The organism is Streptomyces sp. NPDC000134, assembly GCF_042899225.1.
Taxonomy (GTDB): Bacteria; Actinomycetota; Actinomycetes; order Streptomycetales; family Streptomycetaceae; genus Streptomyces.
This window is the reverse complement of the sequence record NZ_JBIAZN010000004.1, coordinates 327633-384125: the sequence shown is the minus strand read 5'-3', so window position 1 is coordinate 384125 and position 56493 is coordinate 327633. Positions and strand designations below refer to the sequence as shown.

52 protein-coding genes, 1 pseudogene and 1 riboswitch (2 of these 54 running past the window's edge) are annotated in these 56493 nt (G+C 72.0%); of the genes and pseudogenes, 38 read left to right on the top strand and 15 right to left on the bottom strand.

Translation table 11 applies throughout. From position 1 onward, the window contains the following. From ACFY32_RS08670 to ACFY32_RS08655, 4 genes are all read left to right on the top strand, one after another. Positions 1–273, top strand: partial view of a hypothetical protein gene (locus ACFY32_RS08670; RefSeq protein ID WP_390673758.1) — the 3' portion only. Its footprint begins 12 nt before the window's first position; 273 of the gene's 285 nt are visible here — the last part of the coding sequence; its start codon lies off the left edge, out of view; it ends in the stop codon at positions 271–273. 46 nt (positions 274–319) lie between these two features. Then, positions 320–1540 (top strand): histidine kinase, encoded by a 1221-nt coding sequence (locus tag ACFY32_RS08665; RefSeq protein WP_359193243.1) that lies wholly within the window; start codon positions 320–322, stop codon positions 1538–1540. Beyond that, the gene (locus tag ACFY32_RS08660) at positions 1537–2220 is read left to right on the top strand and encodes a response regulator transcription factor (RefSeq protein ID WP_359193240.1); all 684 of its coding nucleotides are present in this window, start codon (positions 1537–1539) and stop codon (positions 2218–2220) included. Before ACFY32_RS08665 ends, ACFY32_RS08660 begins: the two co-directional genes overlap by 4 nt. A 155-nt stretch (positions 2221–2375) precedes the next feature. Then, on the top strand, positions 2376–5486 hold the full coding sequence (locus ACFY32_RS08655) for an efflux RND transporter permease subunit (protein WP_390673757.1): 3111 nt from the start codon (positions 2376–2378) through the stop codon (positions 5484–5486). A 96-nt stretch (positions 5487–5582) separates the two neighbouring features. Here the strand turns inward: ACFY32_RS08655 and nadA are convergent, their stop codons facing one another. Next, positions 5583–6767 (bottom strand): quinolinate synthase NadA, encoded by a 1185-nt coding sequence (gene nadA, locus ACFY32_RS08650; RefSeq protein WP_359193234.1) that lies wholly within the window; start codon positions 6765–6767, stop codon positions 5583–5585. Positions 6768–7034: 267 nt separating this feature from the next. Between nadA and ACFY32_RS08645 the strand changes: the two genes are divergently transcribed. Both ACFY32_RS08645 and ACFY32_RS08640 read left to right on the top strand, forming a co-directional pair. Further along, complete coding sequence (locus ACFY32_RS08645) at positions 7035–7787, top strand: TnsA-like heteromeric transposase endonuclease subunit (protein ID WP_359193231.1); 753 nt, start codon at positions 7035–7037, stop codon at positions 7785–7787. Continuing rightward, positions 7784–9469, top strand: a pseudogene (locus ACFY32_RS08640) (helix-turn-helix domain-containing protein); the annotation flags it as partial. The gene ACFY32_RS08645 and the pseudogene ACFY32_RS08640, both read left to right, overlap by 4 nt. Before the next feature lie 702 nt (positions 9470–10171). Here the strand turns inward: ACFY32_RS08640 and ACFY32_RS08635 are convergent. Further along, on the bottom strand, positions 10172–10579 hold the full coding sequence (locus tag ACFY32_RS08635) for a GNAT family N-acetyltransferase (RefSeq protein ID WP_390673775.1): 408 nt from the start codon (positions 10577–10579) through the stop codon (positions 10172–10174). A gap of 841 nt (positions 10580–11420) precedes the next feature. Here ACFY32_RS08635 and ACFY32_RS08630 point away from each other — a divergent pair. Next, positions 11421–11777, top strand: coding sequence for an iron-sulfur cluster assembly accessory protein (locus ACFY32_RS08630; protein ID WP_030340884.1), 357 nt, complete (start codon positions 11421–11423; stop codon positions 11775–11777). Positions 11778–11951: 174 nt separating this feature from the next. Here the strand turns inward: ACFY32_RS08630 and ACFY32_RS08625 are convergent, their stop codons facing one another. Next, positions 11952–13376 (bottom strand): hypothetical protein, encoded by a 1425-nt coding sequence (locus tag ACFY32_RS08625; protein ID WP_390673756.1) that lies wholly within the window; start codon positions 13374–13376, stop codon positions 11952–11954. 73 nt (positions 13377–13449) lie between these two features. Then, positions 13450–13659, bottom strand: coding sequence for a hypothetical protein (locus ACFY32_RS08620; protein ID WP_359193192.1), 210 nt, complete (start codon positions 13657–13659; stop codon positions 13450–13452). A gap of 132 nt (positions 13660–13791) precedes the next feature. Here ACFY32_RS08620 and ACFY32_RS08615 point away from each other — a divergent pair, with 132 nt between their 5' ends. Further along, complete coding sequence (locus tag ACFY32_RS08615; RefSeq protein ID WP_390673755.1) at positions 13792–14766, top strand: carbohydrate kinase family protein; 975 nt, start codon at positions 13792–13794, stop codon at positions 14764–14766. Positions 14767–14855: 89 nt separating this feature from the next. On the opposite strand, the gene ACFY32_RS08610 is transcribed toward ACFY32_RS08615, so the two are convergent. Further along, on the bottom strand, positions 14856–16238 hold the full coding sequence (locus ACFY32_RS08610; protein ID WP_390673754.1) for a cysteine desulfurase/sulfurtransferase TusA family protein: 1383 nt from the start codon (positions 16236–16238) through the stop codon (positions 14856–14858). A 258-nt stretch (positions 16239–16496) separates the two neighbouring features. Here ACFY32_RS08610 and coxB point away from each other — a divergent pair, with 258 nt between their 5' ends. The 4 genes from coxB to ACFY32_RS08590 all read left to right on the top strand — a co-directional run bounded on the left by coxB (position 16497) and on the right by ACFY32_RS08590 (position 20988). After that, positions 16497–17456 (top strand): cytochrome c oxidase subunit II, encoded by a 960-nt coding sequence (coxB, locus tag ACFY32_RS08605; RefSeq protein WP_359193183.1) that lies wholly within the window; start codon positions 16497–16499, stop codon positions 17454–17456. Next, positions 17453–19189 (top strand): cytochrome c oxidase subunit I, encoded by a 1737-nt coding sequence (gene ctaD / locus ACFY32_RS08600; RefSeq protein WP_359193180.1) that lies wholly within the window; start codon positions 17453–17455, stop codon positions 19187–19189. The genes coxB and ctaD overlap by 4 nt, the downstream gene beginning before the upstream one ends. Continuing rightward, positions 19186–19584: a cytochrome c oxidase subunit 4 gene (locus ACFY32_RS08595; protein ID WP_359193178.1), complete on the top strand. Its 399-nt coding sequence runs from the start codon at positions 19186–19188 to the stop codon at positions 19582–19584. The genes ctaD and ACFY32_RS08595 overlap by 4 nt, the downstream gene beginning before the upstream one ends. Before the next feature lie 129 nt (positions 19585–19713). After that, positions 19714–20988 (top strand): Ig-like domain-containing protein, encoded by a 1275-nt coding sequence (locus ACFY32_RS08590; RefSeq protein ID WP_359193175.1) that lies wholly within the window; start codon positions 19714–19716, stop codon positions 20986–20988. A 12-nt stretch (positions 20989–21000) separates the two neighbouring features. Here the strand turns inward: ACFY32_RS08590 and ACFY32_RS08585 are convergent, their stop codons facing one another. After that, the gene (locus tag ACFY32_RS08585; protein WP_359193172.1) at positions 21001–21402 is read right to left on the bottom strand and encodes a hypothetical protein; all 402 of its coding nucleotides are present in this window, start codon (positions 21400–21402) and stop codon (positions 21001–21003) included. A 177-nt stretch (positions 21403–21579) separates the two neighbouring features. Between ACFY32_RS08585 and ACFY32_RS08580 the strand changes: the two genes are divergently transcribed. The 6 genes from ACFY32_RS08580 to ACFY32_RS08555 all read left to right on the top strand — a co-directional run bounded on the left by ACFY32_RS08580 (position 21580) and on the right by ACFY32_RS08555 (position 28648). Then, entirely contained in the window at positions 21580–22200 is a 621-nt protein-coding gene (locus ACFY32_RS08580) for a heme-copper oxidase subunit III (protein ID WP_359193169.1), read from the top strand. A 65-nt stretch (positions 22201–22265) separates the two neighbouring features. Further along, positions 22266–23075, top strand: coding sequence for a c-type cytochrome (locus tag ACFY32_RS08575; protein WP_359193166.1), 810 nt, complete (start codon positions 22266–22268; stop codon positions 23073–23075). Beyond that, positions 23072–24124 carry a Rieske 2Fe-2S domain-containing protein gene (locus ACFY32_RS08570; protein WP_359193163.1) on the top strand — a complete coding sequence of 351 codons (1053 nt, stop codon included), beginning with the start codon at positions 23072–23074 and terminating at the stop codon, positions 24122–24124. The genes ACFY32_RS08575 and ACFY32_RS08570 overlap by 4 nt, the downstream gene beginning before the upstream one ends. After that, on the top strand, positions 24121–25758 hold the full coding sequence (locus tag ACFY32_RS08565) for a cytochrome bc complex cytochrome b subunit (protein WP_359193160.1): 1638 nt from the start codon (positions 24121–24123) through the stop codon (positions 25756–25758). The genes ACFY32_RS08570 and ACFY32_RS08565 overlap by 4 nt, the downstream gene beginning before the upstream one ends. 133 nt (positions 25759–25891) lie before the next feature. Then, on the top strand, positions 25892–26956 hold the full coding sequence (trpD, locus tag ACFY32_RS08560) for an anthranilate phosphoribosyltransferase (protein WP_390673753.1): 1065 nt from the start codon (positions 25892–25894) through the stop codon (positions 26954–26956). A gap of 82 nt (positions 26957–27038) precedes the next feature. Beyond that, positions 27039–27155, top strand: a riboswitch (SAM riboswitch). 131 nt (positions 27156–27286) lie between these two features. Then, on the top strand, positions 27287–28648 hold the full coding sequence (locus ACFY32_RS08555) for an aminotransferase class V-fold PLP-dependent enzyme (protein ID WP_390673752.1): 1362 nt from the start codon (positions 27287–27289) through the stop codon (positions 28646–28648). A 72-nt stretch (positions 28649–28720) separates the two neighbouring features. Here the strand turns inward: ACFY32_RS08555 and ACFY32_RS08550 are convergent, their stop codons facing one another. Continuing rightward, positions 28721–29002 (bottom strand): Lrp/AsnC family transcriptional regulator, encoded by a 282-nt coding sequence (locus tag ACFY32_RS08550; protein WP_190208379.1) that lies wholly within the window; start codon positions 29000–29002, stop codon positions 28721–28723. Beyond that, positions 28999–29760 (bottom strand): rhomboid family intramembrane serine protease, encoded by a 762-nt coding sequence (locus ACFY32_RS08545; protein ID WP_390673751.1) that lies wholly within the window; start codon positions 29758–29760, stop codon positions 28999–29001. Before ACFY32_RS08545 ends, ACFY32_RS08550 begins: the two co-directional genes overlap by 4 nt. 151 nt (positions 29761–29911) lie before the next feature. Between ACFY32_RS08545 and ACFY32_RS08540 the strand changes: the two genes are divergently transcribed. The 5 genes from ACFY32_RS08540 (at position 29912) to ACFY32_RS08520 (ending at position 35476) form a co-directional block, all read left to right on the top strand. Continuing rightward, entirely contained in the window at positions 29912–30151 is a 240-nt protein-coding gene (locus ACFY32_RS08540; protein WP_359193146.1) for a hypothetical protein, read from the top strand. Positions 30152–30184: 33 nt separating this feature from the next. After that, positions 30185–31528 (top strand): NYN domain-containing protein, encoded by a 1344-nt coding sequence (locus ACFY32_RS08535; RefSeq protein WP_359193143.1) that lies wholly within the window; start codon positions 30185–30187, stop codon positions 31526–31528. 232 nt (positions 31529–31760) lie between these two features. Then, a complete protein-coding gene (locus ACFY32_RS08530) occupies positions 31761–32816 on the top strand; it encodes an NlpC/P60 family protein (RefSeq protein WP_359193140.1) in 1056 nt (351 codons plus the stop codon). Positions 32817–33021: 205 nt separating this feature from the next. Beyond that, positions 33022–34041 carry an NlpC/P60 family protein gene (locus ACFY32_RS08525; RefSeq protein WP_359193137.1) on the top strand — a complete coding sequence of 340 codons (1020 nt, stop codon included), beginning with the start codon at positions 33022–33024 and terminating at the stop codon, positions 34039–34041. 247 nt (positions 34042–34288) lie between these two features. Then, entirely contained in the window at positions 34289–35476 is a 1188-nt protein-coding gene (locus ACFY32_RS08520) for a hypothetical protein (RefSeq protein ID WP_359193134.1), read from the top strand. 9 nt (positions 35477–35485) lie between these two features. Here the strand turns inward: ACFY32_RS08520 and ACFY32_RS08515 are convergent, their stop codons facing one another. Beyond that, positions 35486–36733 (bottom strand): glycosyltransferase 87 family protein, encoded by a 1248-nt coding sequence (locus ACFY32_RS08515; protein WP_390673750.1) that lies wholly within the window; start codon positions 36731–36733, stop codon positions 35486–35488. A 123-nt stretch (positions 36734–36856) separates the two neighbouring features. On the opposite strand from ACFY32_RS08515, the gene ACFY32_RS08510 reads away from it, so the two are divergent. Then, positions 36857–37999: a glycosyltransferase family 4 protein gene (locus tag ACFY32_RS08510; RefSeq protein ID WP_359193128.1), complete on the top strand. Its 1143-nt coding sequence runs from the start codon at positions 36857–36859 to the stop codon at positions 37997–37999. Between the two features lie 95 nt (positions 38000–38094). Here ACFY32_RS08510 and ACFY32_RS08505 read toward each other — a convergent pair whose 3' ends face one another. Then, entirely contained in the window at positions 38095–39891 is a 1797-nt protein-coding gene (locus ACFY32_RS08505; RefSeq protein WP_359193124.1) for an AMP-dependent synthetase/ligase, read from the bottom strand. Between the two features lie 298 nt (positions 39892–40189). Here ACFY32_RS08505 and ACFY32_RS08500 point away from each other — a divergent pair, with 298 nt between their 5' ends. The 6 genes from ACFY32_RS08500 to ACFY32_RS08475 all read left to right on the top strand — a co-directional run bounded on the left by ACFY32_RS08500 (position 40190) and on the right by ACFY32_RS08475 (position 45359). Then, entirely contained in the window at positions 40190–40972 is a 783-nt protein-coding gene (locus ACFY32_RS08500) for a metallophosphoesterase (RefSeq protein WP_359193121.1), read from the top strand. Positions 40973–41086: 114 nt separating this feature from the next. Next, positions 41087–41527, top strand: coding sequence for an SRPBCC family protein (locus ACFY32_RS08495; RefSeq protein ID WP_359193118.1), 441 nt, complete (start codon positions 41087–41089; stop codon positions 41525–41527). Between the two features lie 170 nt (positions 41528–41697). Beyond that, positions 41698–42903, top strand: a complete 1206-nt coding sequence (locus ACFY32_RS08490; protein WP_390673749.1) for an ArsA-related P-loop ATPase — start codon at positions 41698–41700, stop codon at positions 42901–42903. 57 nt (positions 42904–42960) lie between these two features. Beyond that, positions 42961–43467, top strand: coding sequence for a DUF5304 domain-containing protein (locus ACFY32_RS08485; protein WP_359193113.1), 507 nt, complete (start codon positions 42961–42963; stop codon positions 43465–43467). A gap of 67 nt (positions 43468–43534) precedes the next feature. Then, entirely contained in the window at positions 43535–44488 is a 954-nt protein-coding gene (locus tag ACFY32_RS08480; protein ID WP_359193110.1) for an ROK family glucokinase, read from the top strand. Positions 44489–44603: 115 nt separating this feature from the next. Next, a complete protein-coding gene (locus ACFY32_RS08475) occupies positions 44604–45359 on the top strand; it encodes an endonuclease/exonuclease/phosphatase family protein (protein WP_359193107.1) in 756 nt (251 codons plus the stop codon). Positions 45360–45456: 97 nt separating this feature from the next. On the opposite strand, the gene ACFY32_RS08470 is transcribed toward ACFY32_RS08475, so the two are convergent. Then, positions 45457–46080 (bottom strand): hypothetical protein, encoded by a 624-nt coding sequence (locus ACFY32_RS08470; RefSeq protein WP_390673748.1) that lies wholly within the window; start codon positions 46078–46080, stop codon positions 45457–45459. Further along, positions 46073–46873 (bottom strand): alpha/beta fold hydrolase, encoded by an 801-nt coding sequence (locus tag ACFY32_RS08465; RefSeq protein WP_359193102.1) that lies wholly within the window; start codon positions 46871–46873, stop codon positions 46073–46075. The genes ACFY32_RS08470 and ACFY32_RS08465 overlap by 8 nt, the downstream gene beginning before the upstream one ends. A 172-nt stretch (positions 46874–47045) precedes the next feature. Between ACFY32_RS08465 and ACFY32_RS08460 the strand changes: the two genes are divergently transcribed. The 5 genes from ACFY32_RS08460 (at position 47046) to ACFY32_RS08440 (ending at position 51957) form a co-directional block, all read left to right on the top strand. Continuing rightward, entirely contained in the window at positions 47046–47861 is an 816-nt protein-coding gene (locus ACFY32_RS08460; RefSeq protein WP_359193323.1) for a lysophospholipid acyltransferase family protein, read from the top strand. Between the two features lie 26 nt (positions 47862–47887). Beyond that, positions 47888–49132: a MacS family sensor histidine kinase gene (macS, locus tag ACFY32_RS08455; protein WP_390673747.1), complete on the top strand. Its 1245-nt coding sequence runs from the start codon at positions 47888–47890 to the stop codon at positions 49130–49132. Continuing rightward, positions 49125–49802: a response regulator transcription factor gene (locus ACFY32_RS08450; protein ID WP_359193097.1), complete on the top strand. Its 678-nt coding sequence runs from the start codon at positions 49125–49127 to the stop codon at positions 49800–49802. Before macS ends, ACFY32_RS08450 begins: the two co-directional genes overlap by 8 nt. A 53-nt stretch (positions 49803–49855) precedes the next feature. Next, positions 49856–50884 (top strand): 6-phosphofructokinase, encoded by a 1029-nt coding sequence (locus ACFY32_RS08445; RefSeq protein WP_359193094.1) that lies wholly within the window; start codon positions 49856–49858, stop codon positions 50882–50884. 77 nt (positions 50885–50961) lie between these two features. Continuing rightward, positions 50962–51957, top strand: a complete 996-nt coding sequence (locus ACFY32_RS08440; protein WP_390673746.1) for a 2-hydroxyacid dehydrogenase — start codon at positions 50962–50964, stop codon at positions 51955–51957. Here the strand turns inward: ACFY32_RS08440 and ACFY32_RS08435 are convergent. Next, positions 51909–53789 carry an anthranilate synthase family protein gene (locus ACFY32_RS08435; RefSeq protein WP_390673745.1) on the bottom strand — a complete coding sequence of 627 codons (1881 nt, stop codon included), beginning with the start codon at positions 53787–53789 and terminating at the stop codon, positions 51909–51911. The two genes, ACFY32_RS08440 and ACFY32_RS08435, sit on opposite strands and share 49 nt — an antisense overlap. Positions 53790–53884: 95 nt before the next feature. After that, entirely contained in the window at positions 53885–53941 is a 57-nt protein-coding gene (locus ACFY32_RS08430) for a trp operon leader peptide (protein ID WP_356200272.1), read from the bottom strand. A 96-nt stretch (positions 53942–54037) separates the two neighbouring features. Here ACFY32_RS08430 and ACFY32_RS08425 point away from each other — a divergent pair, with 96 nt between their 5' ends. Then, positions 54038–55390 carry a class II 3-deoxy-7-phosphoheptulonate synthase gene (locus ACFY32_RS08425; RefSeq protein WP_359193086.1) on the top strand — a complete coding sequence of 451 codons (1353 nt, stop codon included), beginning with the start codon at positions 54038–54040 and terminating at the stop codon, positions 55388–55390. A gap of 174 nt (positions 55391–55564) precedes the next feature. After that, entirely contained in the window at positions 55565–55789 is a 225-nt protein-coding gene (locus ACFY32_RS08420; protein WP_359193084.1) for a (2Fe-2S)-binding protein, read from the top strand. A gap of 10 nt (positions 55790–55799) precedes the next feature. Here ACFY32_RS08420 and bfr read toward each other — a convergent pair whose 3' ends face one another. Further along, positions 55800–56294, bottom strand: coding sequence for a bacterioferritin (bfr, locus tag ACFY32_RS08415; protein ID WP_359193081.1), 495 nt, complete (start codon positions 56292–56294; stop codon positions 55800–55802). A gap of 180 nt (positions 56295–56474) precedes the next feature. Here bfr and ACFY32_RS08410 point away from each other — a divergent pair, with 180 nt between their 5' ends. Then, on the top strand, positions 56475–56493 hold the start of the coding sequence (locus ACFY32_RS08410; protein ID WP_390673744.1) for a sulfite oxidase-like oxidoreductase. Its footprint extends 629 nt past the window's final position; the window shows 19 of its 648 coding nt (coding positions 1–19); the start codon lies at positions 56475–56477; its stop codon lies beyond the right edge, outside the window.

The window sequence follows — 56493 nt, the reverse complement described above, 5'->3', positions numbered from 1 at the left end:
ATCATGGGGGAGGGACAGGTGAGACTGGCCGACAGCCACCTCACCGAGCTGGACGGACTCGACGACGAACTCCAGGCCGAGATGGAGAACGGCGACGGCCCCGGCTTCCGCCGCACCCTCGCGGCCCTGCTCGCCAAGGTCCGCGAACTGGGCGTCCCGCTCCCCGACGACTCCCTCGAACCGTCGGAACTGATCCTCCCCGCCGAGGACGCGACCCTGGAGGACGTACGGGAACTGCTGAGCGACGACGGACTGATCCCGGGCGGCACCTGACCGCACGGCACCGGCACCACCGTCCGCGGCGCTACCGTGGAGGGCCGTGAGCACCCTCAGCCGCGCCCGGCGCCGACTGGCCGCCCACCCCTGGGCCCTGGACACGGCCCTGGCGGCCGGTGTCCTGGTCTGCATGGTGGCCGGCTCCTTCGTCGAAGGCCACGGCCCCGACGGCGTCACCTGGGGGATGCGCCCCCCCGACCCGCTCAGCCTGGTGCTGATGACGCTGGGCGCCGCCGCCCTGGTCTTCCGCCGCCGCGCCCCGATCACGGTCCTGGCGTGCACCGGCGCCCTCTCCGTCGCCGAGTCCGTCACCGGCGACCCCCGCGCCCCCGTCGTGATGTCCGCCGTGATCGCCCTCTACACCGTCGCCGCCGCCACCGACCGCCCCACCACCTGGCGGGCCGGACTGCTCAGCATGGGCGTCCTCACCGGCGCCGCCATGCTCGCCGGCCCGCTGCCCTGGTACGCCCAGGAGAACCTCGCCGTCTTCGCCTGGACCGGCATCGGCGCCACCGCCGGGGACGCCGTCCGCAGCCGCCGCGCCTTCGTGCGGGCCATCCGGGAACGCGCCGAGAAGGCCGAACGGACCCGCGAGGAGGAGGCCCGCCGCCGGGTCGCCGAGGAACGGCTGCGCATCGCCCGCGACCTGCACGATGTCGTCGCCCACCACATCGCGCTGGTCAACGTGCAGGCCGGGGTCGCCGCGCACGTCATGGACAAGCGGCCCGACCAGGCCAAGGAGGCCCTCGCGCACGTCCGCGAGGCCAGCCGCTCCGCGCTGGACGAACTGCGCGCCACCGTCGGCCTGCTGCGCCAGTCCGGCGACCCGGAGGCCCCCACCGAACCCGCCCCCGGCCTGGACCGCCTCGACGAACTCGCCGGCACCTTCCGCAACGCCGGACTCCAGGTCGAGGTCGCTCGCGCCGACCAGGACACCACCCTGCCCACCGCCGTCGGCCTCGCCGCCTACCGCGTCGTCCAGGAGGCCCTCACCAACGTGCGCAAGCACGCCGGGCCCGGCGCCAAGGCCGAGGTCAGCGTCGTCCGGGTGGGCCCGAACATCGAGATCACCGTCCTGGACGACGGCACCGTCCAGCCCCCGGACCCCGCGGCGGGCGGCGGCCACGGACTGCTCGGGATGCGCGAGCGGGTCACCGCGGTGCGCGGCACCCTCACCACCGGCCCCCGCTACGGGGGCGGCTTCCGGGTCCATGCGATCCTGCCGGTCACCAGTGGAACGAACGCGCGGGGGAACGACGTATGACGATCCGGGTCCTGCTCGCCGACGACCAGGCCCTGCTGCGCAGCGCCTTCCGGGTCCTGGTGGACTCCGAGCCCGACATGGAGGTGGTCGGCGAGGCGTCCGACGGCGCCGAGGCGGTGACGCTGGCCAAGGAGCGGCGCGCCGACGTCGTCCTGATGGACATCCGGATGCCCGGCACGGACGGCCTCGCCGCCACCCGCATGATCAGCGCCGACCCCGCCCTCGCCCAGGTCCGGGTCGTCATCCTGACCACCTTCGAGGTCGACGACTACGTGGTGCGCTCGCTGCGTGCGGGCGCCTCCGGCTTCCTCGGCAAGGGCTCCGAACCGGAGGAACTGCTCAGCGCCATCCGGGTCGCGGCGGGCGGCGAGGCGCTGCTGTCGCCGGCCGCCACCAAGGGCCTGATCGCCCGCTTCCTCGCCCAGGAAGGCACCGCCGACGAGGACCGCGACCCCGCCCGCGCCGAACGCCTTCAGTCGCTGACCGGACGGGAGCGGGAGGTGCTGGTCCAGGTGGCCGGCGGCCGCTCCAACGACGAGATAGCCGAGAAGCTGGAGGTCAGCCCGCTCACCGTGAAGACACACGTCAACCGGGCCATGGCCAAGCTGGGCGCCCGCGACCGGGCCCAGTTGGTGGTCGTCGCCTACGAGTCGGGGCTGGTCCGTCCGAGGGTGGAGTGAGCGCGGTCCGGGCGTACTGCGGCGGGAGTACGCCCGGGTCGCGGAAATGGACCTGGGGGTCTAGGGAACGGGGCCCGGTGATGGGTCAGGGTGTGGAGTGGGCGCCCGTCATGTGCCCGTCCTCCGCTCAGGCCACAGAAGAGAGACCCTGACCCATGTCCTGGCTGTCGAGATTCAGCCTCGCGCAACGGGCCCTCATAGGGCTGATGTCGATCATCGCGCTCGTCTTCGGGGCGATCGCGATCCCCCAGCTCAAGCAGCAGTTGCTGCCCACCATCGAACTGCCCATGGTGTCCGTGATCGCCCCCTACCAGGGAGCCTCGCCGGACGTGGTCGAGAAGCAGATCGTCGAACCCATCGAGGACAACCTCGAAGCGGTCGACGGGATCTCGGGCGTCACCTCCACCGCCAGCGAGGGCAACGCCGTGATCATGGCGTCCTTCGACTACGGGCCCGACACCCAGCAGCTCGTCGCCGATGTCCAGCAGGCCGTCAACCGGGCCCGCGCCCAGTTGCCGGACGACGTGGACCCGCAGGTCGTCGCGGGCTCCACCGACGACATCCCGACCGTCGTGCTCTCCGTGACCTCCGGTGAGGACCAGCAGGCCCTCGCCGACCGCCTCGACCGCACGGTCGTGCCCGCGCTGGAGGACATCGACGGCGTCGGCCGGGTCACCGTCGACGGCGTCCGTGACCTCCAGGTCGCCGTCACCCCCGACGACGCGAAGCTGGCCAGGGCCGGCGTCACCACGCAGACCCTCGCCCAGGCCCTCCAGTCCGGCGGCGCCAGCGTCCCGGCGGGCTCCTTCGACGAGGGCGGCGCCAACCGCACCGTCCAGGTCGGCGGCGCCTTCACCTCGGTGCGCCAGATCGAGGACCTGATGATCACCGGCGAGGGCGTGAAGAAGCCGGTCCAGCTCGGCGACCTCGCCACCGTCGAGGAGAAGGAGGCCAAGGCCGACTCCCTGACCCGCACCAACGGCAAGCCCAGCCTCGCCGTCGCCGTCACCATGGACCACGACGGCAGCGCGGTCGCCATCTCCGACGCGGTCGAGGACAAGCTGCCCGGCCTGCGCGAGGACCTCGGCTCCGGCGCGACGCTCACCGTCGTCAGCGACCAGGGCCCGGCGGTGTCCAAGGCCATCGAGGGCCTGACCACCGAGGGCGCCCTCGGACTGCTGTTCGCCGTCATCGTCATCCTGGTCTTCCTGGCCTCGGTCCGCTCCACCCTCGTCACCGCCGTCTCCATCCCGCTGTCGGTGGTGCTGGCGCTGATCGTGCTGTGGACCCGCGACCTGTCCCTGAACATGCTCACCCTCGGCGCGTTGACCATCGCCATCGGCCGGGTCGTCGACGACTCGATCGTGGTCCTGGAGAACATCAAGCGCCACCTCGGCTACGGCGAGGAACGCCAGGAGGCCATCCTCAAGGCGGTCCGCGAGGTGGCCGGCGCGGTCACCTCCTCGACCCTCACCACCGTCGCCGTGTTCCTGCCGATCGGCCTGGTCGGCGGCATGGTCGGCGAGCTGTTCGGCTCCTTCAGCCTCACCGTGACCGCCGCCCTGCTCGCCTCCCTGCTGGTGTCGCTGACGGTCGTGCCGGTCCTGTCGTACTGGTTCCTGCGCGCCCCCAAGGGCACCCCGGAGGACGCCGAGGAGGCCCGCCGGCTGGCCGAGGAGAAGGAGTCCAGGAGTCGTCTCCAGCGCTGCTACGTCCCCGTCCTGCGGTTCGCCACCCGGCGCCGTCTGACCAGCGTGGCCATCGCGGTCGTCGTCCTGGTCGGCACCTTCGGCATGGCCCCGCTGCTGAAGACCAACTTCTTCGACCAGGGCGAGCAGAAGGTCCTCAACGTCAAGCAGGAACTGAAGCCCGGCACCAGCCTGGCGGCGACCGACGCCCAGGCGAAGAAGGTCGAGAAGCTCCTGGCCGGCACCGACGGCGTCAAGGACTACCAGGTCACGGTCGGCTCCTCCGGCTGGATGGCGGCCTTCGGCGGCGGCACCGACACCAACCAGGCGTCGTACCAGGTCATGCTGGAGGACTCGGCGTCCTTCGAGGACGTCCAGGACCACATCGAGGCCGGGCTCGGCAAGCTCGACGGCATCGGCACCACCACCGTCGCCGCCGGGGACGGCTTCAGCAGCCAGGACCTCAGCGTCGTCGTCAAGGCGTCCGAGCCCGAGACGCTGCGCAAGGCTGCCGAGGAGGTCCGCGAGACCGTCGCCGGGCTGGACGACGTCACCGACGTCACCAGCGACCTGGCGCAGAGCGTGCCCCGCGTCTCCGTCAAGGCCGACTCCCGTGCCGCCGCGGCCGGGTTCACCGACCAGACGCTCGGCGCGGCCGTCACCCAGGCCGTGCGCGGCACCACCGCCGGCAAGGCGGTCCTGGACGACACCGAGCGGGACGTCGTCATCACCTCCGCCAAGCCCGCCGACACCGTCGCCGAACTCAAGGCGCTGCGCCTGGGCCCGGTGAAGCTCGGCGACATCGCCACCGTCGAGGTGGTGGACGGTCCCGTGTCGATGACCCGGATCGACGGCCAGCGCGCGGCCACCATCACCGCCAAGCCGACCGGTGACAACACCGGCGCGGTCGGCACCGAACTCCAGTCGAAGATCGACGCCCTGGACCTGCCGACCGGGGCCACCGCCGAGATCGGCGGCGTCACCGCCGACCAGGACGACGCCTTCGCCAACCTCGGCCTGGCCATGCTGGCGGCCATCGCGATCGTGTTCATGCTGCTGGTCGGCACGTTCCGCTCGCTGGCCCAGCCGCTGATCCTGCTGGTCTCCATCCCGTTCGCGGCGACCGGCGCCCTCGGCCTGCTGATCGCCACGGGCACCCCGATGGGCGTCCCGGCCATGATCGGCATGCTGATGCTGATCGGCATCGTCGTCACCAACGCGATCGTGCTGATCGACCTGATCAACCAGTACCGCGAGCAGGGCTACGGAGTGGTCGAGGCGGTCGTCGAGGGCGGCCGGCACCGGCTGCGGCCCATCCTGATGACGGCCCTGGCGACCATCTTCGCCCTGCTGCCGATGGCCCTGGGCGTCACCGGCGAGGGCGGCTTCATCGCCCAGCCGCTGGCGGTCGTGGTGATCGGCGGCCTGGTCACCTCCACCCTGCTCACCCTCCTGCTGGTCCCGACGCTCTACGCGATGCTGGAACTGCGCAAGGAGCGCCGCGCGAAGAAGCGCGCGGCGAAGAAGGGCGGCGTCCCGCCCCAGCCGGAACCGACGAAGGAACCGGCGCAGGTCTGACCGGAACGACCGAGGCCCCGCCCGGCACCTGAGCAGGTGCCGGGCGGGGCCTCGGTACGAGGAACGGCGTAAGGGCGAGTGGGTGGGAAACACCCGTTAAGGAAGCGCGAGCATCCGCTCCAGCGCCAGCTTCGCGAACGCCTCCGTCTCCTTGTCCACCTCGATCCGGTTGACCAGCGTGCCCTCGGCCAGCGACTCCAGCGTCCACACCAGGTGCGGCAGGTCGATCCGGTTCATCGTCGAGCAGAAGCACACCGTCCGGTCCAGGAAGACGATCTCCTTGCCCTCCCCGGCGAAACGGTTCGCCAGCCGTCGTACGAGGTTCAGCTCGGTCCCGATGGCCCACTTGGACCCGGCCGGCGCCGCCTCCAGCATCTTGATGATGTACTCCGTCGACCCGACGTGGTCGGCCGCGGCGACCACCTCGTGCCGGCACTCGGGGTGCACCAGGACGTTGACGCCCGGGATGCGCTCGCGCACGTCGTTCACCGAGTCGAGGCTGAAGCGGCCGTGCACCGAGCAGTGCCCGCGCCACAGGATCATCTTCGCGGCGCGCAGCTCCTCCGCCGTCAGCCCGCCGTTCGGCTTGTGCGGGTTGTAGACGACGCAGTCCTCCAGCGACATGCCCATGTCCCGCACGGCGGTGTTGCGGCCGAGGTGCTGGTCGGGCAGGAACAGCACCTTCTCGCCCTGCTGGAAGGCCCAGTCCAGCGCCCGCCGCGCGTTGGAGGAGGTGCAGATGGTGCCGCCGTGCTTGCCGGTGAACGCCTTGATGTCGGCGGAGGAGTTCATGTACGAGACAGGTACGACCTGCTCGGCCACGCCCGCCTCGGTCAGCACGTCCCAGCACTCGGCGACCTGCTCGGCGGTGGCCATGTCGGCCATGGAGCAGCCGGCCGCGAGGTCGGGCAGGACGACCTTCTGGTCGTCGGAGGTCAGGATGTCCGCGGACTCGGCCATGAAGTGCACACCGCAGAAGACGATGTACTCGGCCTCCGGGCGCGCGGCGGCGTCCCGGGCCAGCTTGAAGGAGTCGCCCGTGACGTCGGCGAACTGGATGACCTCGTCACGCTGGTAGTGGTGACCGAGCACGAAGACCTTGTCCCCGAGCTTCTCCTTGGCCGCGCGGGCGCGGGCGACCAGGTCCGGGTCGGAGGGGGAGGGCAGATCACCGGGGCACTCCACGCCGCGCTCGCTCCTCGGGTCGGCCTCACGGCCGAGCAGCAGCAGGGCGAGGGGCGACGGCTGTACGTCGAGCTCCTGGGCTTGGGCGGTGGTCACGACACCTACCCTTTCTAGTTTTCGTCTAACTGACGCTATATATCATAACTGCTTCACGTCAGTTTGACGATGCGCATTATGTCGATGTGACGTGAATCCCGATGAGGCTCTAGGATCCGCGAGCGTGTGAGCATTTCCGCGTGACCATGAGCAGGATCCGAGCAGATTCGGGTGATCACGAGCATTGGTTACGTTCAGTAGCGGTCAGTTGTCGGCCTTCTGAGATCTTTCGACTCGGACTGGGCGTTTCCTTCGTACGGTCCTGGCATGGCGGTACGGAGTTCGGGCAAGGGGCGGAGCCGGGGCCGGGTTCCCATGGTGTCGGTCCGGTACGTGGACGGATCGACGTGCGATATCCAGTTCGCGCGCCTTCGGGCGGCGGACCTGGCCGAGTCGCGGCCGTGGCGGCGCGTGCGATCCGTCCATGGCATGCTGCACCACTCCGGGGAGTACGCGTCGGCGACGACCGGCGGGCAGGTCGTGTACGAGAGCCGGTTGGAGCTGGCCCGACTGCTGCTGGCGGACTGCGACCCGGCCGTGGTGGACATCTTCGCGCAGCCGTGCCGCGTGGTGGCACGAGTCGACGGTCGAGTGCGCAGTCACGTGCCGGACTTCTTGCTGGTCATGCGGCAGGGGACGGTGCGCGTGGTCAATGTCAAGCCTGCGGAGCGCGCGCAGGATCCGACGATCGCCGAGGCGCTGGCCTGGCCGGGGCGGTTGGTTGAACGGCACGGCTGGGAGTACGAGGTCTGGACGGGCGCGGATCCGGTACTGCTGGAGAACGTGCGGTTCCTGGCGGGCTATCGGCATCCAGGCGTGGTGCCCGCCGAGGAGATCGAGCGGGCCTGGCGCGAGGTCGTTGACGGCGAGGAGATGGCCGTCGCGGAGCGGCGGCTGGCGAACGGCGGCCCGAGGGAGGTAGCGCGGCCGCCGCTGATGGCCCTGTTGTGGTCGGGGCGGCTGACCACGGACCTGACCAGGCCGCTGTCGGGCGAGTCCGTCCTGCGGAGGTGCGGATGATCGAGTGGACGACGTCGCTGCGGCCGGGGCTGCCGATCGCCTACGACGGCGAGCAGTTCACGGTGGCGGAGATCGAGGGGCGTCGGATCCTGTTGCAGCAGACCGGGGTCGTCGGGGCGCCGAAGCTGCGGCAGGTGGATATCTCGGCTCTGCTGGCACACCCCACCACGGAGATCCTCGTGCCTGCCCCGGCCGAGGAAGCAGCGCCGCCAGCGGCTGTCTTGGGTGGCCTGACCGATGACGAGGACGACGAGCTGACGCAAAAGGTCCGGCATGTTCAAGAGGTGCTGACCGGATACCGGCTGGGCGACGCCATCCTGGCTCTGGACGGGGAGCCACGGGAGGATTACGCGCCGGGGACGCCGATGCTGCATCGCTATGCCGCCAAGGCCGCGGAGCTCGGGCTCGGGGAGAGCACGATCCGTCGCTGGATTACGGCGTTTCGCACGGCCGGTCCGGCTGGGCTGGTGCGCGATCGCCCGGCGCGCAGCGTCGTGGAGCGGGCCGACCCACGCTGGGTGGAGATGGCCCGGGCGGTGCTGGACAAGCGCGTCAAGGCGAGCCGACCGGTGCGGAATCTGATCTTGGTCGAGATCGCGGAACGCCTGGTGAAGGAGTACGGGAAGGGTACGGTCCCGCTGCCGGGTCGCACCACCGGCTACGAGTTGCTGAAGCAGCTGTCGAAGGGGACGAACGCGTTCGAGGGCAGCACGAAGGGCAAGCGGTCGATCGCCAATGCACCACAGGGCACGTATGGGCGGCTGCGGGCGACCCGTCCGGGCGAGTACGTGGTGCTGGACACCACCCCGCTGGATGTGTTCGCGATGGAGCCGGTCACTTGCCGCTGGGTGCGCTGTGAACTCACCGTCGCCATGGATCTGTACAGCCGCTGCATCGTCGGCCTGAGGCTGACCCCGGTGTCCACGAAGTCGGTGGATGTCGCCGGGGTGCTGTTCGAGACGGTGCGGCCGCGCGAGGGCTCCGAGACCGGTCCGCTGCCGTACTGCGGGGTGCCGTCCACCGTGGTGCTGGACGCGGAGAAGCTCGTCGACCGGGACGGGCAGCCGCTGTTGCCGTCGGTGGCAGCCGAGACCATCGTCTTCGACCACGGCAAGATCTACGTCTCGAACCACATCCAGAGCGTGTGCGCCAAGCTGCGGATCTCGCTGCAGCCGGCGCGGCCGATGACCCCGACCGACAAGCCGGTGGAGCGCTGGTTCCGCACGATCAGCCAGGGGCTGCTCGCCGCGCTGCCGGGATACAAGGGCTCCGACGTCCACAGCCGCGGCGCGAACGTCGAGGACGAGGCGTACTTCTTCATCGACGAACTCGAGATGATCATCCGCGAGTGGATCGCGCTGGTCTATCACCGGCGCCACCACCGCGGGCTCTGTGTGCCGGAGGTGCCCGGTCTGAAGCTGAGCCCGCTTCAGATGTTCGAGCACGGCGTCACACGCGCCGGGCCGCTCAGGATCCCCACCCGTCCCCACTTGGCCTTGGAGTTCCTCGAAGAGGTCCGCACCACCATCCAGCACTACGGCGTGGAGGTCCAGGGCCTGCGCTACAACGGTGACGCCCTCAACGACTACCGCAACCAGCCCAGTCCGTATCGCGGGGTGGATGCCGGGAAGTGGCCGATCGCCGTCGATCCCGGCGACGTCACCACGGTGTACTTCCAGGATCCGAAGAACCGGAAGTGGCATGCGCTCGACTGGGAGCACGCCCCGGCGGTGAACGGACCGGTCAGCCGCGAGGCGTTGGAATACGCACGCAAGCTCGCCAAGCGCACCCACCGGACTGCAGATCCGTTCCTCCATGAGGGGCGGCTTGACCGGGGCCGCCCCTTACGGAGGCGGAGCGCTGGCTTCACGCCTCGAGGACTGCGTACAGCAGTGGCAGGCACACGAAGTCCTCGGAGAAGGCTTCGGAACACGATCGTTGAAGTGGATCAAGGACTGCGTCCTCGATGCGATCGAGATGCTCGACGCCTCCGTCCTGCCGCCCGTCATAGTCAACGGCGCCATGACCGGATTCACCACCTACGCTTCCGACGGCCGGATCCAGATCTCCGAATGGCACCCCACGTACATCGGTCACCCCTTCACGGCTCTGGCCCGTCCCTTGTCCCACCGGGCAGGCGCTCTCGCCCGCCATACGCAAGCGGACCTCGCCCGGCCGTTCGTGGCCGGCTGGTTGCGGTTCGGCCGGCCCGCAGACCTGTCCCAGGAGGTCAAGGCCGGCATCGTCGTGGGAAGCGCAGTCCAGGCCATTTCGGCATGGGAGACAGGCCGGACGTTCGCCGCCTCGGCAGCCCCGGCGCTGGGAGAACAGATCACCGAGTGGTGCGAGACCATTCTCCGCAGGTCGACCGGCTGACAGAGGGCTCAGGACACAAGCGAGCGGCGATAACGGACCTCCTCTACGGCCGTCTCGCCGTAGAGGCTGCTCTCCACCGCACCATCGCTGACGTAACCGGCAGCCGCATAGAACCTCCGCGCCCGAACGTTATCGCGCAGGACCCACAGCAGCAGGGTGGCAAACCGCTCAACCTCGGCGTGATGGTGCGCCGCATCCATCAAAGCGCGACCGATGCCCCGGCCCACCAGCGTCGGCTCGACGTACAAGGCGTAAACCTCGCCGGGCACCGCGGCATCGGTCTCGCCCCGGTACGCGCCGAAACAGACCCAGCCGACCGGAACATCATCCTCATCGACAGCCACCAGGTCCCAGACCGTTCCGCGCGACGAGGCGAACCCGGCGCGCCGCTGTTGGGCTTGGGCTTCAGCGGACATTGCGTCCAGATAGTACTGCGGGACAAGTCCAGCGTATGCGGCCCGCCAGCCACGCACCCGCAGCGCGGCAACCGCGTCGATGTCGGCTTCGTACATCTCTCGGATTCTCGCCATCACCGCAGCGTAATCACTTGGCGGAGCGCCTGATCCCTCTCCGGCCACCTTGAGCCGACCGGAGGCGCGGCACCTGTGGTGACCTGCATATTCGTGCACCGTGAGGTCGGGCATGTGCCCGACCTCACGGTGCGTCCTCACCGCAACAAGATGTCGCGCCAGCGGACGCGGTCATGCTGAACAGGCCGCAGACGCTGCTCGTCGCAGCCGGTCGCGGGTGGTGGCGGTAGAGGCCAGACAAGCATCACGATCCCGGCCCCGCCGTCAGCAGTCTGGGCGAGACGATTCACGGGTTCCGCGCGAGGAAACGGCCTCCGTGATGCCAACGTGTGTGGCGATCGTCCGCAACATCCCGGTAGCGTCAGCGGCTCTCCTGCTCGGCAAGAGACTTTGGGGGCAGTTGGGCACGGGGCCACGGAGCTGGCGTCGTCGAGCCCTCGGCCACGACGGAGCCGCCACTACTCACAGTCACCGCCGTCGATATCAGCGACGGTTTCTGCTCATGATCAGCCGACACTGCAGTGCTCATCACGCGCGGATTCCGACGTTCCCGTAGGAACTCATGCTCACGATCTTGCGTTCCCTACAGAGGCGATTTCGGTACGCCGACGCGTGTGCGAGCATGAGAAGAGGACGCAAAGACACCCGCCCGTCGCGGAATGAATCCGCGGCCCCGCCGGTTGGAACCGTCGGCAAGCAGTCTCCGTACAAACCGGGAGAGATGTAGATGTCCGTATCGGACGAGACCACCACCGTCACCGACGGCATCATCCTGACCGACGCCGCCGCGGCCAAGGTCAAGGCCCTGCTCGACCAGGAAGGCCGTGACGACCTGGCGCTGCGCGTCGCCGTCCAGCCCGGCGGCTGCTCCGGCCTGCGCTACCAGCTCTTCTTCGACGAGCGTTCCCTCGACGGCGACGTCGTGAAGGACTTCGGCGGGGTCAAGGTCGTCACCGACCGCATGAGCGCCCCGTACCTGGGCGGCGCGACCGTCGACTTCGTGGACACCATCGAGAAGCAGGGCTTCACGATCGACAACCCGAACGCGACCGGCTCCTGCGCCTGCGGCGACTCCTTCAGCTAGGGTCTGCCGTTCGGATCAGGTCGCAGGGACTTTACTGCGCCGCGTCATGCCGGTGTGCGTGCCAGGCCCCGCGTCCGAGGGCTGATCAGAACGACAGGCCCCAGGCCGCGGCCGGCTCGGACGGACCGACGAGGGCGGCGGCCCGGGGATCTCCCGGGCCGCCGCCCTCGTATGTCACCGGCCCTGTGCGGGCGCCGGTAGCCGCGCGCCCCGCTCGGCGAGCGGGACCCGCTCGCCGTCCCGGCCGACCACCGTCCGGTCGCCCAGCGGCTTCGCCAGGGGCACGGTCAGCTCGTACTCCTCGGCGATCAGGACGCAGACCTTCTCGGGGTCGGAGCTCTCGGTGACGGTCACCTTCACCTGGCCGGCGTCCTCGGCCGCCTTCGCGTCGTACGTGGCGCAGACCCCGCCGGTGAAGGCCACGGTCAGTTCCCGGCCGGCGGTGGTGTACCCGGTCACCCGCACTCCCCGCTCCTGCGACGGCCGGGGAGCGGGCGAGGGCAGGTACGCCGGGTCGACGGCCGGACGCGGCACGGTGAACCCGGTCCGCGCACCGGGCGCCCGCGCCTCGAACAGCCAGGACGGCACCAGCACCGGCCGCCCCCGCACCGTGTGCGCGGCCAGCCCGAACACCGCCCGCTCCACCGTCACGGTCTCCTTCGGCGCACCGGCCGACCCGCACGCCGCCCCCGGCCGGCCGTCCAGCGGTACGGCACTGGCGCAGCTTCCGGTGCCCGCACCGGCCCCCGCCGCCGCACCCGTGTTCATCAGGGCGAGGGTCTTCGCCGCGCTCAGGACGGGATACGTGTCGCCCTTCACCGGCGCCTTCACCCGCCCGCTCCCGGCGACCACCTCGCCCCCGGCGCCGACCGTCACCCCGGTCGTCCAGTCATGGGTGGGCAGCCCGCCGACCTCCGGGTCGGCGTTCACCACCCGCTGCGCGCCGATCACCTGCCCGGCGTCGAGATCGGCGCCGTCCTGCCCCACCGCCTCCAGCACCGGCGCCGCCGCCTTCTTCGCCGCCGCCTCGCCGACCGGGTCCGCCGCCGTCGGGGCGATCAGGCAAGTGGACCCCTTGGCGCAGTCGTCGGTGCCCGGCGCGTACCGCCGGAACGTCCAGGTCCCCGGCGCCTGCCGGGTCACCCGCAAGGCCGGCCCCGACCCGTCCCCGTCCGCGCCCACCGTCCACGCCGACCCGCGCGCCACCGGCGCCCCGTCGAGGCCGAGCGCCCGCGCCAGCTTCGCGACCTCCTCCTTCGTCACCTCGCCGGCCGCCCGGTACACCGGCGCCGAGTCCGGCCCGTCCGGGAGCGCGCCCCGGGCCCGGTACGTACCGGTGCCGTCGGAGGGCGCCGGGTACCCGTCGAGGGCGAGCGGCGGGGGAGTGCCGTCCCCGCCCGGCGCCGCCGACGCCGTACCGCCGCCGGCGCCGCCGGGATCGCCGGAGCCGTCCGAGGCGGTCGCCGTCAGATACGCCCCGCCGCCCCCGGCCAGCAGCACGGCCGCCGCCACCGAGGCGGTCACCGCGCCCCGGCGCCGCCGGCCGGCCGCGCCCTCGGCGCCGGCGTCCGTGTCATGGTCGGCTCGCTCGCTGTTCACCGCATCGCTCCTTCACCTGACCGGGGACGGCGATGGGACGCGGCACCCCGGCATCCGGTTCCCGGCGCCGGTCTCAGTCGCCGTACTCCGACATCGCGTCCAGCAGCCTGGCCGAGGCCGGCGGCACCCGCACCCCGTGGATCAGCGACGGCGGAACCGGCCGGGCGGCGGCCCGCGCGTCGGCCGGCCAGTGCGGAGCCATCCGGGCGCAGTCGCCGCGCAGCGACGCCAGGGTCTCGTCGCGGTCGGCCGGGACGGACGGGTGGGGCTCGAGGTTCGTCATGACGGCACCGTAGGCACGCTGGAGCCCGCGAAGAAAGATCTACTATCGGGTAGTTTCGGCGCCTTCAGCGGCACTGCGCCGACCGGGTAGCGTGAGCTGTCAACCCGCCTCCCCCAGGAGAGAGTCCACGCCGTGCGCATCGCAGTCACCGGCTCCATCGCCACCGACCACCTCATGACCTTCCCCGGCCGCTTCGCCGACCAGCTCGTCGCGGACCAACTGCACACGGTCTCGCTCTCCTTCCTGGTCGACCAGCTCGACGTCCGCCGGGGCGGTGTCGCCGCCAACATCGCCTTCGGCATGGGCCAGCTCGGCACCCGGCCGATCCTGGTCGGCGCGGCGGGCGCGGACTTCGGCGAGTACCGGGCCTGGCTGGAGCGGCACGGCGTCGACACCGACTCGGTGCGGATCTCCGAGACGCTGCACACCGCCCGTTTCGTGTGCACCACCGACGCCGACCACAACCAGATCGGCTCCTTCTACACCGGTGCCATGAGCGAGGCCCGCCTCATCGAGCTGAAGACCGTCGCCGACCGGGTCGGCGGCCTCGACCTGGTCTCCATCGGCGCCGACGACCCCGAGGCGATGCTCCGCCACACCGAGGAGTGCCGGACGCGGAACATCCCGTTCGCCGCCGACTTCTCCCAGCAGATCGCCCGGATGGACGGCGACGAGATCCGGATTCTGCTGGACGGGGCGACGTACCTCTTCTCCAACGAGTACGAGAAGGGGCTCATCGAGTCCAAGACCGGATGGAGCGACGAGGAGATCCTCGGCCGGGTCGGCCACCGGGTCACCACCCTCGGGGCGCGCGGGGTGCGGATCGAGCGGGCCGACGGGGAAACCGTCGAGGTCGGCGTCCCCGACGAGGAGCGCAAGGCCGACCCGACCGGCGTCGGCGACGCCTTCCGCGCCGGGTTCCTGTCCGGGCTGGCGTGGGGGGTCTCCCTGGAGCGGGCCGCGCAGGTCGGCTGCATGCTGGCGACGCTCGTCATCGAGACGGTGGGCACGCAGGAGTACCAGTTGCGGCGGGGCAACTTCATGGAGCGCTTCACCAAGGCGTACGGGGACGCCGCCGCCGCGGAGGTGCAGGCGCACCTGGGGTGAGGTTGCCGGGTGCGGGTGCGGGTGCGGGGGCCGGTCGCGCCCCCGCGGCGGTGCCCGCGTATCGACGCACCTCGCCCCCCGGACGGGCGCTACCTCGTCCGGCGGACCACGTAGGCCGCCCCCTTCTCCGCCGCCTCCTCGCCCACGTACTCCTGCCCCCGCATCTCGCACCACGCCGGGATGTCCAGGCGGGCCGCCTCGTCGTCGGCGAGGACGCGGACGGTGCCGCCGACCGGGACGGTGCCGATGACCTTGGCGAGTTCGATGACCGGCAGCGGGCAGAGCTTGCCCAGGGCGTCGACCACCAGGGTGTCCCCCTTCGCCCCGGCCGCGGTGGCCGGCGCGGGCGCTCCCAGCTTCTCCCGCACCCCCGCCACCGCCCCCGGCAGCACCTCCAGGAAGCGGTCGACATCGGCCGCCGCCGTCCCCGGCGGCAGCGAGACCCGTACGTTGCCCTCGCTGAGGACGCCCATCGCGCGCAGCACATGGCTGGGCGTCAGCGTGCTGCTCGTGCAGGAGGAGCCGGAGGAGACCGAGAAGCCGGCGCGGTCCAGCTCGTGCAGCAGAGTCTCCCCGTCGACATAGAGACAGGAGAAGGTGACGATCCCGGGCAGCTTCCGCTCCGGGTCGCCGACCACCTCCACGTCGGGGACGAGAGCGGGAACCCGGGCCCGGATGCGGTCCGTCAGTTCCCTCAGCCGCGCCGCCTCCTGGGCGGCCTCGGCCCGTACCGCCCGCAGCGACGCCGCCGCGGCCACGATCGCCGGGACGTTCTCGAACCCGGCCGCCCGGCCCGACTCCCGCTCGTCGGCCGGTCCCTGGGGGGCGAACCGTACGCCCTTGCGGACCACCAGCAGCCCGACCCCCGACGGCCCGCCCCACTTGTGCGCGCTCCCCGTCAGCAGCGACCAGCCGCCCGCCACCGGCCCCCAGGGCAGCGACTGGGCCGCGTCCACCAGCAGCGGCACCCCCGCCGCCCGGCACGCCTCGGCCACCTGTTCGACCGGCTGTTCGGTGCCCACCTCGTGGTTGGCCGACTGCAGACAGGCCAGCGCCGTGTCCGCGCGCAGCGCCCCGGCGTACGCCGCCGGATCGACCGCGCCGGTACGGGCCACGCCGACCCGGGTGACCGTGCCGCCCTCCGCCTCGTGCGCCTCACCCGCGTGGAGCACCGACGAGTGTTCGACGGCCGACACGATCAGATGACGCCCGACCCGCCGCCGCCCGGCCAACGCCCCGGCGACACCGGCGTGCACGGCGCGTGTCCCGGACGAGGTGAAGACCAGCTCGTCCGGCCTGCACCCCACCGCCTCCGCCGCCGCCTCCCGCGCCGCGTCCAGCAGCAGCCGGGCCCGCCGCCCCTCCCGGTACAACCGCGAAGGGTCGGCCCACCCCTCGTCCAGCGAGGCCAACAGCGCCTGACGCGCCACGGGATGAAGAGGAGCGGAGGACGCCGCGTCGAAATAGGACATACCCCGAACGCTAGACCCAGGCTCACCCGGACGCCCCAAGGGGCGCGGGGAACCGCGCGGGCAACGCGACCCGGCCCGCACCCGCCAAACCAGCGAACCACCCCGCTCACTAGGCACCCCTCCCCGCGAACCCCCGGAGAGCGTCGGCTAGGGTTTGGTCCGCATAAACATCCAAACCCCTGCCCGACGCAGGGCGGCGACCGACCAGCGAGAAGGCCGCAGCCGACCGCGCGGGCGAGACTCTCGGGAAGGCGCTACGTGAGTCCCAACGGCTCCGACCGCTCGCCGCGGCGCCCGATGCGGCGGAAGCTGCTGCAGGCACTGACCGCGGGCCTGGTCCTGGCGACCGCCACCGGTTGCACATGGGAGGACTTCCCCCGCCTTGGTATGCCCACCCCCACCACGGAAGAGGCTCCGCGGATCCTCTCCCTGTGGCAGGGTTCCTGGGCTGCCGCGCTCGCCGTCGGCGTGCTGGTGTGGGGCCTGATCCTGTGGAGTGCTTTCTTCCACCGGCGCAGCCGCACCAAGGTCGAAGTTCCTCCGCAGACCCGGTACAACATGCCCATCGAGGCGCTGTACACGGTGGTTCCGCTCATCATCGTCTCGGTGCTCTTCTACTTCACCGCCCGCGACGAGTCCGAAGTGCTCAGGCTGGAGAAGAAGCCCGACGTGACGGTCAACGTCGTCGGGTTCCAGTGGAGCTGGTGCTTCAACTACGTCGAGGGCGTCGACGGTTCCACCGGTGACGCCAAGACGGCCAAGGAACTCGACGCGATTCCGGACCGCTACAAGGACGACTTCCCGGCCGACGCCGGCGGCGTCTACGACTGCGGCACCCCCGCTACCCGGAACCCGCAGACCAACAACCCGGGCCCGACCCTGTGGCTGCCCGAGGGCAAGCGCGTGCGGTTCGTGCTGACCTCGCGGGACGTCATCCACTCCTTCTGGGTGGTGCCGTTCCTGATGAAGCAGGACGTCATCCCGGGCCACACCAACGCCTTCGAGGTGACCCCCAACAAGGAGGGCACCTTCCTGGGCAAGTGCGCCGAGCTGTGCGGCGTCGACCACTCCCGGATGCTGTTCAACGTGAAGGTCGTTTCCCCCGAGCGCTACGAGCAGCACCTCAAGGACCTCGTGAAGAAGGGGCAGACCGGTTACGTGCCCGCCGGCATCGCGCAGGCCGAGCACGAGAAGAACCGGGAGTCGAACATCCTGTGAGCATCCTCAACGAACCCCAGGGTGCCGCGGCAGCAGGGTCCCACTACCAGGATGAGCTGCCGGTCCGGCGCCAGAGGCGTGGTGAGATCGTCGTCAAGTGGCTGACCACCACCGACCACAAGACGATCGGCACGCTGTATCTCGCCACGTCGTTCGCGTTCTTCTGCATCGGTGGCGTGATGGCGCTGTTCATGCGCGCCGAGCTGGCCCGGCCGGGCCTGCAGATCATGTCGAACGAGCAGTTCAACCAGGCGTTCACGATGCACGGCACGATCATGCTGCTGATGTTCGCGACGCCGCTGTTCGCCGGTTTCGCGAACTGGATCATGCCGCTGCAGATCGGCGCGCCCGACGTGGCGTTCCCCCGGCTGAACATGTTCGCCTACTGGCTGTACCTGTTCGGCTCGCTGATCGCCGTGGGCGGCTTCCTCACCCCGCAGGGTGCGGCCGACTTCGGCTGGTTCGCCTACGCGCCGCTGTCCGACGCGGTGCACTCGCCGGGCATCGGCGGCGACATGTGGATCATGGGTCTGGCCTTCTCCGGCTTCGGCACGATCCTCGGCTCGGTCAACTTCATCACCACCATCATCTGCATGCGCGCGCCCGGCATGACGATGTTCCGGATGCCGATCTTCACCTGGAACGTGCTGCTGACCGGTGTGCTGGTCCTGCTCGCCTTCCCGGTGCTGGCCGCCGCGCTGTTCGCGCTGGAGGCGGACCGCAAGTTCGGCGCCCACGTCTTCGACCCGGCCAACGGCGGATCGCTGCTGTGGCAGCACCTGTTCTGGTTCTTCGGCCACCCCGAGGTGTACATCATCGCGCTGCCGTTCTTCGGCATCGTCAGTGAGATCATCCCGGTCTTCTCCCGCAAGCCGATCTTCGGTTACATGGGTCTGATCGGCGCCACCATCGCCATCGCCGGTCTGTCGGTGACGGTGTGGGCCCACCACATGTACGTCACGGGCGGCGTGCTGCTGCCGTTCTTCTCCTTCATGACGTTCCTCATCGCGGTGCCCACCGGTGTGAAGTTCTTCAACTGGCTCGGCACGATGTGGAAGGGCTCGCTCTCCTTCGAGACGCCGATGCTCTGGTCCACCGGCTTCCTGATCACCTTCCTCTTCGGTGGTCTGACCGGTGTGCTCCTCGCGGCCCCGCCGCTGGACTTCCACGTCTCGGACTCGTACTTCGTGGTGGCGCACTTCCACTACGTCGTCTTCGGCACGGTCGTCTTCGCGATGTTCGCCGGCTTCCACTTCTGGTGGCCGAAGTGGACCGGCAAGATGCTCGACGAACGCCTCGGCAAGATCACGTTCTGGACGCTGTTCATCGGCTTCCACGGCACCTTCCTGGTCCAGCACTGGCTGGGCGCCGAGGGCATGCCGCGCCGGTACGCCGACTACCTGGCGGCCGACGGCTTCACCGCCCTGAACACGGTCTCCACGATCAGCTCCTTCCTGCTCGGCCTGTCGATCCTGCCGTTCTTCTACAACGTCTGGAAGACGGCCAAGTACGGCAAGCCGGTGGGCGTCGACGACCCGTGGGGCTACGGCCGTTCGCTGGAGTGGGCGACCTCCTGCCCGCCCCCGCGGCACAACTTCCTCACCCTGCCGCGGATTCGCTCCGAATCCCCGGCGTTCGATCTGCACCACCCCGAGATCTCCGCGCTCGACCAGCTCGAGAACGTCGGTCACGACGACAAGGCCCTCGCTGGCGGCAAGGAGGCCGGCAAGTGAAGATCCAGGGCAAGATGTTCATGTGGCTGAGCTTCTTCATCCTCGTCATGGCGATCGTCTATGGCGTGTGGTCGAAGGAGCCGGCCGGCACCACGGCCCTCTTCCTGGCCTTCGGGCTCGCGATCATGATCGGCTTCTACCTCGGCTTCACGGCCAAGCGGGTCGACGCGGGCGCGCAGGACAACAAGAACGCGGACGTCGCGGACGACGCCGGCGAGGTCGGCTTCTTCAGCCCGCACAGTTGGCAGCCGCTCTTCCTCGGCATCGGCGGCGCGTTCGCCTTCATGAGCATCGCCATCGGCTGGTGGCTGATGTTCTTCTCGGCGCCGCTGATCCTGATGGGTCTCTTCGGCTGGGTCTTCGAGTACTACCGCGGTGAGAACCGCACCCAGTAGCACGACCGAGCACCGCGAGGGGCCCGGACACTCCGTCAGGAGCGTCCGGGCCCCTCGTCGTGCGCCACCGCCTCACCCGTCCGGGCGACCCGCCGTGCCGCCGCCGGGGAACCTTCCTACGTTGAGGCCATGAGCCACTCAGTGAACTCCCCGGCCCGGGGGCGCACCGCCGTCGGCTGCACGCTGCTGGCGATGGCCCTCGGCGCGGCCTGCGCGGGCTGCGGCGGCGACGACGACCCGCTGGCGGCCAGGCCCTACGACGCGGCGGGCCAGATCTCCTTCGACGGGCCCGCGGGCGGCGGCAAGAAGGCCGACCCGGACAAACCCCTGGAGGTCGTCGCCCAGGGCCCGGACGGGCGGATCACGGACGTCACGGCGGTGGACCGGGCGGGCCGCTACCTGGCGGGCGAACTCTCCGCCGACGGCGCCCGCTGGCACAGCACCTCACCGCTGGCCGCGAACACCTCCTACACGGTCCGGGTCAGCACCGAGGACCCGGACGGGGCGCCCGGCCGCGAGGTGCTCACCTTCGAGACCGGCCGGCCCACCACCGAGCAGCGCCTGGACGTGGCCTTCGGGCCCAAGGCGGGCACCTACGGCGTCGGCCAGCCGATCACCGCGGAGCTGAGCCGGCCGGTCGGGGACCCCGCCCAGCGGGCGGTCGTGGAACGGGCCCTGCGGGTGGAGTCCACGCCCGCCGTGGAGGGCGCCTGGCACTGGGTGGACGACAAGGAACTGCACTACCGGCCCAGGGACTACTGGCCCGCGCACGCCACCGTCCGGGCCCGCAGCGCCCTGGAGGGCATCAAGGTCGGCGACCGGACGTGGGGCGGCACCGCCAAGCCCCTGAAGATCACCACCGGGGACCGCGTCATCGCCGTCACCGACGCCTCGTCGCACACGATGACCGTCTACCGCGACGGCGAGGAGATCAAGCAGATCCCCGTCACCACCGGCAAGCCCGGCTTCGAGACCCGCAACGGCGTCAAGGTGGTGCTCGGCAAGGAAGCCTTCGTGCGGATGCGCAGCACCACCGTCGGCATCGCCGAGGGCTCCTCCGAGGCGTACGACCTGCCGGTGCACTGGGCCACCCGGGTGACCTGGAGCGGCGAGTACGTGCACGCCGCCCCCTGGTCGGTCGGCTCGCAGGGCTCCGCCAACGTCAGCCACGGCTGCACCGGCATGAGCACCGAGAACGCCGAGTGGTTCTTCGACACCGTCCGCGAGGGCGACCTGGTCGAGGTCGTCAACTCCTACGGCGACACCATGGAGACCTTCGGCAACGGCTTCGGGGACTGGAACCTCGACTGGGACAAGTGGCGCACCGGCAGCGCCGTGCTGGGCGGCGGCGTCAACGCCCCGGGACCGCAGGACGCCTCCCGCCTCCGCCCGACGGCCGCCTGAGCGAGCGCCCCCTCAGGCGCTCTGCAGCTTCTGCTGCCGCAGCAGGTCGGCGAGCGCGGAGGCGAACTCCACCGGCTCCACCGGCAGCGTCACCGCCGCGTCCGCCCGGCTCCACGTCGCCAGCCAGGCGTCCTGCGGCCGCCCGATCAGCAGCAGCACCGGCGGGCACCGGAACACCTCGTCCTTGATCTGGCGGCACATGCCCATGCCGCCCATCGGCACGGCCTCGCCGTCCAGCACGCAGACGTCGATCCCGCCCCTGTCCAGCTCCTTGAGCACGGCGGCCGGCGTCGCGCACTCGACGAACTCCACCACGGGAGCGTCCGGAGCCGGCCTGCGGCCGGTGGCGAGCCGTACCTGTTCGCGGGTGTTGGAGTCGTCGCTGTAGACCAGCACCGTGGCGGTCGGCTGCATGCTTCCTCCGATACGTAGGAGCCCGTTGCGCCGGATGCTACTCCCTCCCACACCCCGTCAACAGCGCCCGGAACACGGCCGCCACGCGCGGTCGGCTGGGCCATCCGGGCAGTACAGGGAGGGCGAACACTCCGAACGGCACCCCCGGGAGTGAGGGCGGGATAAGCGACCGACATAATGTCGGTCGTGGCGACAGCAACGACAGTAGATACCGGGCACGCGCACCCGTCGGTCAATCGGCCGAACCTCACCAGCGTCGGAACCATCATCTGGCTGAGTTCCGAGCTGATGTTCTTCGCGGCCCTCTTCGCGATGTACTTCACCCTGCGATCGGTGACCGGTCCCGAGTTCTGGAGTGAGAAGGCGGACGCCTTGAACTTCCCGTTCTCGGGGACCAACACCGTCATCCTGGTGCTCTCCTCCCTCACCTGTCAGCTCGGCGTGTTCGCCGCCGAGCGCGGGGACGTGAAGAAGCTCAGGATGTGGTTCATCGTCACCTTCGTCATGGGTGCGATCTTCATCGGCGGTCAGGTGTTCGAGTACACCGAGCTGGTCAAGCACGAGGGCCTCTCGCTCTCGTCCGACCCGTACGGCTCGGTGTTCTACCTGACCACCGGCTTCCACGGCCTGCACGTGACGGGCGGTCTCATCGCCTTCCTGCTGGTCCTCGGCCGCACCTACGCGGCCCGGAGGTTCACCCACGAGCAGGCGACCGCCGCCATCGTCGTGTCCTACTACTGGCACTTCGTCGATGTCGTCTGGATCGGCCTCTTCGCCACGATCTACATGATCAAGTAGGCGCGGACCGCTCCCGCGCCATTCCAGAAGCATCGACGCAGAAGATCCTGACACCGGGGTAATCCGTGAAAAAGCTCTCCGCACGACGACGCCATCCGCTGGCGGCACTCGTCGTCCTACTCCTCGCGCTGGCATGCACCGGGGGGCTCTACGCCGTGTTCGCGCCCGCGGACAAGGCGCAGGCCGATGAAACGGCCCAGTCCCTCGCCATCGAAGAGGGCAAGCAGCTCTACGCCGTCGGCTGCGCCACTTGTCACGGCACCGATGGTCAGGGCACCACCGACGGCCCCAGCCTGGTGGGCGTGGGCGCCGCGGCCGTCGACTTCCAGGTGGCCACCGGACGGATGCCGGCCCAGCAGCCGGGCGCCCAGGTCCCGAAGAAGAAGAACATCTACTCGCAGGCCGAGATCGACCAGCTCGCCGCGTACATCGCTTCGCTGGGCGCCGGACCGTCCATCCCCACCGAGCAGCAGTACGGCCCGGAGGGCGCGGACATCGCCAAGGGCGGTGAGCTGTTCCGCACCAACTGCGCGCAGTGTCACAACTTCACGGGCAAGGGCGGTGCCCTCACCCACGGCAAGTTCGCGCCGAATCTGGAAGGCGTGTCGGCCAAGCACCTCTACGAGGCCATGCAGACCGGTCCGCAGAACATGCCCTCGTTCCCCGACAGCACGCTCACGGAACAGAACAAGAAGGACATCATCGCGTACCTGAACGCGGTCAACGGGGAGGACACCGTGAGCCGGGGCGGCCTCGAGCTGGGCGGCATCGGGCCGGTCGCCGAGGGCCTCTTCGGCTGGATCTTCGGCCTCGGCACCCTCATCGCCGTCGCCGTGTGGGTCGCCGCTCGGACCGCAAAGGCCAAGAAGTCATGAGTAGCCAACACATTCCAGAAGAGAACCTGCCCGCCGCGCAGGCCACCGCCCGCGGCGAGGTCGCGGACGAGAAGCACCCGTTCGCCGACCCGGGGCTGCCGCCCCACGAGCACCGCGTCCAGGACGTCGACGAGCGGGCCGCCAAGCGCTCCGAGCGCAGCGTCGCCCTGCTGTTCACGGTGTCGATGCTGGCCACCATCGGCTTCATCGCCTCCTTCGTGGCGATCGACCACGAGAAGTCGGTCTACGTCTTCCCGCTCGGCCACATCAACGCGCTGAACTTCGCCCTCGGCCTGACCCTGGGCCTGGCGCTGTTCTGCATCGGCGCGGGCGCGGTCCACTGGGCCCGCACCCTGATGTCCGACGTCGAGGTCGCCGACGAGCGGCACGCGATCGAGGCCACCCCCGAGGTCCGTGCCAAGGTGCACGCCGACTTCAAGCAGGGCGCCAAGGAGTCCGTGATCGGCCGTCGCAAGCTGATCCGGAACACCATGCTCGGCGCGGTCGCGCTGGTGCCCCTCTCCGGCGTCGTCCTGCTGCGCGACCTCGGCCCGCTGCCCGAGGACAAGCTGCGCCACACGCTGTGGTCCAAGGGCAAGCTGCTGGTCAACATGAACACCAACGAGCCGCTGCGTCCCTCCGACGTCGCGGTGGGGTCACTCACCTTCGCCAAGCCCGAGGGCCTGGAGGAGCACGACCACGGCTTCCAGAACGAGATCGCCAAGGCCGCCTTGATGATCGTCCGCATCCAGCCGGACGACATCAAGGACAAGCGCGAGCTGGAGTGGTCGCACGAGGGCATCGTCGCGTACTCGAAGATCTGCACCCACGTCGGTTGCCCGATCTCGCTGTACGAGCAGCAGACGCACCACGTGCTCTGCCCCTGCCACCAGTCCACCTTCGACCTGTCCGACGGTGCCCGGGTCATCTTCGGTCCCGCCGGTCACGCCCTGCCGCAGTTGCGGATCGGCGTGAACGACGAGGGTTACCTCGAAGCGCTCGGCGACTTCGAAGAGCCCGTCGGTCCTGCATTCTGGGAGCGCGGATGAGCACTCAAAAGAGCACCACGACCCGCTCCCGCGGGAAGGCACCGGCCGGCGAACGTGTCGCCGACTGGGCCGACGGCCGGCTCGGGATCTACTCCCTGGCCAAGGCCAACCTGCGGAAGATCTTCCCGGACCACTGGTCCTTCATGCTGGGTGAGGTCTGCCTCTACAGCTTCCTCATCATCATCCTCACGGGTGTGTACCTGACGCTGTTCTTCCACCCGTCGATGAACGAGGTGGAGTACCACGGCAGCTACGTCCCGCTGCAGGGACAGCTCATGAGCGAGGCCTACAAGTCGACGCTGGACATCAGCTTCGACGTCCGGGGCGGTCTGCTGATCCGGCAGATCCACCACTGGGCGGCGGTCGTCTTCCTGGCCGGCATGTTCGTGCACATGATGCGCGTCTTCTTCACCGGCGCGTTCCGCAAGCCGCGTGAGATCAACTGGCTGTTCGGCTTCCTGCTGTTCGTCCTCGGCATGTTCACCGGCTTCACCGGTTACTCGCTCCCGGACGACCTGCTCTCCGGCACCGGTGTCCGCTTCACGCAGGGCGCGATCCTGTCCGTGCCGATCGTGGGCACGTACATCTCGATGTTCCTGTTCGGCGGGGAGTTCCCCGGCGACGACTTCGTCGCCCGGTTCTACTCGATCCACATCCTGCTGCTGCCGGGCATCATGCTCGGGCTCGTGGTCGCCCACCTGATCCTGGTCTTCTACCACAAGCACACCCAGTTCGCGGGTCCCGGCCGGACCAACAAGAACGTCGTCGGCATGCCGCTGATGCCGGTCTACATGGCGAAGGCCGGCGGCTTCTTCTTCCTGGTCTTCGGCGTCATCTCCATCCTGGCCGCCGTGGCGTCGATCAACCCGATCTGGGCGATCGGCCCCTACCGGCCCGACCAGGTCTCCACCGGCGCTCAGCCCGACTGGTACATGGGCTTCGCCGAGGGTCTGGTCCGCGCCATGCCGGGCTGGGAGATCAACTTCTGGGGTCACACGCTCGTCCTGGGCGTGTTCGTCCCGCTGGTGATCTTCGGCCTCTTCCTCGCGGCGATCGCCCTGTACCCGTTCATCGAGTCCTGGGTCACCGGCGACAAGCGCGAGCACCACATCCTGGACCGCCCGCGCAACGCCCCGACCCGCACCGGTCTCGGCGTCGCCTGGGTCACCGCGTACATGATCATGCTGATCGGTGGTGGCAACGACATCTTCGCCACCCACTTCCACCTGTCGATCAACGCGGTCACCTGGTTCGTGCGCATCGGCTTCTTCGTGGGTCCGGTCATCGCGTTCGTCATCACCAAGCGGATCTGCCTCGGCCTCCAGCGCCGGGACAAGGACAAGGTGCTGCACGGCCGCGAGTCGGGCATCATCAAGCGCCTGCCGCACGGTGAGTTCATCGAGGTGCACGAGCCGCTCAGCCAGGAGCAGCTCTACACGCTCACGGCGCACGAGCAGTACCAGCCGGCCCAGATCGGCCCGGCGGTCGACGACAACGGCGTCGAGCGCAAGGCCAAGAGCACCGAGAAGCTGCGCGCCAAGCTCAACAACGCGTACTACGGCGAGGGGTCGCAGATCCCGAAGCCGACCGTCGAGGAGTACAAGGAGATCACCAGCGGCCACGGCCACCACTGATCTCCGCGCGTCGCCACACGACGATCGAAGGGCCCCGTCCGGTGTTCGGACGGGGCCCTTCGGCGCGGTCCCGGGCTGGATAGGGTGGGGGGCGACTTCTCCCGACCGCACACACACGACCCAGGAGCGGCTGATGAGCGCTGTGACCCCCGCTGGAGGCGACACCGCGGCGGGCCGTTCCTGGCCCGCCGTGCTGAACGGCCTGCTGGGCGGCCGGGACCTCTCGGCCGACGAGGCCGCGTGGGCGATGGACCGGATCATGCGCGGCGAGGCGACCGACGCGCAGATCGCCGGGTTCGCGGTCGCGCTGCGCGCCAAGGGCGAGACCGTGGACGAGATCACCGGCCTGGTCCGCACGATGTACGAGCACGCCAACGTGATCCAGGTGCCCGGGGACACCGTGGACATCGTCGGCACCGGCGGCGACGGCGCCAAGACGGTCAACATCTCCACCATGTCCGCGATCGTCGTCGCGGGCGCCGGCGCGAAGGTCGTCAAGCACGGCAGCCGCGCCGCGTCCTCCGCGTCCGGCGCCTCCGACGTGCTGGAGAAGCTCGGCGTCAATCTGGAGCTGACGCCGCGGCGGGTGGCCGAGGTCGCCGAGGAGGCCGGGATCACCTTCTGCTTCGCGGTGAAGTTCCACCCGGCGCTGCGGCACGTGGCGGCGGCCCGCGGCCAACTGGGCATCCGGACGGTGTTCAACTTCCTGGGCCCGCTGACCAATCCGGCGCGGGTCCGCTCCCAGGCCGTCGGCGTGGCCGACGCCCGGATGGCGCCGATCATCGCCGGGGTCTTCGCCGAGCGCGGCAACTCCGCGCTGGTCTTCCGCGGCGACGACGGCCTCGACGAGCTGACCACCACCGCCACCTCCCGGGTGTGGACGGTCCGCGAGGGCGAGGTCACCGAGGAGACCTTCGACCCCCGGGACGTCGGCCTGGAGATCGTGCCGGTCGAGGCGCTGCGCGGCGCCGACGCCTCCTACAACGCCGACGTGGCCCGGAAGCTGCTGGGCGGCGAGCCCGGCCCGGTACGGGACGCCGTGCTGCTGAACGCGGCGGCGGCGCTGGTCGCCCTGGAACCCGGCGACGGGCCGCTGCCGGAGCGGGTCCGGGCCGGGATGGACCGCGCCGCGGAGGCGATCGACTCGGGCGCGGCCCGCCGGGTCCTGGAGCGCTGGGTCGCCGCCAGCCACGCCTGACGGGCCGGACCCTGTGACGTACGTCCCGCGATCCGGACACGGGTTGCGGGACGGCGATCACCTCCCGTACGTTTCTGCACCAGGTCATGAGTGACAGTCATCAGGCCCCGGCCGACTGTCCGGCAACCCTCCGTCCGTGGCGGGGTGCCCCGGGTGAAGACCAGGCCGTGGACAGCAAGGTCCACGGCAAGCGCGGACCCCTCGCCCGCCAGGGGTCCTGGTCGTCGAGGAGCCTTCCGTGAGCAAGCGAATGCGCTAGGGCCGCCGAGCCCCGCCTCCGCACACCCCTTCTCTCCTTTTCTCCGCGCCTGCCTCTCACGGGAGTCCGCCATGTCCGTACCCACCGCTGTCTCCGCTCCGCTGCCCGTCCTCGGCCGCGAGGTCACCGTCCCCCTGGTCACCGGCGGCGAGGTCGCCTACGCCGCGCTGGACTACGCCGCCAGCGCCCCCGCGCTCCAGCGGGTCTGGGACGACGTGGCCGCCTACGCCCCGTACTACGGCAGCGTCCACCGGGGCGCCGGGTACCTGTCGCAGTTGTCCACCGACCTGTTCGAGAACGCCCGCCGGACCGTCGCGGAGTTCCTGGACTGCCGCGAGGGCGACCAGGTCGTGTTCACCCGGTCCACCACCGACTCGCTGAACCTGCTCGCCGCCGCGCTGCCCGCCGACTGCCAGGTCTTCGTCTTCGAGACCGAGCACCACGCCGCGCTGCTGCCCTGGCGGGACGCGGACGTCACCTTCCTGGACGCCCCGCGCACCCACGGCGAGGCCGTCGCCACCCTGGAGCGCGCGCTGGCCGACCGCGACCCGCACGGCCCCGCCCTGGTCTGCGTCACCGGCGCCTCCAACGTCACCGGCGAGCTGTGGCCGGTGCGCGAACTGGCCGCCGCCGCCCACGCGCACGGCGCCCGGATCGTCCTGGACGCCGCCCAGTTGGCCCCGCACCACCCGGTGAGCGTGACCGGCCTGGACGTCGACTGGGTCGCCTTCTCCGGGCACAAGCTGTACGCCCCCTTCGGCTCCGGCGTGCTGGCCGGCCGCGCCGACTGGCTGGGCGCCGCCGAGCCCTACCTCGCGGGCGGCGGCGCCAGCCGCAGGGTCGCCCGGCGCGCGGACGGGGGAGTGGACGTGGAGTGGCACCAGGGCGCCGCCCGGCACGAGGCCGGCTCGCCCAACGTCATCGGCGCCTACGCCATCGCCTCCGCCTGCAAGGCCCTCACCGAGGCCGGGTTCGAGACGCTGGTCGCCCGTGAGCGGCACCTGATCGAGAAGGTGCGCGAGGGCCTCGCCGAGGTGCCCGAGGTCCGGGTCCTCTCCCTGTTCGGGGACGACGCCCCGCGCGTCGGCGTCCTCTCCTTCGTCGTCGAGGGCTGGAACAGCAGCCACTTCGCCGCCGCCCTCTCCGCCGAGTACGGCATCGGGGTCCGCGACGGCCTGTTCTGCGCCCACCCGCTGGTGCGCACCCTGCTCGGCAGCGACCCGGAGACCCAGGGCGAGTGCGGCGCCCCCGAGGCCGCGCCCGGCGAGAAGTCCCTCAACGCCGTCCGGGTCAGCTTCGGCGCGGGCACCCCCGACGAGCACGTGGAGCGGTTCGTGACCGCCGTGCGCGAACTCGTCCGGGACGGCGCCCGGTGGAACTACCGTACGGAGGGCGGGCGCTGCGTGCCGGACACCTCCGCCGCGGCGGCGTGAGCCGGTGACCGCGCCGGACCGCGGCCGGGCCCTTCGCCGGGCCCGCCGCCCGGTCGCTCCGGGCCGGGTCGCTCAGCTCTCCAGGCCGATGGCGAACGCCGCCTCCAGGTCATGCTGCGAGTACGTGCGGAACGCCACGTGCGTGTCCGTGCCCTCCACGCCCGGGATCTTGCTGATCCGGCCCGGGATGATCTCCGCCAGGTCCTCGTGCTGCCGCACCCGCACCATGGCGATCAGGTCGTAGGTGCCGGTCACGGAGAAGACCTCGCTGACGCTGTCCAGCGCGGCGATCCGCTCCGCGATCTCGGGAATCCGGTCCACGCTGGTCTTGATGAGGACGATCGCGGTGATCACGGTGGGTTCTCTCCCTCGGGGACGGGCGCTGGGCTGCTGCTCACTCTAGTCCTCCGCCCGGGACGCACCCAGGCGACCAGGAAGCCCAGGCCGAAGCCGACCAGGTGGGCCAGGTACGCCACCCCCGGGCCGTCCCCCGCCCGCCCGGCCGCCAGCCACTGCAGGGCCGCCCAGAACGGCAGCACGACCCACGCCGGGAACCGCAGCGGCAGGAAGAACAGGAACGGCAGCAGACTGGTCACCCGCGCCCGCGGAAACAGGTGGAGGAACGCCCCGAGGATGGCCGAGATGGCTCCGGAGGCGCCGACCAGGGACTGCTCGGAGCGGGAGTTGGCCACCGCGTAGCCCAGCAGCGCCAGGTAGCCGCAGCCGACGTAGAACACGGTGAACCGCACGCGGCCCATCCGTTCCTCGGTCATCGCGCCGAACACGTAGAGGAAGAGCATGTTGCCGAGCAGGTGCACCCAGCTCCCGTGCACGAACAGGGCCGTGGCCGGGGTCAGCAGGGCCCTGGGGGAGCCGTCGAACAGATCGGCCGGGATCACGCCCCAGTGCCGGAAGTAGGCGCGCTGCGCGGCGAGCAGCCCGTCGCCCGAGCCGTACGCCGGGCTGACGCCGGCGGCGGGGCCGGCCAGGAAGAGCAGACAGCACAGGACGATCAGCCCGTACGTCACCGGCGCCGCCGTCCCCCGGGCGGTGTGGCCGGATCTCGCCGTCCTGATCCTGTGCGCGAGGGCCGTGCTCCAGTTACGGATCATGGCTACAGAGCATGGCGCAACGGGACGTAACCGGAGGAACCGCCTCGCCGCCGTGGACTGGCGGGCGGCGGACACGCCCCAGGCCGTAGGGTTACGAGCCACACGTACCGGGGAGGCCGGTGCGCCGGGCGACACTGGAAGAGAGCGAACAGTGACGGTTCCCCTGCCCACGGACACGACACGGTGGCGCTGCACCCTCTGCGGCAATCTCACCCGCTTCGACGTGACCCGCTCGTCGAAGATCGTGGAGTACGTCCACCTCGATCTGGCGGGCGAGCCGAACGTCGAGGAGCGCGAGGTGCTCAGCGAGCGCGTCGAGTCGGTGCGGTGCCGCTGGTGCAACGCGGTGGACCAGGTGGAACTGGTGGACAGGCCGGGCGCCGGCTCCTAGGCGGAGCGGGCCCGCACGCGATTGGGGTGACGGATGGCGCAGACACACGGCGGGGGGCCGGACGACGGCACCGCTGAGGTGCTCGACCGTCCCCTGCCCGACGGGGTGCGCCGCAGGGTGGTGCAGATCGTCTCGGACGGCTTCGGCGCGCTGACCCTCGCCGAACTGCCCGCGCAGTTGCGGCAGTTCGCCCGGTTCACGCCGAGCCGGCGGGTCAAGTTCGCGGGCAACGCGATGGCCGCCGCCGTGGAGACCGATCCGCTCTTCCGCCAGCGCATCGGCGAGCGGCTCAGGGAGATCCAGCCGGAACTGGCCGACGCCCTCGACTCCGGTGCCCCGCCCCCGGCCGCGGACCCGCTCGACGTGGCGGCCGCGGCCTACGTACTGCGGCCGGCGAGCTGGGTGAAGCTGGTGGCCGCCGCGGGCGAGGAGGCGCAGCGCGCCGACGCCGAGCGCGCCGGCGAGGAGACCCGCGCCGAGCTGGACCGGCTCCGCGCGGAGCTGGAGCGCGCCCGGGAGCAGGGCCGCGCCGAGACCGAGAGGCTGCGCGGCGAGCTGGAGGGGGCGCGCAAGGAGACCGAGTCCCTGCACCGCAAGCTGCGCTCGGCGCTCAGCGACGTCCGGCGCGGCGAGGCGGCGCTGCGCAAGGCCCAGGGCGAGCTGGACTCCGTGCGCGCCGACGGGCAGGCGCAGGTGTCCGCCGCGGAGAGCGAGACCCGGCGGCTCAAGGCCCGGCTCAGCGAGGCGGAGGCCGCCCTGGAGGCCACCCGCCGGGCCGCCCGCGAGGGCCGCAGCGTCGAGGACATGCGGGTCCGGCTGCTCCTGGACACCCTGCTGGACGCCACCCAGGGGCTGCGCCGCGAGCTGGCGCTGCCGCCGGTGTCCGTGCGCCCCGCCGAGACCGTGGACGCCGTGGAGCCCGGCCGGATGACGCCGAAGGACATCGCCGCCCGCGCGCTGTCCGAGCACGACCCCGCCGTCCTCGACCAGTTGCTGGCGCTGCCCCAGGCCCATCTGGTGGTGGACGGCTACAACGTCACCAAGACCGGCTATCCGCAGATGCCGCTGGAGAAGCAGCGGCTGCGGCTGCTCGGGCAGCTCTCGCAGCTCGCCGCGCAGACCGGCGCCGAGGTGACCTGCGTCTTCGACGGGGCCGAGCTGGTCGCGCCGGTGCTGCTGGCGCCGCCGCGCGGGGTGCGGGTGCTGTTCTCCAAGCCGGGCGTCACCGCGGACGAGCTGATCCGCCAGTTGGTGCGCGCCGAACCGCCGGGCCGGCCGGTCATCGTCGCCTCCACCGACCGGGAGGTGGCCGACGGGGTGGCCCGCGCGGGGGCGCGTCCGGTGGCCTCGGCGATGCTTCTCAAGCGGCTTTCCTGACGCCTGCCGTACCTCCGCCCCATGCGCAACGTACCGGCGCAATGCCGGAATTGGGCGGTCCGTCACGCGACGTAGGGTCAATCGGGCATCACCGCACGTGAGTCGGGGCAGAGAATCGCGGTGCGTAACCGGGATAATTCGGCGGAGGATTTGAACTGATCACGAGTAGGTCACTAGGGTCTGCCTTCGAACCCGCGAACGGGTGATCACTCACACGAAGGAGCCCGCCTCCGTGGCGTCCCACCGTCGACCCAAGCAGCCCAGCAGGGCGCGCGTCACCGTGCTCACCACCGCCGCCGCAGCCGCCGTCGTGCTCAGCTCGCAGGCCGCCAACGCCGCGCCGAGCGAGAAGCCGACCAAGGACGAGGTCAAGGCGAAGGTCGACAAGCTCTACGAAGAGGCGGAGCAGGCCACCGAGAAGTACAACGGGGCCAAGGAGAAGCAGGAGAAGCTCCAGAAGGAGATCTCCACCATCCAGGACAACGTCGCCCGCGGCCAGGAGGAGCTGAACGAGCTGCGCGACGGCCTCGGTTCGATGGCCAGCCAGCAGTACCGCGCCGGCGGCATCGACCCCTCGGTGCAGTTGTTCCTCTCCGCGGACCCGGACGACTACCTCGACAAGGCGTCCACCCTCGACCAGTTGAGCGCCCAGCAGGTCGACGCGCTGAAGAAGGTCCAGGACAAGCAGCGCGACCTCGCCCAGCAGCGCGCCGAGGCCGCCGAGAAGCTCCAGGACCTCTCCGCCACCCGCACCGAACTCGGCAAGAAGAAGAAGGAAGTCCAGGGCAAGCTGGCCACCGCGCAGAAGCTGCTCAACAGCCTCACCGCCGCCGAGAAGGCCGCCCTGCAGCAGGAGGAGCAGCGCTCCACCCGCAGCAGCGAGCGCCAGGTGCTGTCCGCCGCCGAGAGCGGCGGCTCCACCGCCGCCGCGTCGGGGCGCGCCGGCGCCGCCTTCGCCGCCGCCCAGAGCAAGATCGGCAGCCCGTACGTCTACGGGGCCACCGGCCCGTCCTCGTACGACTGCTCCGGCCTCACCTCCTGGGCCTACGCCCAGGCCAACGTGTCCATACCGCGGACCTCCGAGGCCCAGTCGCAGATCGGCACCCGCATCACCAGCCAGAGCGACCTCCAGGTCGGCGACCTCGTCTTCTTCTTCAACGACCTGCACCACGTCGGCCTGTACGCGGGCAACGGCCAGGTCCTGCACGCCCCGCGCACCGGCACCGTCGTCCGCTACGAGTCGATGAGCACCATCGGCGGACCCTTCATGTGGGGCGTCCGCGTCTGACCCCCGGGTCCGTCACCCACACTCCGGCATGCCGCCCGAACGGGCGAATCACGCCCCCGCGCTGTGACCCCGCGCCCCGCCGCTGACCTGCGTCAGCGGCGGGGCGTCGTGTCGCGCGGGGGCCGAGGTCGTTGGTCGGTGCCCCGTCGCGGGGCTACTGTCTGCCGCGTTTCCCCGTCCGCCAGCGGAAGGAGTGCGGCTTCCCGTGGGGTTCCATCGCCGCCTTGCACCGACCGGGTTCGACCGGGGCGCCACCGCCGTGGCCGGCCTGCTCTCCGCCGCCGCCGCGGTCCTGGGCGCCGTACCGGCCCTCGCCTCGCCCGCCGACGACACCCGGGCCGAGGTGGACCGGCTCCACCGGGAGGCCGAGAAGGCCACCGAGGCGTACAACAAGGCCGACGAGCGCACCGGAGTCCTGCGCGCCCAGGTCAGCCGGGCGCAGGACCGCATCGCCCGGCAGCAGGAGCGCATCAACACCATGCGGAACGCGCTGGGTTCGCTGGCCGGCGCGCAGTACCGGGCCGGCGGTATCGACCCGTCCGTCGCGCTGCTGCTCTCCGCGGACCCGGAGGAGTACCTGGAGAAGGCGTCCGTGCTCGACCGGATCGGCACCCGCCAGGCCGGTGAGCTGCGCAATCTCCAGAAAGCCATGCGGGGCCTGGCCGAGGACCGCGCCGCGGCGACGAAGAAGCTGGGCGAGCTGACCCGCGGCCGCCGGGCCGTCGCCGCCCACAAGAAGACCGTCGAACGCAAGCTCGCCGAGGCCCGCCGCCTGCTCAACTCCCTGCCCGCCGAGGAGCGCGCCGCCTACGGCCGGACCTCCCGCTCCGAGCGCGCGGACCTCACCGGCCCCGGCGGCGCGGGCGGCGCCCCCGCCTCCGGCCGGGCCGCCGCCGCCGTCGCCGCCGCCCGCTCCGCCCTCGGCAAGCCCTACGTCTGGGGCGCCAACGGCCCCACCGGCTTCGACTGCTCGGGCCTGACCCAGTGGTCCTACGCCCAGGCCGGGGTCGGGCTGCCGCGCACCTCGCAGGCGCAGGCCGGCGCCGGTCGGCGGGTCCCGCTCGCCGCGGCCCGCCCCGGCGACCTGGTCGCCTACCGGGACGACGCCAGCCACATCGGCATGTACGTCGGCAACGGCCAGGTCATCCACGCGCCCCACCCCGGCGCCCCGGTCCGCTACGACCCGGTCGGGATGATGCCGGTCTCGTCGGTCACCCGGCCCTAGGGTCTGTCGTTCGGATCAGGTCGCAGGGAATCTGCTGCGCCTCGTCATGCCGGTGAGCGGGGCCTGGTGCGTGCGGATGCAAGGCGGAGGAGGGCGGCAACGCGGAGCGTTGACAACCGACGACAACGCCGCAGGCGCGCGTGCCAGGCCCCGCGTCTGCGGGCTGATCCGAACGACAGGCCCTAGCGGGCGCTCCGGGGGCCCGGCCCCCTCACCTCGGTGGCGTGGCGCCCGTACGATCGGGAAGGTGGCTGGTCGCGGGCGGGTGTCGGGGTCCTCGGTGGTGGTGCTGTGTCTGCTGCTCGTCGCCCTGGTGGGCTGCGGCGGCGGGCCCGCCGCCGATCCCGCGCGTGCCGGGGTGCAGCGGGTCCTCGACCGCAGGGCGGCGGCCCTGCTCGGCCACGACGCCGCCGCCTACGCCGCGACGGGCACCTCCGCCGGCTTCGACCGGGTCCGCGCGGTGCCGCTGGCCGACTGGACGTACCGCGTCCAGGACGTGCGCCGCACCGGCGACCGGGCCACCGCCGACGTGCGCCTGGGCTACCGCCTGGCCGGCCACGACCGGGGCGCCGTCACCGCCGCCCGCACCCTGCGGCTCACCCGCCGCGACGGGCACTGGTACGTCACCTCCGACCGGCCCGCCGAGAAGGCCGGCCAGCAGCCCTGGGACCAGGGCACGGTCCGCGTGGTCGAGGGCCGGCACAGCCTCGTCCTCGGCGTCGGCCAGTCCGGCGCGGCGCTGCGGGGCTTCGCCGCCCTCGCCGACCGGGCGGTGCCGGCCGTGTCGGACGCCTGGGACGGCGACTGGGCCGGGCGCCTGGTCGTCGTCGTACCGAAGTCGCTGGCGGGCATGGCGGGGCTGCTCGGCTCGCCCGCCTCCTCCTACCGGGGCATCGCGGCCGTCACCACCGGCGAGACCGGCGGCGCCGCCGACGCCCCCGCCGACCGGATCATCGTCAACCCCGAGGCGTACGGGATGCTCGGCTCGCTCGGCAAGCAGGTGGTGCTCACCCACGAGGCCACCCACGTCGCCACCCGCGCCCACACCGGCGCCGCCACCCCGCTGTGGCTGTCGGAGGGGTACGCCGACTGGGTCGGCTACCGGGGCGGCGCGCGCACCCCCGCCCAGGCCGCGCCCGAACTGGCCCGCGCGGTCGCCGGGGGCCGGGTGCCCGCCGGGCTCCCGGCCGACGACGACTTCGGCTTCACCGGCGACGCGGACGAACTGGCCCGCGCCTACGAGAGCGGCTGGACGGCCTGCCGGATGATCGCCGACCGGTGGGGCGAGGCCCGGCTCGACGCGTTCTACCGCGCGGTCGGCGCGCACGAACGCCGCGCGGGCGCGGTCGAGGACGCGCTGGCGGAGGTGCTCGGGACGACGCCGGAGGAGTTCACGGGCGGGTGGCGGGAGTATCTGCGGGCGGAGTTCGGCTGAGCCGCCCGGTCAGGAGGTGACCGGGGTCTCGTCGGCGTCCGCGTCGGCGCGGGCGGGACGCCCGGCCGGGGCGCCGGACGGCTGTGGGGCGGCCGTGTCGCGCCACAGGACCCGGGCCGCGGTGACCGCGGCGGCGACCAGCAGACCGTTGCGGACCAGGATGAGGGTGATCCCGAGGGTGTCGCTGGCCACCACGTGCGCGAACCACACCGGGAACTCCAGCACCGTCACCAGGCTCGCCGCCAGCACCAGCAGCACGGGCGCCCCCATCCGGCTGGCCCGGAAGCACAGGCACACCGCGCCGACGCCGACCAGCCACACCAGGTACTGCGGGCTGATCACCCGGCTGGTCACCGTGAACAGCAGCACCGCCACGAACGCCGCGTCCGCCGCCGTGTGCGCCGCGAACCGCACCGCCGTCAGCCTCCACAGCAGCAGCCAGCCGAACGCCATCCCGGTCAGCGTCAGTGCCCCGGTGCTCACCGCGTCCACGTACGGGCCGAGGAACTCCACGGAACCGTAGTTGAGCAGCACCTGCCCGTCCCAGCCGAAGTGCCGGGCGACGTGGAAGACCAGCGAGCCCAGCGACTCCACCTCGGTGCCCCGGTCCCGCTGGTACGTCAGGAACGCGAACGCCCCGGGCATCGCCAGCGCGAACGCCCCCGCCAGCACCGCTCCGGTGACCGCGGCGGCGGCCCAGGAGGAACGCCGCCGGACGCCGAGCAGCACCAGCGCCGGCCACACCTTCAGCAGCGCCCCGAGGGCCGCGAGGGCGCCGGCCGCCCTCGGATGCCGGGCGGCGGCCAGCAGGGCCGCGACGGCGACCGCGGTGACCATCACGTCGTAGCGGGCGTACACCGTGGGGCCGAGCAGCGGGACGCCCGCCACCCACACCCAGGCGCCGCGCGGCGTGCGGCCGTCCCGCAGGCCGCCGCGCAGCAGCAGGGCGAGGACGGCCAGGTCGGCGGCGCAGGCCAGGACGTAGAAGGCGGTCGCGTAGTCGAGGAACGGCAGCAGCCCGGGGGAGAGCAGCGCGAGGGCGGCGGCGGGCGGGTACTGCCAGGTCACATCGCCCAGCGGAAACGTTCCGGTACGCAGCACCTCGTACCAGTTGCGGTAGATCACGGAGACGTCGCTGGTGACGTCCGGGCCTGGGAAGACGTACACCTTGAGCACGAACAGCAGCAGGGCCAGCCGGGTCGCGCACCAGACCGCCGGGAGCCAGGCCGGGGACCGCAGCGTGCTCGTCGTCTCCACGTGTCCCCTGTCCGCCCGCTCGGCCGCCGTTCGATGGGCCCATGATGTCCCGAACGGCTGTGTGCGTGCCACACATGTGGTCGGGAGGAGCTGTGAAGCGACGGTTCGGTAGGGTCGGCGGCGATGCACAAGACCTTGATCGTGACCAACGACTTCCCGCCCCGTCCGGGCGGCATCCAGGCGTTCCTGCACAACATGGCGCTGCGCCTCGACCCCGAGCGGATCGTGGTCTACGCCTCCACCTGGAAGCGCACCCGCGAGGGCGTCGAGGCCACCGCCGCCTTCGACGCCGAGCAGCCCTTCACCGTCGTACGGGACCGGACGACGATGCTGCTGCCGACGCCCGGGGCGACCCGGCGGGCGGCCGGGCTGCTGCGCGAGCACGGGTGCACGTCGGTGTGGTTCGGGGCGGCGGCGCCCCTCGGGCTGATGGCACCGGCGCTGCGCCGGGCCGGCGCCGAGCGGATCGTCGCCACCACCCACGGGCACGAGGCCGGCTGGGCCCAACTGCCCGCCGCCCGCGGGCTGCTGCGCCGGATCGGCGAGTCGACGGACACGATCACCTACCTCGGGGAGTACACGCGCTCCCGGATCGCCGCCGCGCTCACCCCGCAGGCCGCCGCGCGGATGGTGCAACTGCCGCCCGGCGTCGACGAGAAGACCTTCCACCCCGGTTCGGGCGGCGAGCGGGTCCGGGCCCGGCTCGGCCTGACCGAACGGCCCGTGGTGGTGTGCGTCTCCCGGCTGGTGCCGCGCAAGGGCCAGGACACCCTGATCCGCGCGATGCCCCGGGTGCTGGCCGCCGAGCCCGACGCCGTGCTGCTGATCGTCGGCGGCGGCCCGTACGAGAAGGACCTGCGCCGTCTGGCGGCACAGACCGGCGTCGCCGCGTCCGTCCGCTTCACCGGCCCGGTGCCCTGGTCCGAGCTGCCCGCCCACTACGGCGCCGGCGACGTCTTCGCGATGCCCTGCCGCACCCGGCGCGGCGGCCTGGACGTCGAGGGCCTGGGCATCGTCTACCTGGAAGCCTCCGCGACCGGCCTGCCCGTCGTGGCCGGCGACTCCGGCGGCGCCCCCGACGCCGTGCTCGACGGCGAGACCGGCTGGGTCGTCCGGGGCGGCTCCCCGGCCGAGACGGCCGACCGCGTCATCACGCTCCTGGCCGACCCGGAACTGCGCCGGAGGATGGGAGAACGGGGCCGCGCCTGGATCGAGCGGAAGTGGCGCTGGGACCTCCTGGCCGACCGCCTGAAGACGCTGCTGTAGGACACGCGCTCGAAGGGGAGCGGGGGAACCGCGGGGGCAACCACGACCGACGGAAAGGGCCGTCGGCGGACCGCCCCCGGCACCCCCTGGGCGCCCTACTTCGCGTAGATCGCCTCGATCTCGTCCGCGTACTCCTTGGCGACGACGTTCCGCTTCAGCTTCAGCGACGGCGTCAGATGCCCCGACTCCTCCGTGAACTGCGCGTCCAGCACCCGGAACCTGCGCACGGACTCCGCCTTCGACACCGCCGCGTTCCCGTCGTCCACCGCGGACTGGACGGCCGCCAGCAGATCGGGGTCGTCGCGCAGCGCCGCCGCCGTCGACCCGGCCGGCTTGCCGTGCTCCGCGCACCACCGGGCGAGGAACTCCTCGTCCAGGGTGATCAGCGCGCCCACGAACGGCCGCCCGTCGCCGACGACCATGCACTCCGCGACCAGCGCGTGCGCGCGGATGCGGTCCTCGATCACCGCCGGGGCGACGTTCTTGCCGCCCGCGGTCACCAGGATCTCCTTCTTGCGGCCGGTGATCCGCAGATAGCCGTCCTCGTCCAGGGTGCCGATGTCCCCGGTGTGGAACCAGCCGTCGGCCAGCGCCTCGGCGGTCGCGGCCGGGTTGTTCCAGTACTCCTTGAACAGGTGCTCCCCGTGCAGCAGCACCTCCCCGTCGTCGGCGATGCGCACCACCGAGCCCGGCAGCGGCTGCCCGACCGTGCCGATCTTCTGCCGGTCCCAGGGGTTGAACGCGGTGGCCGCGCAGGACTCGGTCAGGCCGTAGCCCTCCAGCACGGTGAAGCCGATGCCGCGGAAGAAGTGGCCGAGCCGCTCGCCCAGCGGGGCACCGCCGGAGATGGCGTACTCGCCGCGCCCGCCGAGGACCGCGCGCAGCTTGCCGTAGACCAGCTTGTCGAAGACCTTGTGCTTGACCCGCAGACCGAGGGACGGGCCCGCCGGGGTGTCCAGGGCCCGGCTGTAGGCGATCGCCGTGTCGGCGGCCCGGTCGAAGATCCGGCCCTTGCCGTCGGCCTGCGCCTTGGCCCGCGCGGAGTTGTAGACCTTCTCGAAGACCCGGGGCACGCCGAGGACCAGCGTCGGCCGGAACGCGGCCAGTTCGTCCGTGAGGTCCTTGATGTCCGGTACGCAGCCCAGCTTGATCGGCGCCATCATCGGCGCGATCTGCACCAGCCGCCCGAAGACGTGCGCCAGCGGCAGGAACAGCAGCACCGAGCACTCGCCGGTACGGAACAGCGGGCGCAGCCGCTCCACGATGTTGCCGCACTCCGCGAAGAAGCTGCGGTGGGTGAGCACACAGCCCTTGGGCCGGCCGGTGGTGCCGGAGGTGTAGACGATGGTCGCCGGGTCGTCGGCCTTGGCGACCGAACCGCGCTCCTCGACCGTGCGGTCCGTGACGTCCTGGCCGAGCCGCCCCAGCTCCTCCACCGCCCCGGCGTCGATCTGCCAGAGGTGCTTCAGCGCGGGCAGCCTGTCGCGCACCGACTCGACGGCGTCGGCGTGCGCCCCGGACTCCACGACGCACGCCGTGGCGCCCGAGTCGCCGAGAATCCACTCCACCTGCTCCGGCGAGCTGGTCTCGTACACCGGCACGGTGACCGCGCCCGCGCTCCAGATCGCGAAGTCGAACAGCGTCCACTCGTACCGGGTCCGCGACATCAGGGCGACCCGGTCGCCCGGCTGGACGCCGGCGGCGATCAGGCCCTTGGCGGCGGCGTGCACCTCGGCGAGGAAGGTCCGGGCGGTCACGTCCTGCCAGACGCCGCCCGCCTTGCGGGCGAGGACGGCGACGTCCGGGTGCTGCGCGGCGTTTCTGCGGACGATGTCGGTCAGATTGCCGTCCGCAGGGACCTCGTACAAAGCCGGAAGGCTGAACTCGCGCAAGACTGCTGCTCCTCATAGGGCGCCGGCGCCACGACATTGTGTGCTGCGACGGTGCGGTCCAAGGCTGGGGCGGGTACTCGCGGATTCACCTGTTGAAATCCCGAGTACGACTGGACTGCCCGGACGTTACCCGCCGGTATGGCGTCTTCGACAGGGGGACCCGGCGAGATGTTCGCTGCGTCACACGGCTTGGGTTTCCTCCGGCGCACAGTAGTCGACACGCCGACCGACCAGCCAGTAACCGCAGGTCCGACCGCCACTGTTCACAACTGCCGCCCGCTGTCTACTCTTGATCGACATGGCACCCACACCCACCCGCGTCCATGTCGTCAGCGATGTGCACGGCAACGCCCGTGACCTGGCCAGGGCCGGTGACGGCGCCGACGCCCTGGTCTGCCTGGGGGACCTCGTCCTCTTCCTCGACTACGCGGACCACTCGCGCGGCATCTTCCCCGACCTGTTCGGCGCGGAGAACGCCCGCCGCCTCGTCGAGCTGCGCACCGCCCGCCGCTTCGCGGAGGCCCGGGAGTTCGGGGCCGGGCTGTGGGCGGGGGTCGACGGCGACCGCGCCGCGGTGATCGAGGGGGCGGTACGCCGGCAGTACGCCGAGCTGTTCGCCGCCTTCCCCACCCCGACGTACGCCACCTACGGCAATGTCGACATACCGGCCCTGTGGGGCGAGTACGCCGGGGCGGGCACCACCGTCCTGGACGGGCAGCGGGTGGAGATCGGCGGCCGCGTCTTCGGCTTCGTCGGCGGCGGACTGCGCACCCCGATGCGGACGCCGTACGAGATCAGTGACGAGGAGTACGCCGCGAAGATCGAGGCCGTCGGCGAGGTCGACGTGCTCTGCACCCACATCCCGCCCGAGGTGCCGGAACTGGTCTACGACACGGTGGCGCGGCGCTTCGAGCGGGGCAGCCGGGCCCTGCTGGACGCGATCCGCCGCACCCGGCCCCGGTACGCGCTGTTCGGGCACGTGCACCAGCCGCTGGCGCGGCGGACGCGGATCGGGCCGACCGAGTGCGTCAACGTCGGGCACTTCGCGGCGACCGGGCGGCCCTGGGCGCTGGAGTGGTAGTCCCGCAGGCAGACAGGGGTGACGGCGGGCCGCTCACCGCGCGGTAGCCTTCACAGCGCACGCACGCGTGCGCGACGACTTCCCTACCGGCCCGCATCTGGAGGAGCCACCGCGATGGCGGAACACACCAGCTCGAGCATCACGATCGAGGCGGCACCGGCCGACGTCATGGAGGTGATCGCCGACTTCGCCCGCTACCCGGACTGGACCGGTGAGGTGAAGGAGGCCGAAGTCCTCGCGACCGACGCGCGGGGCCGCGCCGAGCAGGTCCGGCTGGTGATGGACGCGGGAGCGATCAAGGACGACCAGACCCTGGCGTACACCTGGAACGGGGAGCACGAGGTCTCCTGGACGCTGGTGAAGTCCCAGATGCTGCGCTCCCTGGACGGCTCCTACCTGCTGAGGCCCGCGGGCACCGGCACGGAGGTCACCTACCGGCTCACCGTCGACGTCAAGATCCCCATGCTCGGCATGATCAAGCGCAAGGCCGAGAAGGTCATCATCGACCGGGCCCTGGCGGGACTGAAGAAGCGCGTGGAGTCGGGGACGAAGTAGCCCACCGGCCACCGGCCACCGGCCACCGGCGCCGGTTCTCGCCGGGCACCGGTCCCCGGCCTCGGCGGGGCCGCCGTACCGGCTTCCTCGCCCGCAGGGGGCGCCCATCGCCCCCGCCCCCCGAAGCCGGCGCGGTCCGGTGACGGTCCGTGAAGGTAGCGTGCAGCCTCATGCGCACCCTCCTGATCACGGGCCCGGGTGGTGGCGGGCGGACGACCGTCGCCGCCGCCACCGCGCTCGCCGCCGCCCGCGCGGGCACCCGGACCCTGCTGCTGGGCGCCGACCGCGAGGACAGCCTCGGGGCCGCCCTCGGCACCCCCACCGGCCCGGCGCCCGCCCTGGTCGAGGAGAACCTCACCGTCTGGCGGCCCGACCCCGCCCAGGGCTTCCGCGACGCCCTCGCCGCCCTCCAGGACCGCGCCGCCTCCGCCCTCGGCCTGCTCGGCGCCGCCCGCCTCGACCCCGAGGAACTCACCCCCCTGCCCGGCGCCGAGGAACTCGCCCTGCTGCGCGCCCTGCGCGAAGCCGCCCTCGCCGTAGGGGAACCTCCCGGGTCCTCCGGGCACGGGGGGAGGCACGACCTGCTGGTCGTCGACCTGCCGCCCGCCCCGCGCGCCCTCGCCCTGCTCGCCCTGCCCGAGGAACTCCGCCGCTACCTGCGCCGCCTGCTCCCGCCCGGACGGCAGGCCGCCCGCGCCCTGCGCCCCGTCCTCGGCCGCCTCGCCGGCGTCCCCATGCCCACCGAGGCGCTGTACGAGAACGCCGCCCGCTGGGACCTCGAACTCGCCGCCACCGAAGCCGTCCTCACCGACCGGCGCACCAGCGCCCTGCTGGTCGCCGAGCCCGGCCCGGCCGCCGCCGACGCCGTGCGCACCGCCGCCCTCGGCCTCGCCCTGCGCCGCCTGCCCGTGGAACGAGTGGTCGCCAACCGCGTCCTGCCCGAGGACGCCCCCGCCGACAGTTGGCTGGCCGGCCCGGTCGCCCAGCAGCGCAAGACCCTCGACGACTGGCGGGGCTCGTACGACGTCCGCGCCCTGCCCCACCTCGGCCGGGACCCGCGCGGCACCGACGACCTCGCCGACCTCGCCGCGCCTACCGCCGGCCCCGGCCCCGCCCCGGTGGAGTGGCCGGTCACCGACCGGCTCGCCGAGGACGGCGTCCTGCTGTGGCGGCTCCCGCTGCCCGGCGCCACCCGCGACGACCTCGACCTCGTCCGGCGCGGCGACGAACTGGCCGTCGCCGCCGGACCGCACCGCCGTATCGTTTCGCTGCCCTCCGCGCTGCGCCGCTGCACCGTCCAGGGGGCCGCGCTCCGCGACGGCGTGCTGAGCGTGCGGTTCGCGCCGGACCCGAAGCTGTGGCCCCGCGCCCGCTGAACCGGCGGGGGCCGTTCGGGTAACGTCGTAGGGACGAACCGTAGTCAGGAGCCCGTCATGAGCGATCAGCTCCCCCCGTCCGACGCCGCCCCGGACGACGCCGGCGGCGCGGCGCGGGCGACCGACGCCGACGCCTGGTCGACCGCGTGCGCCGAGGACCTCCGGGCCGAGCAGGCCCGCCGCCGCGCCCGGTACGGACCGCCCCCCGGCTCCGCCGCGGACGAGCTGCGCCGCCTCGTCGACACGGTCGCCGACAAGCTGTCCGGCCTCCAGTCACCGCTGCTCGGCCCGGTCGCCGGACCCGCCGCCCAGCAGGTGGTCCGGCAGGTCGTCCAGCAGGCCAAGGCCGCCGTCGAACCCGTCATCGACCGCAACCCGGACGTCTTCGACCACCTCGCCGCCGCCGGAAACGAGCTGCTCGCCGCCTACCGCTCGGCCGTCCAACGCCAGGAGAGCCGCTGGACCGCCCGCGACACCGAGCCCCACGACCCCCGTGACCTCGGCGAACGACCCGACGAGGGCGGCGAGGGCACCGGCGGCGGTCAGCGCATCGACCTGGACTGACGGCCCTCGGCGGCGGCGCCTCGGGTACGGTTGGCCGTAGCGGGGCTCGACCGGAACTGAGGGATTCATGGGACTCACCATCGGCGTCGACATCGGCGGCACGAAGATCGCGGCCGGCGTGGTCGACGAGGAAGGCAACATCCTCTCGACCTTCAAGGTGCCGACCCCCACCACGCCCGAGGCCATCGTGGACGCCATCGCCTCGGCGGTGGAGGGGGCACGCGCGGGGCACGAGATCGTCGGCGTGGGCATCGGCGCCGCCGGATACGTCAACCGGCAGCGCTCCACGGTCTACTTCGCGCCCAACATCGACTGGCGCAACGAGCCGCTCAAGGAGAAGGTCGAGGCCCGCGTGGGCCTCCCGGTCGTGGTGGAGAACGACGCCAACGCGGCCGCCTGGGGCGAGTACAGGTTCGGGGCCGGCAAGGGCCACCGCAACGTCATCTGCATCACCCTCGGCACCGGCCTCGGCGGCGGCATCATCATCGGCAACAAGCTGCGCCGGGGCCACTTCGGGGTGGCCGCCGAGTTCGGCCACATCCGGATGGTGCCGGACGGCCTGCTCTGCGGCTGCGGCTCCCAGGGCTGCTGGGAGCAGTACGCTTCCGGCCGTGCCCTGGTGCGGTACGCCAAGCAGCGCGCCAACGCCACCCCGGAGCGGGCCGAGACCCTGCTCGCCCTGGGCGACGGCACCCCCGACGGCATCGAGGGCAAGCACATCTCGGTGGCCGCCCGCCAGGGCGACCCGGTCGCCGTCGACTCCTACCGGGAGCTGGCCCGCTGGGCCGGGGCCGGCCTCGCCGACCTGGCCTCGCTGTTCGACCCGTCGGCGTTCATCGTCGGCGGCGGGCTCTCCGACGAGGGCGACCTCGTCCTGGACCCGATCCGCAAGTCGTACAAGCGCTGGCTGGTCGGCGCCCACTGGCGCCCGGTCGCCGACGTCATCGCCGCCCAGTTGGGCAACAAGGCGGGCCTGGTAGGCGCGGCCGACCTGGCCCGCGAACCCGACCCGGTCATGTAAGCAGCGACAGGGGCACGCCCTCAGGGGCGCGGGGAACCGACGCGACGAGCCACGGCCGTCCGGCAGTTGCGCACACCCCCCGCGCCCCTCACCCCTGGGGCGTACATTGATCACCATGCCGTCGCTCGACAACCTCCCCGACTCCCGTACGGAACCCGACGGTTCCGCCGTCGTCCGCGTCCTGAGCTACAACGTCCGCTCGTTGCGCGACGACACCGACGCCCTCGCCCGCGTGATCACCGCCTGCGCCCCCGACCTGGTCCTCCTCCAGGAGGCCCCCCGGTTCTTCCGCTGGCGCAAGAAGCTCGCCCGGCTCGCCGCCGCCTCCGGCCAGGTGATCCTCTCCGGCGGCGGCACCGCCGCCGGCCCGGCGCTGCTCTGCTCCCTGCGCGCCACCGTCGAGCGCACCGAGGACGTCCTGCTCCCGCTCACCCCCGGCCTGCACCGCCGCGGCCTCGCCACCGCCGTCGTCCGCTTCGGCGCCGCCCGCGTCGGCGTCCTGAGCTGCCACCTCTCCCTGCAGAAGGACGAGCGGTACGAGCAGAGCGGCATGCTCCTGGACAAGCTGGCCGGCCTGGACGCCCCGCACGCCGTCGCGGGCGGCGACCTGAACGAACGCCCCGACGGCCCCGCCTTCCGCCGACTCGCCAAGGACCTCCAGGACTGCTGGGCCACCGCCCCCTGGGGCGGCGAGCACACCTCCACCCCCGCCGACCCGCGTCAGCGCATCGACGCGGTCTTCGCCACCCCCGGCGTCGAGGTCCTCGGCTGCGGGGTCCCGCTCGGCCTGCCCGGCGTACGCGAGGACGACCTGAGGGCGGCCACGGACCACCTTCCGGTCCTGGCCGCCCTCAAGATCCCGGCGTCGTGAACGGGCGGGGGCTGCGGGGACGGTCGTCCGGATCAGATCGCAGGGAATCTGCCGCGCCTCGTCATGCCGGCGAGCGGGGCGATCCGGACGACAGGCCCTAGACCACCGCGCCGCGGCCCGGGTCCTCGCCGTCCTCGTCGTCGGTCCGCATCCGCAGCACCAGCGTGACGAAGCCGCCGAGGAAGCCGCCGACGCACAGCGTCGTCAGCCACCAGGTCATGTCCCAGCCCAGCAGCACCGCCAGCAGAAGCAGCACCGGCCCGCCCAGCACACCGAGCCAGGCGAACCTCGCGGTGGTGTCGCCCTGCGGCAGCGGCGGCGGCTCCGGCGGGACGAAGTGCCCCTCGTCGTCGGTGTCGAAGTCCTCCTCGGCGGGCTCGGGCGTGCTGTAGTCGCGGGGCCCGACGCCCGGCGCGAAGGAGACCGAGCCGCCCAGCTTCGGGGCCGGCGCGGGCTCCTCGGGCCGCTCCTCGGGCCGTCCGGCCGGCTTGTCGTTGGTCTCCGGCTCCAGCAGCGCCAGGTCCTCCACCGACTTGAACGGCTTGGCGCCCGGCGGGTCCGGCGGCTCCTCGCCGTACCCGGCGACGATCGCCGCCCAGGCGGCCTCCTCGTCGAGGGGCACGCCCTGCTGCGGTGCGGCGGCGGGCCCGTCCAGGGCCTCGCGGCCGTCCCGGTCCTCGCGCTCTCCGCGTTCCTCGCGGTCGGAGTCGTGCTCAGCCACCTGCGGCCGTCCCTTCCTTGCCGAGACCGGACTCCGGCTCCTTGACGAGGCCGGGGGCGAGCCGGGCGATGAACGTGACGCTCTCCGCGAAGATCCGGTCCGCGTCATGGTCCAACGTCGCCACGTGGTAGCTCTGTTCCAGCAGGATCTCCGTGACGTCCGCGGACGACACCCGGCTGAGGACCCGCGCGGAGTCGGCCGGCGGCACCACGTGGTCGCGGGGGCTGCGCATCAGCAGCAGCGGCTGCGTGACCCGCGGCAGCTCGCCGTCGACGACCCGGAAGAAGGCGCGCAGCGAGTGCGCCGCGTGCAGCGGCACCCGGTCGTACCCCAGCTCGGTCGTGGCCGGCCTGGCGATGTCGTCGGCGATGCCCCGGGTGGCCGGGACGAGGTGCCGCAGCACGGGCAGGGCGTGCGGGGCCAGGCCGTGCATCCGGTTGGCCGGGTTGACGACCAGCACACCGCTGACGTCCGCGTGCCGGGCCGCCAGCCGCAGGGCCAGCGCCCCGCCCATCGACAGGCCGGCGACGAACACCCGCGCGCAGCGCTCGCGCAGGGCGCGCAGCTCCCGGTCCACCTCCGCGTACCAGTCGGGCCAGCTCGTGATCTGCAGGTCCTGCCAGCGGGTGCCGTGTCCGGGCAGCAGCGGCAGGGCGACCGTCATGCCGCGGTCGGCCAGGTGCCGGGCCCAGGGGCGCAGCGACTGCGGGGTACCGGTGAAGCCGTGGCAGAGGAGGACGCCGACGTCACCGCCCTCGTGGCGGAACGGCTCGGCGCCGGGCAGGACCGGCATGGCTCGGTCTCCTGTCGTCAGGGGGGCGGACACGGCTCCGGCACTCGTGCGCGGGTACTTCACGGTACGCGACCGCACTGACACCGACCAGGGCCGCAGGGGCCATTGACGGTCCCGCGGGATAAGGTCGACAGCGACACACACAGGAGGCACTCGCTTGTTGTACGGCGCGATGAAGGTCACCATCGGGGGCTCGCTCAAGCTCGCCTTCCGGCCCTGGGCGGAGGGCCTGGAGCACGTCCCCGCCGAGGGCCCCGCCATCCTGGCGAGCAACCACCTGTCGTTCTCCGACTCGTTCTTCCTGCCCGCCGTCCTCGACCGCAAGGTGACCTTCATCGCCAAGGCCGAGTACTTCAACACCCCCGGTCTCAAGGGCCGGCTGACCGCCGCGTTCTTCAAGGGCGTCGGCCAGCTCCCGGTGGACCGCTCCGGGGTGCGCGGCGCCGGCGAGGCGGCGATCAGGAGCGGCACAGAGGTCCTGGAGCGCGGTGAGCTGTTCGGGATCTACCCCGAGGGCACCCGCTCGCCCGACGGACGCCTCTACCGCGGCAAGCCCGGCGGCCTGGCGCGCGTGGCGCTCGCCAGCGGCGCGCCCGTCCTGCCGGTCGCCATGATCGACACGGAGAAGATCCAGCCGCCGGGGAAGGTGATGCCGAAGCTGATGCGGCCCGGCATCCGCATCGGCAGGCCGCTGGACTTCAGCCGCTACCAGGGCATGGAGCACGACCGCTTCGTGCTGCGGGCGGTGACCGACGAGGTCATGTACGAGATCATGAAGCTCTCCGGCCAGGAGTACGTCGACATGTACGCGACCGCCATGAAGCGGCAGCTCGCGGACGCGGCGAAGGCCGAGAAGGAAGCGGCCAAGGAGGCCAAGGCCGCACTGGCCCGCGCGGAACAGGAACAGGCCGAGAAGGAGAAGGCCGAGGAAGAGGCCGAGGCACAGGCCGCGCGGGACCGGACGGAGGGCGAGCGGTCCGGGTCCTGACCGGACCGGCCCGGGGGGTGGGGGAGATGGCCAGGCGCGAACGGGTCATGCGGATGTCGGTCGAGGTGCCGCTGTGGCGCGCGCTGACCGCCTACCGCGTGCTCACCATGCTGTACGCGATCGGCCTGTTCGCCACCGCGTACCACGAGTTCACCCGGCCCTGGCTCGCCCTCGGCTACTTCGCGGTGCTCACCGGGTGGACGCTGGCCACCCTCCCGAAGGTGGCGGGCGCCGCCGCCTGCACCCGGCGGTTCCTCGCCGCCGACCTCACCGTCGCGCTCACCGGCATCCTCCTCACCCCGCTCGCCGACGCCCACGAGCGGATCGTCGCGGGCGGCCCGACCCTGCCGTCGATATGGACCGCCGGCTCCGTCCTCGCCTTCGCCGTCAAGGGCGGCTGGCGCTGGGCGGCCGTCGCCTCCACCCTCGTCGCCGTCGCCAACCTGATCGAACGCGGCGCCCCGGTCCGCGACACCGTGCACAACGTGATCCTGGTCTGGGTCGCCGCCATCGCCATCGGCTACGTCGTCGAGGTCGCCCGCGCCTCCGAGCGCACCCTCGCCCGCGCCCTGGAGATCGAGGCCGCGACCCGCGAACGCGAGCGCCTCGCCCGGGACATCCACGACAGCGTCCTCCAAGTGCTGGCCATGGTGCAGCGGCGCGGCGCGGTCATCGGCGGCGAGGCGGCCGAACTGGGCCGGCTCGCCGGCGAGCAGGAGGTCGCCCTGCGCACCCTCGTCTCCGGCGGCCTGGTGCCCGTCTCCCGGGTGTCGGAGGACCGCGCCGAAGGCGCCGTCGTCCGCGCCGTGGACGAACCCGGACCGGGCGCCCAGGACGGCCCCGTGGACCTGCGCGCCCTGCTCGCCCCGCACGCCGGGTCCCGGGTCGTCCTCGCCGAGCCCGGGGCGCCGGTGACCCTGCCCGCGGCCGCCGCCCGCGAGGTCGCCGCCGCCGTCGGCGCCGCCCTGGACAACGTGCGCCGGCACGCGGGGGAGCAGGCACGCGCGTGGATCTTGGTCGAGGACGAACCGGACGAGGTGATCGTCACCGTCCGCGACGACGGCCCCGGCATCCCCGAGGGCCGCCTCGCCCAGGCCGAGGGCGAGGGACGGATGGGCGTGGCCCTGTCGATCCGGGGACGGCTGCGCGACCTCGGCGGCTCGGCCGAGCTGATCTCGGTGCCGGGACAGGGCACGGAGGTCGAACTGAAGGTACCGAAGGACGGGGCGGGCGTAACGTACCCGCGGGGGAAGGCGGCAGCGGATGACTGAGCAGCGGGGGCCGATCAAGGTCATGGTGGTCGACGACCACCCCATGTGGCGGGACGCGGTCGCCCGCGACCTCGCCGAGTCCGGGTTCGAGGTGGTCGCCACCGCCGGCGACGGCGAACAGGCGGTCCGCCGGGCACGGGCCGCCGCGCCGCACGTCCTCGTCCTCGACCTCAACCTGCCCGGCAAGCCCGGTGTGCAGGTCTGCAAGGAGGTCGTCGCCGCCGACCCCGCGCTGCGCGTCCTGGTGCTCTCCGCGAGCGGCGAGCACGCCGACGTCCTGGAGGCCGTGAAGTCGGGCGCCACCGGCTACCTGCTGAAGTCGTCCTCCACGGAGGAACTCCAGGACGCCGTGCGCCGCACCGCCGCCGGCGATCCGGTCTTCACCCCGGGCCTGGCCGGACTCGTCCTCGGCGAGTACCGCCGCCTCGCCTCCGAACCGGCGCCCGCCCCCGACACCGGCGCGCCCGGCGCACCCCGGCTCACCGACCGCGAGACCGAAGTGCTCCGCCTGGTCGCCAAGGGCCTGAGCTACAAGCAGATCGCCGAACGTCTCGTCATCTCCCACCGCACCGTGCAGAACCACGTCCAGAACACCCTGGGCAAGCTCCAGTTGCACAACCGCGTGGAACTCGTGCGGTACGCGATAGAACGGGGTCTGGACGACGCCTGACCCGCGCGGGACAGTGAATCCCCAACCACCCACCGTGGCAAAGGGGTTGCGCGATGAGGGTCGGAGTACTGACCGGAGGCGGCGACTGCCCCGGGCTCAACGCCGTCATCCGGGCCGTCGTCCGCAAGGGCGTCCAGGAGTACGGCTATGACTTCGTCGGCTTCCGGGACGGCTGGCGCGGTCCCCTGGAGGGCGACACCGTCCGCCTCGACATCCCCGCCGTGCGCGGCATCCTGCCCCGCGGCGGCACCATACTCGGCTCCTCGCGCACCAATCCGCTCCAGCGCGAGGACGGCATCCGCCGCGTCCAGGACACCCTGGCGGACCTGGACGTCTCCGCGCTGATCGCCATCGGCGGGGAGGACACCCTCGGCGTCGCCGGGCGCCTCGCCGACGACTACGGCGTGCCCTGCGTCGGCGTGCCCAAGACCATCGACAACGACCTGTCCGCCACCGACTACACCTTCGGCTTCGACACGGCCGTCTCCATAGCCACCGAGGCCATCGACCGGCTGCACACCACCGCCGAGTCCCACATGCGCGTCCTGGTCGTGGAGGTGATGGGCCGGCACGCCGGCTGGATCGCCCTGCACTCCGGCCTGGCCGGCGGCGCCAACGTCATCCTCATCCCCGAGCAGCCCTTCGACACCGACCAGGTCTGCGCCTGGGTGACCTCCCGCTTCCGGGCCTCGTACGCGCCGATCGTGGTGGTCGCCGAGGGCGCGGTGCCCCGGGACGGCGACATGGTGCTCAAGGACCAGTCGCTGGACTCCTTCGGGCACGTACGGCTGTCCGGGGTGGGGGAGTGGCTGGCCAAGGAGATCGAGAAACGGACCGGCAAGGAGGCCCGTACCACCGTGCTGGGGCACGTCCAGCGCGGCGGCACCCCGAGCGCCTTCGACCGCTGGCTGGCCACCCGCTTCGGACTGCACGCCATCGACTGCGTCCACGACGGCGACCACGGGATGATGGTCGCCCTGCGCGGCACGGACATCGTCCGCGTCCCCATCGCGCAGGCCACGGCACGGCTGAAGACCGTCGCCCCGGAGCTGTACGCGGAGGTCGGGGTCTTCTTCGGCTGACCGGCGCCGACGGGCCGCCGCCCGTATATTCGGGTATTCGGATATTCGGGACACCGTCCAGCGAACCGGGAGCGGCCGTGGAGATCCTCGCCTTCGGAGTGCAAGCCGACGAGCAGCCCCTCATCGAGCGGGCCTTCCGGGGCCGCGCCGAGGTCCGCTGCCTGGACGTCTTCCTCAACGAGGACACCGCCCCCATCGCGGCCGGCCACGAGATCATCTCCACCTCCGTCAACGCCGACCTCGGCGCGGGCGTGCTGGAGATCCTCGCGGCCGGCGGCACCCGGATGGTCGCCCAGCGCTCCACCGGCTTCAACAACGTCGACCTCACCGCGGCCGAGCGCCTCGGCCTGACCGTCGCCCGCGTCTCCTCCTACTCGCCGTACTCGGTCGCCGAGTTCGCCTGGGCGCTCGCCATGGCCGTCAACCGGCGGATCGTGCGCGCCTCCACCCGCACCCGGGACTTCGACTTCCGGCTGCACGGCCTGATGGGCCGCGACATGCACGGCCGCACCGCGGGCGTGCTGGGCACCGGCAGGATCGGCGAGGCGTTCGCCCGGATCGCCCACGGCTTCGGGATGAGGCTGCTCGGCTGGGACGTCACCGAGAACCCCGCCTGCCGCGACCTCGGCATGACCTACGTCCCCAAGGACCAGCTCCTGGCCGAGGCCGACCTGGTCACCCTGCACGTCCCCCTGATGCCCGAGACCCGGCACCTGATCGACGCCGCCGCGCTGAAGTCGATGCGCGACGACGCGATCCTGGTCAACTCCAGCCGCGGCGGCCTCATCGACACCGCCGCCCTGGTCGGCGAACTGCGCGCGGGCCGCTTCACGGGCGTCGGCCTGGACGTGTACGAGGCGGAGGCGGGCCTGTTCTTCCTCGACAAGTCCCTCGAAGCCGTCGAGGACGACACCCTGGCCCGCCTGGTCACCTTCCCCAACGTCCTGGTCACCTCGCACCAGGCGTACTACACCGAGGACGCCGTCGGCCAGATCGTGGACGCCACCGTGGACAACGTCCTGGACTACCGGGCCGGACGCCGCTCGGCGAACGTGCTGGTGCCGCGGAGCTGACCGACCAGCTCCCGCACGATCGCCGCGCCGTTCAGCGACAGCACCGACTCGGGATGGAACTGCACCGAGGCGAAGCCCGGCCCCCGCAGGGCGTGCACCTCCCCGTCCGCCGTCCGGCTGACCTCGACGCCGTGCGCGGCCAGCTCCCCGTACGCCTCCTCGTCGCAGCGCGCCACGAAGCTGTTGTAGAAGCCGACGGTCTCCCGCCGCCCGAACAGGTCGATCTCCGTCTGCGCCCCCTGGTACGGCACCCGCTTGCGCACGAGGTCCAGGCCCAGCTCGGCCGCGATCAGCTCGTGCCCGAGGCAGACGCCGAGGACCCCGTGCCGGTTGTCGCGCAGCGCCTCGGCGGCCAGCCCGCGCAGCAGCCGCATCTTGGGATCGGCCAGGTCGGCCGGGTCGCCGGGGCCGGGCCCCAGCACCAGCGGCCCCGCGTGCCCGCGCACCGCCGCCCGCAGTCCCGGCTCGTCGTAGCGGCGGACGGTGACCTCCAGCCCGCCGAAGCGCAGCACGTGCGCGAGCATCGCCGTGAAGGTGTCCTCCCCGTCGACGACCAGGGCGTGCCCGGTCAGCTCCCCCGACCGCTCCTGCATCCGCAGCCAGAACGGCGCCAGCGAGGTGCGGCGCCCGTCCAGCGCGGCCCGCACCCGGGGGTGGTCGGCCAGCCCCGGCCGGGCGGCCTCCCGGCGGGGCCGGCCCGGCCGCACCCCGAGTGCCGAAAGGACCCCGGCCGCCTTGGCGTGGGTCTCCGCGACCTCGCCCGCCGGGTCGGAGCCCCGCACCAGCGTCGCCCCGACCGGCACCCGCAGCCGCCCCCCGGAGTCGATGTCGGCGGTCCGGATCAGGATGGGCGAGTCCAGGGTCTGCGCCCCGCCCGCGTCCCGGCCGATCAGCGCCAGCGCGCCGGCGTAGTAGCCGCGCCCGCCGCTCTCGTGCCGCTCGATGGCCCGGCAGGCGTTCTGCACCGGCGAGCCGGTCACCGTCGCCGCGAACATCGTCTCCCGCAGCACCTCCCGCACGTCCAGCGAGGACCTGCCGCGCAGCTCGTACTCGGTGTGCGCGAGGTGCGCCATCTCCCGCAGCCGGGGCCCGACCACGACCCCGCCCATGTCGCCGACGGCGCACATCATCTTCAGCTCCTCGTCGACGACCATCGACAGCTCCTCGATCTCCTTGCCGTCGGCGAGGAAACCGAGCAGGTGCTCCGGGGCCGGCCCCTGGGCGGGATAGCGGTACGTCCCGCTGATCGGGTTCATCACGACCGTGCCGCCGGTCATCCGCACGTGCACCTCCGGGCTCGCCCCGACCAGCGTCCGGTCCCCGGTGTGCACGAGGAAGGTCCAGTACGCGCCCCGCTCGCCCGCCAGCAGCCTGCGGAACAGCGCCAGCGCCTCGGCCCGCCCGAACCCCGGGACCCGGCCCCGGTACGTCCGCCGGATCACGAAGTTGGCGCCCTCGCCGCGCCCGATCTCCTCCCGCAGCACCCGCCCGACGATCTCCCGGTACTCCTCGTCGCCGACGTCGAAGCCACCGCCCTCGACCCGGACCTCGCGGTCGGGAAGCTGTGCCAGCGCGGCGGCGAGCGGGATCTCGTGGCGCTCCTCGGGGGTCAGGGCCAGCAGCGGGGTGCCGTCGTCGCGGACGTCGAAGCCGCGCTCGCGGATCTGGCGGAAGGGGACCAGCGCCAGGCAGTCGTCGGGCAGGTCGGCGAGCCGGTCGTGCTCGGCCACCGGGCCGAGCAGCACCTCCACCGCGTCCCGGTCGCGGCCGGGGGTGCGGCGGCGCAGCAGGGCGAAGGGGCGGGGGTCGTCGAGCAGATCGGGCAGGTTCATCGGTGGTGTCCTTCTGTGAAGGAGAGACGACCCGGCCCGTGGAACGCCGAAGGCCGCCTCTCGGGCGGCCTTCGCGAAGTGCTGGATACGCGCAGTCAGCGGGCCGCCGGAGGAGCGGTCCACCACCAGTTCTGGATCGAGTGCGCGAACATGCCCGGCACCCTACCCCAAGTGCCCCGGGCGTATCGGGTGTCTCATTTTCTGGGCACGGGCCGGAGGGGGGGACCTCACCCCGTAATGTTGACGCCGTGACCGTGAACGCTAAGACCAGCGCGAGCGCTGGCAACACCTGGCGAGACCTGCCCGCGGCGCAGCAGCCCGAGTACCCCGACCCCGAGGCTCTGCGCGCAGTCGTTGCGGAGCTGGAGTCGTATCCGCCGCTCGTCTTCGCGGGCGAGTGCGATCTGCTGCGCGCCCGGCTGGCGGCCGTCGCCAAGGGAGAGGCGTTCCTCCTCCAGGGCGGCGACTGCGCCGAGGCGTTCGACGCGGTGTCCGCGGACCAGATCCGCAACAAGCTCAAGACCCTGCTCCAGATGGGCGCCGTGCTCACCTACGCCGCCTCGGTGCCGGTCGTGAAGGTGGGGCGGATCGCGGGGCAGTACTCCAAGCCGCGCTCCAAGCCCACCGAGACCCGCGACGGCGTGACCCTGCCGACGTACCGGGGCGACTCGGTCAACGGCTTCGCCTTCACCGAGGAGGCCCGGGTCCCGGACCCCGAGCGGCTCAAGCGCATGTACCACGCCTCGGCGTCCACGCTGAACCTGGTCCGCGCCTTCACCACCGGCGGCTACGCCGACCTGCGCCAGGTGCACGCCTGGAACCAGGACTTCGTGCGCTCCTCCCCGTCCGGCCAGCGCTACGAGCAGCTCGCCCGGGAGATCGACAACGCGCTGCACTTCATGCGGGCCTGCGGCACCGACCCGGAGGAGTTCAAGACCGTCGAGTTCTACTCCTCGCACGAGGCGCTGCTGCTCGACTACGAGTCGGCGCTCACCCGCGTCGACTCCCGCACCGGGCGGCTCTACGACGTCTCCGCGCACATGGTGTGGGTCGGCGAGCGCACCCGGCAGCTCGACCACGCGCACATCGAGTTCGCCTCCCGTATCCGCAACCCGATCGGCGTCAAGCTCGGCCCGGCCACCACGGCCGAGGAGGCGCTGCAGTACATCGAGCGCCTCGACCCCGAGCGCGAGCCGGGCCGGCTGACGTTCATCGTCCGGATGGGCGCCGACAAGGTCCGCGACAAGCTCCCGGAGCTGGTGGAGAAGGTCACCGCCTCGGGCGCGACCGTCGTCTGGGTGACCGACCCGATGCACGGCAACACCTTCGAGGCCGCCTCCGGGCACAAGACCCGCCGCTTCGACGACGTGCTCGACGAGGTCAAGGGCTTCTTCGAGGTGCACAAGGCGCTCGGCACCCACCCGGGCGGCATCCACGTGGAGCTGACCGGCGACGACGTCACCGAGTGCGTGGGCGGCGGCGACGAGATCTTCGTCGACGACCTGCACCAGCGCTACGAGACGGCCTGCGACCCGCGGCTCAACCGCAGCCAGTCGCTCGACCTGGCGTTCCTGGTGGCGGAGATGTACCGGGACCAGTGAGACCGGCCCGTTCGCGGGCGTGAATGGGGCGCGGGTCACACACGATCCGCGCCCCTTCCGCTTTTGCCGCACCGGGGGCATCGGTAAGGTTAGGTTTGCCTCACCGACCAGAGCGGGTTTCCGGTCGACAGTCGGTACGGCGCGACCCTGACCCCGTCCGGGAGGTGAACCGGCGTGTTCGTCTGCAGTTGCTTCGGAGTCACCGAGGAACAGGTGAAGTCCCACGCCGAGGCCGGCGCCTGCACGCCCCGGCAGATCGCCTCCGCTTGCAAGGCCGGCACCGACTGCGGCGGCTGCGTCCGCCGTATCCAGGCGCTGCTCGGCCGGGGCGCCTGCCCCCGCCGGGAACTGATCGACCAGGGCGCGCCGGCCCTCGCGGAGCTGCCCGAGGCCGCCTAGCGGGTCCGGGTCACAGCCCCGTCGAGTCCGGCTGGGACTGCTCGACCACCGTCGACAGGTACAGGGGCTCGCCCAGCTTCTCGATCAGGTCAAGCTGGGTGTCCAGATAGTCGATGTGCAGCTCCTCGTCGGCGAGGATCGCCTCGAAGACGTTCGCGGACGTGATGTCGCCCTTGCTGCGCATCACCTCCACGCCCCGGCGCAGCCGGTCGATGGCCTCGGCCTCGACCTGCCGGTCCGCCTGGAACATCTCGGTGACCGTCTGCCCGACCCGGACATGGAACAGCCGCTGGTAGTTCGGCAGGCCGTCCAGCAGCAGGATGCGGTCGGTGAGCAGTTCCGCGTGCCGCATCTCGTCGAAGGACTCGTCGCGGGTGTACTTGGCGAGCTTGGTCCAGCCCTTGTGGTCCTGGAGTTTCGAGTGCAGGAAGTACTGGTTGATCGCGGTCAGCTCGGCGGTGAGCTGCTCGTTGAGGAATTCGATGACCTCGGGGTCGCCCTGCATCGCAGAGGCTCCTTCCACCGGGAACGGGCAGGTGCGCCGCATGATTGCACCGGCGGGGAAGATCGTCCAGTAAGTCTCGACTTAGTAAGTAAGGGCAGGCTTAGCCCTGCTTGCGGCTTATCAGGCGATTTGTCGAGGACCCGTTCGGGGGCATCGCCACCGGTCTGTCAGGATGGGTACATGGGTCAGCCGCTGGGAC

Bases quoted from the DNA above. Each gene is read 5' to 3' on its own strand.
- ACFY32_RS08660 (WP_359193240.1), top strand. From the start codon at position 1,537: ATGACGATCCGGGTCCTGCTCGCCGACGACCAGGCCCTGCTGCGCAGC.
- ACFY32_RS08655 (WP_390673757.1), top strand. From the start codon at position 2,376: ATGTCCTGGCTGTCGAGATTCAGCCTCGCGCAACGGGCCCTCATAGGG.
- ACFY32_RS08645 (WP_359193231.1), top strand. From the start codon at position 7,035: ATGGCGGTACGGAGTTCGGGCAAGGGGCGGAGCCGGGGCCGGGTTCCC.
- ACFY32_RS08635 (WP_390673775.1), bottom strand. From the start codon at position 10,579: ATGTCCGCTGAAGCCCAAGCCCAACAGCGGCGCGCCGGGTTCGCCTCG.
- ACFY32_RS08630 (WP_030340884.1), top strand. From the start codon at position 11,421: ATGTCCGTATCGGACGAGACCACCACCGTCACCGACGGCATCATCCTG.
- ACFY32_RS08620 (WP_359193192.1), bottom strand. From the start codon at position 13,659: ATGACGAACCTCGAGCCCCACCCGTCCGTCCCGGCCGACCGCGACGAG.
- ACFY32_RS08610 (WP_390673754.1), bottom strand. From the start codon at position 16,238: ATGTCCTATTTCGACGCGGCGTCCTCCGCTCCTCTTCATCCCGTGGCG.
- ACFY32_RS08590 (WP_359193175.1), top strand. From the start codon at position 19,714: ATGAGCCACTCAGTGAACTCCCCGGCCCGGGGGCGCACCGCCGTCGGC.
- ACFY32_RS08585 (WP_359193172.1), bottom strand. From the start codon at position 21,402: ATGCAGCCGACCGCCACGGTGCTGGTCTACAGCGACGACTCCAACACC.
- ACFY32_RS08580 (WP_359193169.1), top strand. From the start codon at position 21,580: ATGTCGGTCGTGGCGACAGCAACGACAGTAGATACCGGGCACGCGCAC.
- ACFY32_RS08570 (WP_359193163.1), top strand. From the start codon at position 23,072: ATGAGTAGCCAACACATTCCAGAAGAGAACCTGCCCGCCGCGCAGGCC.
- ACFY32_RS08565 (WP_359193160.1), top strand. From the start codon at position 24,121: ATGAGCACTCAAAAGAGCACCACGACCCGCTCCCGCGGGAAGGCACCG.
- trpD (WP_390673753.1), top strand. From the start codon at position 25,892: ATGAGCGCTGTGACCCCCGCTGGAGGCGACACCGCGGCGGGCCGTTCC.
- ACFY32_RS08555 (WP_390673752.1), top strand. From the start codon at position 27,287: ATGTCCGTACCCACCGCTGTCTCCGCTCCGCTGCCCGTCCTCGGCCGC.
- ACFY32_RS08545 (WP_390673751.1), bottom strand. From the start codon at position 29,760: ATGATCCGTAACTGGAGCACGGCCCTCGCGCACAGGATCAGGACGGCG.
- ACFY32_RS08535 (WP_359193143.1), top strand. From the start codon at position 30,185: ATGGCGCAGACACACGGCGGGGGGCCGGACGACGGCACCGCTGAGGTG.
- ACFY32_RS08510 (WP_359193128.1), top strand. From the start codon at position 36,857: ATGCACAAGACCTTGATCGTGACCAACGACTTCCCGCCCCGTCCGGGC.
- ACFY32_RS08500 (WP_359193121.1), top strand. From the start codon at position 40,190: ATGGCACCCACACCCACCCGCGTCCATGTCGTCAGCGATGTGCACGGC.
- ACFY32_RS08495 (WP_359193118.1), top strand. From the start codon at position 41,087: ATGGCGGAACACACCAGCTCGAGCATCACGATCGAGGCGGCACCGGCC.
- ACFY32_RS08490 (WP_390673749.1), top strand. From the start codon at position 41,698: ATGCGCACCCTCCTGATCACGGGCCCGGGTGGTGGCGGGCGGACGACC.
- ACFY32_RS08485 (WP_359193113.1), top strand. From the start codon at position 42,961: ATGAGCGATCAGCTCCCCCCGTCCGACGCCGCCCCGGACGACGCCGGC.
- ACFY32_RS08480 (WP_359193110.1), top strand. From the start codon at position 43,535: ATGGGACTCACCATCGGCGTCGACATCGGCGGCACGAAGATCGCGGCC.
- ACFY32_RS08475 (WP_359193107.1), top strand. From the start codon at position 44,604: ATGCCGTCGCTCGACAACCTCCCCGACTCCCGTACGGAACCCGACGGT.
- ACFY32_RS08465 (WP_359193102.1), bottom strand. From the start codon at position 46,873: ATGCCGGTCCTGCCCGGCGCCGAGCCGTTCCGCCACGAGGGCGGTGAC.
- ACFY32_RS08460 (WP_359193323.1), top strand. From the start codon at position 47,046: ATGAAGGTCACCATCGGGGGCTCGCTCAAGCTCGCCTTCCGGCCCTGG.
- macS (WP_390673747.1), top strand. From the start codon at position 47,888: ATGGCCAGGCGCGAACGGGTCATGCGGATGTCGGTCGAGGTGCCGCTG.
- ACFY32_RS08450 (WP_359193097.1), top strand. From the start codon at position 49,125: ATGACTGAGCAGCGGGGGCCGATCAAGGTCATGGTGGTCGACGACCAC.
- ACFY32_RS08445 (WP_359193094.1), top strand. From the start codon at position 49,856: ATGAGGGTCGGAGTACTGACCGGAGGCGGCGACTGCCCCGGGCTCAAC.
- ACFY32_RS08435 (WP_390673745.1), bottom strand. From the start codon at position 53,789: ATGAACCTGCCCGATCTGCTCGACGACCCCCGCCCCTTCGCCCTGCTG.
- bfr (WP_359193081.1), bottom strand. From the start codon at position 56,294: ATGCAGGGCGACCCCGAGGTCATCGAATTCCTCAACGAGCAGCTCACC.